Source organism: Kitasatospora sp. NPDC057595 (assembly GCF_042800875.1).
Lineage (GTDB): Bacteria > Actinomycetota > Actinomycetes > Streptomycetales > Streptomycetaceae > Kitasatospora.
This window is the reverse complement of sequence record NZ_JBHVGL010000010.1, coordinates 171,069-227,074: the sequence shown is the minus strand read 5'-3', so window position 1 is coordinate 227,074 and position 56,006 is coordinate 171,069. Positions and strand designations below refer to the sequence as shown.

Below are 56,006 nucleotides of genomic sequence, written 5' to 3'. Positions count from 1 at the left end.
CGGTGGACCACACCGTCCGCCAGGTCGTCCCGTCGGTGGACACCTCGATCCGGTAGGCCCGGGCGAAGGCGCGCTCCCAGTTCAGGGTGACCCGGCCGACCAGGGTGGTGGCGGGCAGGTCGATCCGCAGCCACTGGTCGTCGCTCCAGTCACTGGCCCAGCGGCTGGATCCGTTGCCGTCCACGGCCCGGGCGGCCCCGAAGTCGGTGAACGGGTTCCACTCGGCCGAGCTCGCCGAGGCGGTGGCGCCCGCCGCGAGGTTCACCTCGGACCGGTACCGCTCGGCGGCGCCCCAGGTGGTGAGGTAGGACTCCGCGCCGCGGAACAGGTCGTCGACCACGCCCTGCCCGCCGACCTGCCGGATGTCCTCGATCCAGTCCGGCACCAGGCCGTAGTGCGCGGCGCCGTCGGTGTTGACGTCCCAGGTGCGGCTGCCGGCGGTGGCGCGCTCGACCACCGAGCCGCCGTCGGCGGTGCGGAACGGGTAGCGCACCGGGTTCGCGGTCCCGGCCCCGCGCGGACCGGGCCAGCCGCCCACGCCGTTCATGTCCGTCCCGTAGCCGTAGCCGACCCCGTACTTGTCGCGCAGCGCGTCGGTGCGCTTCGCCTCCGCGCTGAACGCCTCCGCGCCGTTCATGTACTGGGCGACGAAGCCGCCGAGCTTGTAGACCCGCTCCGTCCAGCCGAGGTCCATCCAGCTGTGCGAGGAGAGCACGCCCGGGTACGACGCGGACTCCAGCACATCCAGTGCCCGCCCGGCCGCCTTGACGCTCATGTGGTCGAGCTCCAGCATCATGCCGCGCCGCATCATCCCGCGCAGGGCGTACTCGCCCAGCTCGGTCAGTCCGCGGGTGTTGCACTGCGCTCCGGCCGCGTACGAGGGCGGCGCCACCCCCGCGGGGAGCCGGCTCTGGACGGAGGCCGGCGCGGGTGCCAGGCCGATCGGATTGTCGTGCTGCGGGCCGGTGCACTGCTCGGTCTGCCAGAAGGTGCCGGTCGACAGGAACTGGCCGGCGTTGATCGCCGCGCCCAGCGAGCCTTCGTCGAACCGCACCCCGCACAGCGCGTTGTCGAACTTGTGGCAGAGGAACATGCTGCGCACGCCGAGCCCGTACAGCTCGTCGAGACCGCGGTCGATGTCCGCCTGGCCGCACTGGGCGACGTCCAGCACCTGCTTGCAGCCGAACGGCTCCGAGGTCTCCACCCCGAGCACGACGGCGAGCTTGCCCTGCCGGACCACCTCGCGGGCCTGTGCGCCGGTGGTGACGATCCGGAACCAGCCCTTGCCCGGCCCGCCGTACATGCGGTCGACGTAGGCCTGCATCTCCCAGCTCTTCTGCGCCTGAAGGCGGATCGAGGTCATCTCGTCGCAGCTGCGGTCCTTGAAGAAGTAGACCGAGCAGATCACGCCGTTGGTCACCAGGTCGTTGACGAGCACCCGCTCGCCGCCGCGCCAGGCGCGTTCCACCCAGGCGTAGTAGTTCTGCTGGTGGGTCAGCGAGTCATGGGCGGGCCAGTCGGCGAAGGTGGGCCAGCCGACCGGGTCGTGCTTGCCGTCGCCGCCCTTGGTGATCATGTCGAAGAGGGCGAGCGAGCCGTCGGGGTAGTGCTCCGGGCAGTCCTTGAGGGCGTCCTCGACGCCCGCCTCGGAGAAGGCCTTGCCGCAGATCAGACGGCCGCCGAAGGCTTCGTTGGCCAGGATGTGGTCGTGCGCGTCCACGAAGCCGCGGACGCGGCCCTGGGCGTCGGTGCCGGTGAACGGCTCGCCCGTGACGCCGATGGCGGCGTCGGGTGCCGGCCGGGCGACGGGGTCCCACCAGTCGGTGGAGCCCGCCCCCTGGGCCGGGGCGGCGAGCGCGGCGGCGACCAGGGCGAGCAGCGCGGCGAGCAGGGTGGCGAATCGGAGGCGTGCGTGGGGGAGTCGGCTCATGGGGAACCCCGGTTCCGGACGGGCGGACGACGCGGTCGACGCCCGGTCGCCCGCGGCGCGGCACCGCACCCGGACCGGCCGCCGGGTCCCGCGTACTCGGTGTGACGAGAATCGCCACTGTTGGACATTTCGTCAATAGCGTTGGCAGAACCGGCCGTTCCATGTGCGCCGGTTGGCCGTCGCGCCTGCCTCAGGTGCCGGCCCGGGCCCCGGCCTCGCCGCCGGCCTCGCCCCCGGTCGCGGCGTCCTGGGCGGCCGGTGGCCGGTCGTGCGGCAGGAACAGCGCCGCGCCGAGGCCGACCACGCCGAAGCCGGCCAGCGCGATCATCGCCGCCGCGTAGCCGTTGCGGGTGAGCTCGGAGACCAGGATGGTGCCGGCGACGGCGGTGCCCAGCGAGGAGCCGAGGTTGGAGATGCTGCGGGACAGACCCGAGATCTCGCCCTGGCGGCTGTCCGGGAAGGCGGACTGCACCACGTTGACCGACGGGGTGAGCATCAGGCCGAGCCCGAGGCCGATCAGCAGCAGGCCGGGGGCGAAGGCCCAGGCACCGCCGAAGGAGCGCACCAGCAGGAGCAGCAGGACGATGCCGGCGGTGGTGGTCGCGAAGCCGGTGACGATCAGCGTGCGCTGGGCACGGCGCTTCGCCAGCCGTTCGGCGGCGAGCGAGGAGACCAGCAGCCCCAGGGTGGCGGCGGTGAAGACGCCGCCGGTGGCGATCGCGCTGTAGCCGCGGACCACCTGGAGGTAGGCGCCGACGGTGAACGAGACGCCCATCAGGACCAGCCACTGGGCGTTCTGGGTGACCAGGCCCAGGTTGGAGACCCGGTTGTGGAACAGGCTGGTGGCCAGCAGCGGTTCGCGGCCCGCGCGCTCCAGCCGGCGGATCCAGCGGAAGAAGCCGGCCAGGACGACGGCTCCGGCGGCCAGCAGGGCGATCATCAGCCAGGCGTTGTTGTCCGCCGCGAGGATGCCGGTGACCAGCAGCACCAGGCCGCCCGCGGACAGCACCGCGCCGACGAGGTCGAACGGCCGGTCGGGGTCGGCGGGCAGCGGGTCCTCCAGGGTGCGGGTGAGGAGGAGGATCGCGGCGACCACCACGGCCTGGAAGCCGAAGTTGGCCCGCCAGTCGATCGCGGTGGTGAGCAGACCGCCGATGAGCGGACCGGCCGCCGCGCCGATGCCGCCCAGCGCCATGATCGTGCCGAAGGCACGGGCCCGGGCGGCGGTGCCGGTGAACAGCAGGGTGGTCAGGATGTAGACCGGGGGGATCAGCAGCGCGGTGCCGACGCCCTCCAGCACCGAGTTTCCGAGGATCAGCACGCCCAGCCCGGGGGCGGCCGCGCTGAGCACGGCGCCGACGCCGTAGACGGCGAGGCCCAGCATCAGGCAGCGCTTGCGGCCCCAGCGGTCGGTGAGCTTGCCGCCGGGGATCATCAGGGCGGCCATCACCAGCAGGAAGACGGTGATCGCCACCTGGACGCCCTGGACGCTGGTGTCGAGGTCCGCGCTGATGTCGTTGATCATCACGTTCATGCTGGAGCCGGCGAAGCTGCAGATGAACTGGGCCAGCGCCAGCGGGGCCAGCACCCTCCGTCCGGCGGACCGGGCGGGACGGGCGGTGGCGGTGGTCATGTCCCGCTCCGTTCGTAGGGCGCGGTGAGCACCGCGTACAGGGCGGCCACGTCGATGGCGATGATCAGGAGCGACCAGGCGGGGTAGCTCGCCACGAAGACGAACTGCACGAAGACGTTGGCGCACAGCACCGTCACCGGGAACCAGCGGCTGGGGAGGTCGCCGGTGAGCAGCGTGATGCCGGCCAGGCCCTGGGCGACCGCCAGCGCGAGCACCGCCCAGCCGAGGCTGTGCAGGTCGCCGAAGACGTAGCGGTCGGTGCCGGTGACGACGGGCGAGTCGATCAGCGCGGCGATCGCGTCCCACCCGTTGAACAGGGCCAGCAGGATCAGCGCCACGCCCGCGAACGGCAGCAGGTTGCGGCGCGGTCGCGCCGGGTGGGTGGATGAGGCCATGGCGCCGGGTTCCTTTCGCGGTGCTGCGGTCCTGCGGTGGGGCGCTCCTGCGCTCAGGCGGCGCCGCGCCGGTCGAGCTCCTCGTCGAGCGCGAGCGCCGCGTCGATCAGCGCGAGGTGGGTGAACGCCTGCGGGAAGTTGCCCAGTTGCTCGCCGGAGGGCCCGATCTCCTCGGCGAACAGGCCCACGTGGTTGGCGTAGGTGAGCATCTTGTCGAAGGCGTAGCGGGCCTGCTCGACCCGGCCGGCCCGGGCGAGGGCCTCGACGTAGAGGAAGGAGCAGAGGTTGAAGGTGCCCTCCGTGCCGCGCAGCCCGTCCGGCGAGGCCGCCGGGTCGTAGCGGTAGACCAGGCTGTCGCAGACCAGCTCCCGGTCCATCGCGTCCAGGGTGGACAGCCAGTCCGGGTCGGTGGGGGAGAGGAAGCCGACCTTGGGCATCAGCAGCAGCGAGGCGTCCAGGACCTCGGTGTCGTAGTGCTGGACGAAGGCCTTCCGCTTCGGGCTCCAGCCCCGCTGCACCACCTGGCGCAGGATGTCGTCGCGCACCGAGCTCCAGCGGTCCAGGTCCGCCGGGCGGGCGTGGGTGCGGGCCATCCGCACGGCCCGGTCGAAGGCCACCCAGCACATCACCCGGCTGTAGGTGAAGTCCTGGCGTCCGCCGCGGGTCTCCCAGACCCCCTCGTCGGCGCGGTCCCAGTGCTCGGTCAGCCAGTCCACCAGCCGGCGGAAGGCGTCCCAGCCGCGCAGCGCGCCCATGTCGCCCTCCCCGGCGGCGAACGCGTAGGCGGCCTCGCCGTAGATGTCGAGCTGGAGCTGGTCGGCGGCGGCGTTGCCGGCCCGCACCGGGAACGAGCCCAGGTAGCCCTCCCAGTGGCCGAGCGTCTCCTCGCCCAGCCGCGGGTCGCCGTCGATGCGGTACATGATCTGCAGCCGCTCGCGCTCGGCGGCGGCGGCCTCGACCCGGTCGCGCACCCAGCGGCGGAACGCCGCCGCCTCCTCACGGAAGCCGAGCCCGATCAGGGTGTGCACGGAGAGCGAGGCGTCGCGGATCCAGGTGTAGCGGTAGTCCCAGTTCCGCTCGCCGCCGACCTGCTCGGGCAGGCCCATGGTCGCCGCGGCGATCAGCGCGCCGGTCGGCCGGTAGCTGAGCAGCTTCAGCGTGATCGCCGAGCGGTCCACGATCTGCTGCCAACGCCCGTGGTAGTTCGAGGACTTCAGCCAGCCGTACCAGAACGCCCGGCAGGCGTCGAAGGCGGCGAGGCTCTCCTCGTCCCGGGGCGCGGCGGGCAGGGCGGTGCCCGGCGGCCGGCTGGTCAGCACGACGGTGGCCATCTGCCCGGCGTCCAGGGTGAACCGCGCGGTCACGTCGGTGCCGTCCGAGCGCAGCACGACCGGCTCGGTGGCCTGCACGCACAGCTCCTGGCCCGCCCCCTCCAGGACGGCGGTGCGCTCGTCGGGCAGGGCGAGCCCGTGGGTGGCCCGGCCGTAGTCGAAGCGGGGGCGGCACTCCAGGACGAACGGCACCCGGCCGCGCACCACCCGCGCCGCCCGGAGGATCCGGTGCTGCTCGCTCGGGGTGGGCGAGGTGTCCGGGAGCATGAAGTCGATCACCTCCGCCACCCCCTGCGGGGCGAGGAAGCGGGTGACCACGATGGCCGTGCCGGCCAGGTAGAGCTGCTTCACCTGGGCGTCCGGCACGGCCTCCCGGTCGACGGCGAGCCGGCACCGGCCGCCCTTGCGGTGGTCCAGCAGGGAGGCGAACAGACTCGGGGAGTCGAACCGGGGGGCGCACCACCAGTCGATGTCGCCGTCGGTGGAGACCAGCGCTGCGGTCTGCAGGTCGCCGATGACGCCGTGCTCGGCGATCGGGGGGTAGGGACTCATGGTGGATGCTCCCTCGGCGGACGACGGGACCCGGACGGCGCGGTCCGGGCGGTGGGAACCGCCTGCGCCGCCACCGTACGGGGGGCGGTCCGGGCGGAGGATCACCCCGGGCGGGTGAACGCCCGCCGGGTGGCCCCGCCGCGTCCTGCCGCACCCCGCCACTCCCCGCCGCTGCCACTCCCCGCCGCTCCGGCCGCCGTGCGCCCGGGCCGGCAGGTCACCTCGTGGGGGTGATGCGCCGGGCTCCCGGGACGACCAGGCTGGAGGCCACCGTCGAAGCGAAGGGAGCCGGCCCCATGCGCTACGAGATCCGGGTGTCCGGCGTGCTGCAGGAGACGACCCGCCGGGAGGGCTTTCCCGAGCTGGAGAGCAGGGTCGTTCCCGATCACACCGTTCTGTACGGGGACGTCGTCGACGAGGCCCACCTGTTCGGTCTGCTGAACCGCTGCCAGGCGCTGGGCCTGCGGGTGACGGAGCTGCACCGGCTGCCCGAGTGAGGCGCCCCGCCGTCGGCCCACGCGCCGCGGTCGGTCCGTGTGCCACCGGCGGTCCACGCGTCGCCGTCGGCTCACGGGCCGTCGAGCAGGTGCAGCCGGGCCGCCCTGCGCACCGCCTCGCGGCGGTTCGCCGTCAGCAGCTTGCGGTTGATGCTCTTGAGGTGCGTCTTCACGGTGTTCGGCGACAGGTACAGCTCGTCGGCGATCTCCTGGGTCGACAGCATCCGCGCCGCGTGCCGCAGCACGTCGCGCTCCCGCTCCGTCAGCGCCTCGGTCAGCAGGTCGGCCGGCGGCTCGGCGGCTGGTGCGGCCGGCGCCCGGGTCGGCGGCCGTCCGCCGGGGGGCGGGCCGTCCGGGTGCGGGTCCGGCGCGGACGGGCGCAGATCGCCGGGCAGCCAGCTGTGGGCCCGGGCCAGCAGGGGTTGCCGGTGCAACTGGCGCCGTACCCAGGGCGCGGACTCGCGGAACGGCCGGAGCAGACCCTCCGGCTCGGCGGCGGCCAGGGCCTGCGCCAGCAGCCGGGCGCTCTCCGGCCCGCCGGGTTCGGCGTCGGCCTGGGCCAGCAGCAGCAGTGCCCGGGTCCGGGTGGCGCCGCCCACGGTGGGGTCGTCGCGCAGCGCCCGCAGCTGGGCGAGGGCGCCCGCCTCGTCCAGCCCGGCCGCCAGCCGGGCCCGCGCCACCACCACCAGCGAGTCCGGCGCCCTGGTCGGCACGCCCTCCAGGACCGCCACCGCCGCCTGCGGTCGTCCGGCCGCCAGATGCGCGGCGCAGGCGGTCACGGCGAGGCACTCGCGGCTCCAGTCGGACGGGCGGTCGGCGAGGCCGCCGTCCTCCCGGCTCTCCTCCAGCAGTCGCAGCGCGGCGTCGGGCCGGCCCCGGGCCAGTTCCAGCTCGGCGCCGAGCACCGCTTCGCCCAGCGCGACCACGGGATCGCGTTCGGCCGCCGGGCGGGCCGTCATCCGCAGCAGCGCCCGGCGGGCGTCGGCCGGCTCGTCGCGCTCCAGCGCGGTGGCGGCCAGCACCAGGTCGCGCACCTCGGTGCGGCTGTCGGGCGGCAGGCTGGAACGGTCGGCCTCCTCGTCGGCCTCGCGCACCCGGTGCTCGGCCCGCCCGGAACGGCCGCGCAGGTGGTCGATGAACGCGAGCCGGCACAGCGAGTCATGGCGCAGCCGGGCGGTGCCGGGCGAGGGCGGGGCCTGCGCCGCGCACTCCAGGGCCGCCCGCGCCTCGTCGAGCCGGCCGTGCCACAGCAGCGCGGAGCCGAGGCCGGCGTCCACCAGGGCGAGCAGTTCGGGGTGCCGCTCCAGCGGGCCGGCCGGCGCCCGGCCGGCCAGCTCGTGGGCACACCGGGCGGCCCGCTCGGCGAGCGCGGCCGAGCCGAGCAGCCGGGCGGCCTCCGCCCGCACGAAGGCGGCCGCCAGCCGCAGTTCGGTCTGCTGCTCCGCCAGCCGCGGTTCGACGCGCTCCAGCACCCGTAGCACGCCGTCCACCTCGTCGCGGCCCAACTGGACGGCGGCGCGGACGAGTTCGGCGGCCGGGCTGTGTTCGGTGGCCGGCATCCGGGAGAACAGGGCGCGCAGCCGGGTGGCGTCCCGTCCGGCGACCAGCTCGCCGAGGGCCAGCTGGTCGACCAGGAGCTGCGCCGCCGACCCCCAGGCGCCGCCCTCGACGGCGTGGTCCAGCGCCGCCCGGTACTGGCCGTGGTCGGCGAGCCAGCGCGCGGCCCGCACCCGCAGCCCGTCGACGCGGTCCGGGGCGGCGGCGCGCAGGTGCAGGCGCAGGATGCCGGCGAACATCGGGTGCAGCCGGTACCAGCCGTCGGACAGCGCCTCGGTGAAGGCGTTGTCCTGGTGCAGCTGCTCCAGGATCCGCCGGCCGTCGCGGCGCCCGGTGAGCGCGTCGGCGAGGTCGGGGTGGACCCGGCCCAGGATGCTGCAGCGCAGCAGCAGGTCCTGGGTCGGCGCGGGCTGGGTGCGCAGCACCTCGGCGAGCAGGTAGTCGGAGAGCGCGGCCTGTCCGGCGTCGATCCGCCCGAGGTAGGCCTCGGGCTCGCCGGAGTCCTTGGCGGCGAGCGCGAGCAGCCGCAGCCCGGCCGCCCAGCCGGAGACCGCCCGGTGCACCGTGTCGACGGTGGACGCGTCCAGCCGCAGCCCGTGGCGCTCCAGCAGCTCGGCCGTCTCGGCCGGGCCGAAGGCGAGGTCGGCGGCGTGGATCTCGGCGAGCTCGTCCGCGGCCCGGTAGCGGTGCAGCGGCAGCAGCGGCTCGCGGCGGCCGACCAGCACCAGCCGCAGCTGCCCGGCCGTGTGCCGGACCAGGTCGTGCAGCTGACCGGTCAGCCGGGGGTTGTCGATGTGCTCGAACTCGTCCAGCACCAGGACCAGCGGCTGGGGCCGGGCGTTGATCCAGGCGGCCAGCCGGACCAGCAGGGACGGTTCGACGTGCTCGGCCCGGGCCGGGGCGCCGACCTCCTCGGGCAGCCCGGGCACGCCGCCGCGCAGGGCCTCGCGCACGTAGGCCCAGAAGGTGCCGGGCTGGTTGTCGCCCTCCTCCAGGGTGAGCCACCCGGCCGGACCCGGGAGCCCGCCGCGGGCCAGCCAGTCGGCCACCAGCAGGGTCTTGCCCGCCCCCGCGGGCCCGTCGACCAGGGTCACCGGCCGGGACACGGCCGCGTCCATCCGGCGCAGCAGCCGCTCGCGCCGGACGAAGGTGGCGGCGGGCGGGCCGGGCGGCCGGATCCGGGTGAGCAGCATCGGGTCCCCGTTGGGGAGCCTCGCGGGCGCTGTGCGGGTGTGCGGCATGGGGCCACCGCCTGGTGGTTCCGCCGTGCCCGAGGGCACGGCCGGGCGCGGACGCGAAAGGGCGGGCCGCGGGCTCACCGGCGCTCGGTCGCTCCGGGTGACGCCACTCAAACGGTAGTACGGCCCGGCCGCCGGGTGCCATCCGAGCGGGCGGGGCGGCCCGCCTCACCTCCCGGGGGTGAGGCCGGCACCCGGCGGACCGGCGACGATCGTCGCGAGGACCGGTCCGGGCGGCCGGTCCTGCCCCCGACCCCGCAGGAGGCCGCCGTGACCGGACCCGGACCGGCATCCCGCAGGCGCGTCCCCGGCCCGCCCGGACCGGGCCCGGAGGGGTCCGCGCAGCGGACCGACTACGCCGGCGCCGTCTACGGCTCGATGCTGGCGGCCTCCGTGATCGCGGCCTCGACGCTGAGCGGACCGCACCCGAGGCTGTCGCTCATCCTGCTGCTGGTGATCACCGGCCTGGTGTTCTGGGCGGCGCACGTCTACGCGCACGTCGCCGGGCAGCGCGAGGCCGGCCGCCAGGTCACCCGGCGGCAGGTGCGTGAGGTGGGGCGGCACGAGTGGCCGATCGTGGAGGCCGCCGCGCTGCCGGCCCTGGCGGTGCTGGTCAGCCCTTGGCTGGGGACCGGGGAGAACGCCTGGCTGGCCCTCGGCGTCGCGGTGGCCCAGCAGGTGGGCTGGGCCGGCCTGGGCGCCCGCCGGGCGGGGGCGACACCGCGCCAGGTGCTCGCGGAGGGCGCGGTCAACCTGCTGCTGGGCCTGGTCATCGTGGCGGCCAAGGTGGCCGTCGGGCACTGAATCACCCGGACCGGGTGGTCCCGGGGGCGCTCCGTCGTGGCGCAGTGGTACTCGGGGCAGCCTGCCCGGATCCGGGGCTCCCGGGCCCCCGATGACCCACGCCCGACAACCCACGCCCGACAACCCACGCCCGACAACCCACGGAGGCCACCATGACCGCCGCCGTTCCGCACGGTCCCGCCCGCCCGGCCGGGGCGCGCGCGAGGACCGACCCCGTCGGCTCCGGCCTGCTGACCTTCGCCGGTGTGCTGCTGGTGCTGGTGGGCTCGCTGAACGCCCTGGACGGCATCTCCGCGATCGCCGGCTCGCACGTCTTCATCGGGAACGCCCACTTCGTCTTCGGGGACCTGCTCGCCTGGGGCTGGGTGATGCTCGCCCTGGCCGTCGCCCAGCTCGGGGCCGCCTACGGCGTCCTCGCCCTGCGCGCGCAGTGGGCCCGGTGGGCCGGCGTCGTCGTCCTGGTGCTGAACGCCTTCGCGCAGATGTCCTTCGTGCCGTCCTACCCGGTGTGGTCGCTGACGATCATCGCGATCGACGTGGTCGCCATCTACGGCCTGACCGCCTACGCCACCCCCGACCGGTGGGGACCCGCCCCCTCCGAGGAACCCCCGGGCCCCGGCGGCGCCGCCTGAGCGGCCGGGCCGCGTCCTCGGAGCGCGTGACCGCCGCCCCCGCCACCGGATCGACCGTCGGCGGGGACCGGCGGTCCCGCACGTCCGACGGCTCACCCGGGCCGCGCCGCCCCCGCCGCCGGCCGCTCCAGCCGCCAGACCACCGCGATCCCGCTGCCCGCGGGAGGGACCGGCGGCGTGCTCGGCCCGCGGTGGATCTCCGCGAACCCCAGCCGGCGCGGTACGGCGGCGCTGGCGGTGTTGGCCAGGTCGTGCACGATCTCCACGAAGTCCACGTCCGGCAGCGTGAACAGCTCGGCGGTCAGGGCCGCCGCGGCCCTGGTCGCGATGCCCCGGCCGGTCGCGGCCGGGTGCAGCCAGTACCCCAGCCCCCGCCCCCGGGGATCGGCGCCGCAGTAGGCCTGGCACATGCCGAGGAGCTCGCCGTTCCCGGCCTCGACGGCGTAGTTGAAGACCTCGCCCTCCTCCCACCGGACCCAGGACCGCGCGAGGAAGCCCCGGGTGTCCTCCTCGCTGTTCCCGGTGACCCAGGTCACCCAGGGCCGCAGGTGCTCCAGCGACTCCTCGAACAGCACCAGCGCCGCGGCGAAGTCCTCCTCCCCCCGCCACCGGCGCAGCGTGAAGCCTCCACAGTCGATGATCTCCCTCGGTCTCCCCATGGACGCCATGATGTCCCGCGCCGCAGGCGTGTCACCAGAGCGGCGGGGCCGCACCCGAGTCCGGGGGTGCGGCCCCGCGGGGCGTCGGTCAGTACCGGTCGCCGTAGCGCCGGTGGAACTGCTCGACCCGGCCGGCGGTGTCGAGGACGCGGGAGCGGCCGGTGTAGAAGGGGTGGCTCGCCGAGGAGATCTCGACGTCGACCACCGGGTAGCTGCGGCCGTCCTCCCACTCGACCGTGCGGTCACCGGCGACGGTCGAACGGGACAGGAAGGAGAGGCCGCCGCTCTTGTCGCGGAAGACGACGGGCCGGTACGCGGGGTGGATGGCGGTCTGCACAGGAGGCTCCTTCGGGTCGAGTCCGGTCGGTTCCGGTCGGTTCGGGTCGGTTCGGGTCGGCGGGTACGGGGCCGGCGGGTCAGCGCTCCTCGCGGAAGTCGACGTGCCGGGCCACCACCGGGTCGTACTTGCGCAGCACCATCCGGTCCGCGTCGGTGCGGCGGTTCTTGCGGGTCACGTACGTGTATCCGGTGCCCGCGGTGGAGCGGAGCTTGATCACCGGGCGAAGTTCGCTACGGGCCATGGGGGTGTCCTCCCGGGGTCGCGCGGCGGTGGGCCGGAGCCCCTCCACTGCAATGGAAGTCGTTTTCATCCGGCTCCAACACGGGCCCCGCCCGGTCCATTCCCGGGGCCGGGGGAACGACGGATCAGGGCCGCGCCAGCGCCGCCACCGCGTCGGCGAAGCGCGCCGGGCCGTCCGGAACGGTGTCCAGGAAGAGGTTCGGCTCGACGAGCTCCAGCTCCAGGACGAGCGGCCGCCCGTCACCGTCGAGCACCAGGTCCACCCGGGCGTACAGCGGCGGGCGAGGGGAGGGCAGCGCGGCCAGGGCCGCGAGCGCGGTGCGCAGCTCCGCCCCGGTCGGCCGGTACGGGACGAGGCCGGGGTGCGGGTGGCGGTCGTTGTCGATCACCCCGGGCTCGGTCAGCAGGGGACCCTTGCGGACCGCGTGGCTGAAGACGCCGTTGAGCAGGACCAGCGCGCGTTCGCCCTCCGCCACCCGGGGCAGGTAGGGCTGGACCATCACGCCGCGGCCGCGCTCCAGCAGCGTCCGGGCGTGCCGGGCGGCCTGCTCGCCGTGACCGGGCTCGTAGCGGGCGGTGTCCAGCGCGCCCGCCGAGACGACCGGCTTGACCACGACGCCGTCGGGGGCGTCCAGCTCCCCCGGGTCGGCCGGGGCGTTCGGGGAGCCGGGTTCGAGGAACCGGGTCGGTACGACGGCGACCCCGTGCCGGGCCAGCTCCCGCAGGTAGTGCTTGTCGCAGTTCCAGCGGATCAGCGGCGCCGGGTTCCACAGCCGGGTGGCGCGCGCCGTGCCGTCGGCCCACCGCAGGAACTCGTCGAGCCGCTCCACGTAGTCCCACACCGAGCGGACGACGGCCAGGTCGAACCGCTCCCAGGCCGCGGCGGCGGCGCCCCACACCACCGGCTCCGCCGCCAGCCCGCGGTCGGCCAGCGCCGCCACGACGGGCGCGAGGTCGCCGTCGAGTTCGGCGCCGGCCTCGCTGGTCACCACGGCGACCCTGGTCACGGCCATGACTGCCCTCCTGCCACCGGTCCGACCCGGCCCGCCCGGGCGGACGACGCGGACCCGCCGTTCAAGGCGGAGCGCCCGTCACTCCGGCCAGGCGGAGTCCTTGATGACCTCGACGAAGTCGCCGCGCTCGAAACCGGGCAGGTAGTGGGCCAGCACATCGGCCTTGACGTTGCCGAAGGTGGTGGCGGGCCGGTCCTTGACGCCCTCGGTGAAGGCGGCGAGGATCCGGTTCTTGAAGTCCGGCCGGGGGTGGGCGGCGGTGACGGCGGCGCGCTGCGCGTCGGTGACGGCGTGGTAGCCGATACCGAGGACGTCCAGCTCGACACCACGGGTGACCAGGGCGATCTCGGGCGCCATGTGCAGCGGGATCTCCGGGGTGGTGTGCAGCGCGATCGCGGTCCACACCCGGTCGGCCGGCTCGCCCGTGATGCCGTGGGCGTGCAGGAAGCGGCGGGCCTCGTCGGCGCCGTCGATCTCGAAGCGCCGGTCGGTGCGGGCGTAGCGGCCGGTGAGCCCGAGGTCGTGGAACATGGCGCCGACGTAGAGCAGCTCCGGATCGAAGTCCAGCCCCTGTTCGGAACCGCGCAGCGAGCCGAACAGGAAGACCCGGCGGGAGTGGTCGAACAGCAGCGGGGAGGCGGCCTCCCGCACCAGTTCCGTGGCCTCCGCGGCCAGTGCGCTGTCCGGGATCCGCACACCCGCGATCGTCTCGCTCATCTCGGTCTCCTTCCGCTGGGGAACACTCGGTGGCCCCTCCACCCTCGCCCGGCGGTGGGGGCGGGCGCCAGGCCCGATCGGCCGTTCGCCCGAGCGGTGGGCGCCGCTGCGCAGGCGGGCCGCTCCGATCGGGCGGCCGGCTCGTTGAAGGGGGTATGGCGGACGAAGCGGGTGACGGCGGATCGGCGCCGATGGTCTGGGCCCTGGCGGTGCGTGCGGCGGCGGCCGGGCCGCCGTACGCGGAGCTGATCGTGGAGATCGGCCCGCGGCTGTACGAGGAGTTCGTCGAGAGCGCGGTGGACAGCGGCTTCGTGCTGGCGGCGGGGGAACCGCCCGCCACCACCGCCGTGGTGGGGCTGCGGGGCCATGTGCTGAGCCGGCTCGTCCTGGTCGGCGGCCGGCAGCTGTGGGAGCCGTCCTCCGAGGTCCACGCCTCGCCCGGCTGGGTGGCGGCCGCCGAGGGCCGGGCCGCCGTGGTGGTGCTGCTCGTACCGCCGGGGACGTGGCCGCCGGACCTCATGGACCTCGCCCCGGAGCAGGGCGCGGAGGTGCTCGGCCGGAGCCTGGAGGCGGCCCGCACCACCGGCGCCGTCCTGCACGGCACGGCGGCCTATGCGCAACTCGGCGGCTGATCCCGTGCTGCTGATGGGACGCCAGTGGTATTCGGGGTTGGACTCGTGCGAACGAATCATTCCGATGAGACTCCCGGTCGGTCAAGGGAAAACAAATTTCCCGACCGCCTGAAATAGTCCTGAAATAGAACGGCAATATCAAACAGCGGGCACCTGTTCGGTTTGTTGGGTTGAGGAGAAGGCGCGCCCCGGGCGGACGGACGGGGTGGCGCGCCGGGCGTGCGCCGGGCCCGGAGTGGCCGGCCCGCGCCGCGCGGGCACCCGTCCATCGGCCTGAGCCCGGCAGCATCATGGCAGGTCGATGCCGTCTCCGCGGGGGAGTGGCGCGCCCGCCGCCCGCGCCGTTCGTGCGCCCCCGGACGGCTCTTCCGGCCGCCGATGGTCAGTGGACGGCGCGCGGCCCCGCGCCCCGCTCGCGCAGTGGCGCGACGGGCGCCCGGGGTGCGCGATTCCGGTCGTGCGGGCGGAATGCGCGCCGTTGCGGGAGTCGTGGCAGCCAACCCAATATTCGGATGGCCTTATCGCCATACCGGAATCCCGCTTCCGGGTCCCGCCCCGTCGTCCACCCTCGCCCCGCCGTGCCCGGTGCCGTTCCGCGCCAGGCTTTCCGCCCCGCACTTCCCGCGTTCCGCGATCAACTGTTCGGCGATCAACTGTTCCGCGATCAGACGTTCCGCGATCAACCGTTCCGCACTGCCGCCGCCCGCCGCCGACCCCCTGCCACGAGGAGGGTTCCGTTGGACAACCGGTACGAGGCCTACGCCTACGCCGATCCGATCTTCTACGACTCGCCCCGGCGCTGGGGAGCGCACGAGGAGTTCGACGCCGTGACCCGCCCGCTGCCCGCCGGCTGGGAGCACGGGGACCTGGAGATGTGGGCCGTGGTGCGTCCCGTCGACGTGCGGATCCCCGACCAGGGCTGGAAGATCCACGTCTCCGCGTGCGTCGAGGACGCGGAGGAGGTGTTGGAGACCGTCTTCGCCTACTGCCTGCGCGAACACGTGACCTTCAAGTTCCTGCGCGGCCTGCCGATCCTCCAAGTGCAGAACTCCAAGTACGCGCCCCGCGGCTCCAGCGGGAAGTTCTGCACCCTCTACCCGGTGGACGACGCCGAGCTGGAGCGCTGTCTCGACGGCCTCGGCGCGCTGCTCGCCGGCCGCCGGGGGCCCTACATCCTCAGCGACCTGCGCTGGCAGGACGGCCCGCTGTACCTGCGGTACGGCGGCTTCGCCGAGCGCTACTGCCGCAACGAGGCGGGCGAGCGGGTGCTGGCCCTGGTCGGGCCGGACGGGCGGCTGGTGCCGGACGTGCGCGGCACGGCCTTCTCGGTCCCCGCCTGGGCGCCGGTGCCGGAGTGCATCGCCGCGGCCGTCGCCGAGCGCGCCGTCCAGCGCGACACCGGGCTGCCGTACACCGTGGAGCGGGTCCTGCACTTCTCCAACGCCGGCGGTGTCTACCTGGCCCGCGACGGGCAGGACGGCCCGCCGGTGGTGCTGAAGGAGGCCCGCCCGTTCGCCGGGCTGGACCAGCGCGGCGTGGACGCGGTGACCCGGCTGCGCAACGAGCACGCCGTCCTGGCCCGGCTGGCCGGCGTCCCCGGGGTCCCCGCCGAGTACGGGCTGCTGACGGCCTGGGAGCACGAGTTCCTCGTCCAGGAGTACGTGGCCGGGCAGGCCCTGAGCGAGTGGCTGACGGCCCGCTACCCGCTGATCCACCCCGGCGCGGACGAGGAGGCCGTCGCCGGGTACACCCGGGACGCCCTGGCGATCGTCGGCCAGGTCGAACGGGCCCTGGGACAGATCCACGCCCGGGGCGTCGTCTTCGGCGACCTCCATCCCCGAAACCTGATCATCGGACCGGACGGTGAGCTGAGCTTCATCGACTTCGAACTCGCCAGCACCGTCGAGGACTTCCTGCGCCCGGCGCTCGGCGCGGCGGGCTTCACCGCACCGCTCGGCGTCACCGGGCCGGACATCGACCGGTACGCGCTGGCGGCCGTGCGGCTCTGGCTCTTCTACCCGCTGGTCCAGCTCACCGCCCTGGACGCGGACAAGGCCGGCGAACTCGCCGACGCGATCGACCGGCGCTTCCCGGTACCGCCCGGCTACACCGACGACATCCGCCGCCACCTCGCCCGCTCGCCCGAGGACGGCCGCACGCCCCGCCCCGAACTGGCCGCCGGCCGCACCGGGACCCGCGCGCTGCTGGAGGCCCCGGTGGCCGACTGGCCGGCGATCAGGGACTCGCTGGCCGCCGGCATCGCCGCCGCGGCCACCCCCGGGCGGGCCGACCGGCTCTTCCCGGGCGACATCGCCCAGTTCACCCTGGGCGGGCTCGGCCTGGCGCACGGCGCGGCCGGGGTGCTCTACGCCCTGCACGCCACCGGGGCCGCCGTCGATCCCGCGCACGTGCGGTGGCTGGCCGCCGCCGCCCGCGACCGCGCCCCGGCGCCCGGGCTGTACCACGGCGGCCACGGCGTCGCCTACGTCCTGGACCTGCTGGGCGAGACGGAGCAGGCGGCCGAGCTCCTGCGCCGCCTGGGAGCCGCCGCGGGAGCCGAGGGCGAACCCGCCGCGGCGCCGACGCTGGTCTCCGGCGGGCCGGGGATCGCGCTCACCCTGCTGCACTTCGCCCGCGCCACCGGGGACGACCGGCTGCTGGACGAGGCGCTGGGCGCCGCCAGGAGCGCCGCCATGACCTGGGAGAAGGCCGGCCGCGGTGACGCCGGACGGCGCGCCGGGCTGCTGGCCGGCGCCTCGGGCGCCGCGCTCGCCCTGGTCCGCCTCCACGAGCACACCGGGGACCGCGCCCTGCTCGACCAGGCCGAGACCCTCCTGGAACTCGACCTCGACCGCTGTGTCACGGTCGCCGACGGAACGCTGCAGGTGGTCGACCGGCGCCGGGTGCTGCCCTACGTCGAGACCGGCAGCGCGGGCATCGGCCTCGCCCTGGCCGCCTTCCTCGTCCACCGGCCCGGCAGCGTCCTCGCCGGGCGGCAGGCGCCGATCCGGAAGGCGGCCGAGCCGGAGTTCGTGATCCAGCCGGGCCTGTTCAACGGACGGGCCGGACTCCTCGGCTACCTCGCGCTGACCGGCGACCCGGCGACGGCGCAGGCCCGGTCGGCCCGGCACCGCGCCCTGCTGGCGCTCCACCAGGTCCCGTACCACGGCCACCTCGCCTTCCCCGGCGACCAGTTGCTGCGCCTGTCGACGGACCTGGCGACCGGTTCGGCCGGGGTGCTGCTGGCCCTCGGCACGGCCCTCGCGGGCACCCCCTTCCTCCCGTTCACCGGTCCGGCGCCCGCGCCCCGGTGACGACCCCCGGGCGCGCCGGTCGCGCCCCCACCGACTCCCGGCTGCCCGGCCGGGTGGTACACCGCAACCGAAGGAGAACGTCATGGCGATCCTCGACCTCCAGACCCTGGAGCTGCCCGAGACCGAGGCGGCCCCGATCGACGACACCCTCGCGAGCACCAGCTCGCTGAGCGTCCTCAACTGCACCGTCAGCACCGTCAGCACCCTGCTCTGCCTCTGACCCGACCGGCCGCCCGCACGGGCGGCCCGTGACGGTCGACCCGGCCGGAGGGTCCACGGACCAGCCGGCCGGGTCCCGGTCGCGGCGGCCACCGCCGCGTCCCGACGGTCCCGCCCCAGGAGAGAGGTGTACCGTGGCCGACCGGCCCGCGCCCGCGCCCGCCCACGCCGCCGAGCCGGCCCGTGCCGCCGAACCGGCCGCCGCCCCCGCGCCCGCCCCGGCCACCGCGCCGCCGCACGTCCGGCTGCGCCGCGAACTCACCGCCCAGCCGGTCCGCCTCGCCGCCGCCCTGACGCTCGCCGTGGTGGCCACCGCCGCCGCCCTCGCGCTCCCGCTGCTGGTCCGCCGGATCGTCGGCGACTTCTCCGGCCACCGCTCGCTCGCCCCCGGACTGCTGATGATGGCCGCCGCCGCCCTCACCGGCGCGGTGGCCCAGGCCCTCTCCGGCTTCCAACTGGCGCAGGTCGGCGAGGGGATGACCTACCGGCTGCGGACCGCCCTGATGGCCCACGCGCTGCGCCTGCCGCTGCCCGTCGTCCGGGCCCGGGGCACCGGCGAGCTCGCCGCCCGCGTCACCTCCGACGCCCAACTGCTGGGTCAGGTGGTGGAAGTGGCGATGCAGCTGCCGCTCGCCGCGCTCAGCGTGCTGGCCACCCTCGCGGTCATGGTGTGGATCGACTGGGTGCTCACCGTGGTCACCGTGGCCGCGCTCGTCCTGCTCACCGCCCTGGTCCTGGTGATCACCCGCCGGATGCGGGCCAATGTCACCGGGCAGCAGGACGCGGTGGGAAGGATCGCCCAGCGCTTCACCGCCGACCTGGAGGCCCTCACCACCATCAAGGCCTACCGGGCCGAGGAACTGGCCGACCGCGTCCTGGCCGAGGACGCCGAGCACCTGCGCGCCGTCTCGCTGACCGGCGCCCGCCTCGGCGCCCTGGTCCCGGCGGTGCTCACCCTCGGCAACCAGTTCGCCATGATCGCGGTCATCCTCACCGGCGGCGCGCGGCTGGCGGCCGGCCACCTGCAGGTGGCGGCCTTCGCCGCGTTCCTGCTCTACCTGCTCCAGACCGTCCCGTCCGTCAACACGCTGGCCACCGGGTTCGGCCGTCTCCAAGCGGGGCTGGCCGCCCGCGACCGCTGCAACGAACTCCTCGCGCTGGCGCCCGAGGCGGAGCCGGACGACGCCGCCCGGGCGACGCCCGTCCCGGCGCCCGAGGCCCCGGCGGTGGTCTTCCGCACCGTCTCCTACACCCACACCGGCGCTCGGCGCGCCGCCCTGAGCGCCGCCTCCTTCAGCATCCCGCGCACCGGACTGACCGCCGTGGTCGGCCCCTCGGGTGCCGGCAAGAGCACCGCCCTCGCGCTCGTCGGCCGCTTCGTGCGGCCCGGCGCCGGATCGGTCAGCGTCCTCGGCCACGACCTGCGCGCCTGGCCACTCGGCGCACTGCGCGCCCGCATGGCGTACGTGGACCAGGAGTTCACCCTCCTGGAGGCCAGCGCCCGCGACAACCTCCAGCTCGGCCGAGCCGGCGCCGCCGACGAGCACGAGCTGGCCCGGGCCCTGGCCACCGTCGGCCTGAGCGAGGACGTCGAACGCCTCCCGCACGGCCTGGACACCGTCCTGGGCCGGGAGTTCGACCTCTCCGGCGGCCAGCGCCAGCGGATGGCCCTGGCCCGCGCGCTGCTCGCCGACGCCGACATCGTCCTGCTGGACGAGCCCACCAGCCAGCTCGACGGCCTCAACGAACTGCGCTTCCGCGAGATCGTCGACCGACTGGCCCGCCGCAGCGCCGTCGTGGTCGTCGCCCACCGGCTCTCCACCGTCCAGCACGCCGACCACGTGATCATGATGGACGGCGGCGCCGTCGTCGACGCCGCCGACCACCCCACCCTGCTCGCCCGCTGCGCTCCCTACCGCGAACTGGTGACCAGCCAGGCCGGCCCGCCCCTGCACGCCTGAACCCGGCGGGTCAGTCCCAGTCGGATTGCGGCTGCACGAGCCCGGGCCCGCCGGTGTGCGGGACGGGCACGTAGCCCTCGGCCGGGGCGGGCAGCGCGTCCACGCACGTCGCCGAGCAGGCGTTGACCAGGAGCGGAAGCACATCGGTCGCCACCCGCAGCGAGATCCACACCTGCCGCAGTCCGGCCCCGTCGACGCTCCGGCCGCACACGCTGCACCCGCGGACCGCCGTGGTGCCCCGCACCCCGGGGTCGAGGCCGTCGAGCCCGAGGCCCGCTCCGCCGGCCGTCAGCGCGGGGAACGGCGGCCGGTACTTCTCGTTCCCGTACAGCGCGCGGGTGCTCACCGTGCTGCGCCGCAGGGCGGTGCAGCGGGTGAGCTCGTACGGGAACCAGTGCAGCCGGTGGGAGGTGTACGGGGTGAACTCCTCCAGGCTCGTCATCGCGCCGATCTCCGGCGGCAGCCGCACCAGGTTGCTGCCGTACAGCTTGAGGTGCTTCACCGCGGTGAGCCTGCCGACGGTCGGCGGCAGTGTGACCACCTGCCGCCGCTGCCGCGCGGTCAGCTCCTCCAACGGGCTGAACACCTCCCGCCCGTCGGCCGCCGCCTCCTCGACGAGTTCGAGCAGACGCAGCCACCCGGGCGCCGCGGTGTCCTGGTGCTCGGCGTGGAACCGCGTCGCCCCCACCCGCCCCGTCGCCCCGCGCGCGAGGCAACCGCACTTCTCCCTGGGCGTGTCCTGATCGTCCGGCCCGGCGGTCTCGGCCGGGGGGTGGGAGGACACCTGGTGCTGTTCGCTCATGTGATCATCGTATCGACCCGTTTCGGGGTAATCGTTTCACGCAAGACCCACCCTGACGCACCGACAGGGCCGGATACCAGGCAGGCCCGGGTGCCCGGGCCTGCCAAGGTCCCGCGGGTGAGCGCCATGAGGACACCTCCCACTGACCCGGAGACCGCGCCATGCACCCCGAACTCGCCGCCGACCTGGAGCGGTTGCCCGCACTGCTGGAGGAGACCCGGCAGGCCGCGGCCGCCTACCTCGGCCCGCTCGGCGAGCACCCCGACCTGGTCATCTCACCCCCGAGAACTCCCACCGGCTGCGCGCCCTCGCCGCCTGGTTCACCCTGCGCGCCTACGGCCGGGACGGCCACCGGGAGATCGTCGAGCGCTGTGTGACCGGCGCCCGGAGGCGGTCGCGGCCACACCGGGCCTGCGGCTGCTGGCCCCGGTCCGGCTGAACGTCGGCTGTTTCACCCTGGCCGAGGACCCCGACGCCGAACGCCTCGCCGCCCTGGCCGCCGCCCTGGCCGACGAGGCGTTCCTGACCCCCACCCGCTACGCCGGCGTCCCCGCCCTGCGCGCCGCCTTCGGCAACTGGCGCACCACCGAGGCCGACGTCCGCCGGACCGTCGCCGCCCTCGCCCGCGCCCTCCGCACCCCGGCCGACTGACTCCCGGCTCACCCGGAAGGGGTGGTGCGCGGGCGGGCGGGGTGGGCGACCGTGGGCGCGAGGGGGTTCGGTTTCTCCTCCGGAGGCGGCGATGGACAGCTATCCGCTCTTGAACATCTTCCTCACGACCATGTGGATCTTCCTCTGGATCCTCTGGTTCATGCTCCTGTTCCGGGTCTTCGGCGACCTGTTCCGGGACGACTCCGTGAACGGCTGGGGCAAGGCGGGCTGGTGCGTGCTGCTGATCATCCTGCCGTTCCTGGGCGTGTTCATCTATCTGATCGCCCGCGGGAAGGGCATGGGAATGCGCGAGATGGCGCGCGCGAAGGAGGCCGAGGCGGAGTTCCGCACCTATGTGCGCGACGCGGCCGGGGCGGAGGCGAAGCCGGCCAGTGCCGCCGAGGAACTGGCCCGGCTCGCGGAACTCAAGCGCGACGGCTCCATCACGGAGGAGGAGTACCAGCGCGCCAAGGCGCTCGTCCTGGAGTGACGCGGCAGACCGTCACCGCTCCCCGTCCCCCGCGCCGGCCGGCTCGGGGGACGCGGGCGCGGGGGTGACCGGGTGGGCGGGCGCGAGGAACTCGCGCAGGGCGAAGGCGGCCAGCACGACCACCGCGAACCAGAACACCACCATCCCGGTCGGGTGGTCCCACAGGACGAAGACCACGGCGGCGACGACCAGGATCAGCACGCCCAGCCAGCGCTTCCAGCGGCGGACGAAGCGCTCCACCGGCCCGGCCCGGAACCCCGCCGCGTCGGCGGAGGACCGCAGCGCCGCGACCCCGTGCCCGGTCACCGTGCGGACGGTCACGGCGACGCGCGAGGGACCGATGAAGAACGCCCCGAGCGCGACGACCACGGCGACGAAGCCGACCATCCGCACGCCGACGCGCAGGTAGTGCACCAGGGCGTCGTAGACGGCGCCGGCGGCGGCCTGCGAGGCGTCCGCGGGCAGGTGGTCCAGGAAGTAGGAGCGGAAGACCGCCAGCGCGATGCCGAGCAGCAGCATGGCCGCCCCGATGCCGAGGGCGGCGCCGACCAGCGCGCGGCGGCGGTTGAAGGCGGTCAGCACGCCGGCCGCGGCGATCAGGACCGTGATGACCGGCAGCCACCAGCCGAGGATCTGCAGGAGCCGGAACCAGCCCTTGATCTTGGCGAGGTCGGGCGAGGAGAACACCACGAACGAGGTGTGCACCTCCGGGATCTTGGCGGCGGGCGCGAAACCGGCGTTGACCAGCTCGGTCTTGACGCGTTCCACCATCGGCCCGATGTCGATCACGACCTCGTCGTTCTTCAATTCCACCGCGCCGCCGCCCTGGCCGGTCAGGGCCTTGACCATGGTGCTGTGCGCGGCCCGTACGGCGTCCTCCCACACGGTGGCGAAGGCGTCGCTGGTGACCACCCGGGTGGCGGCGCCGTGCACGAGGTTGGTCAGCGCCCCCTCCAGGGGACCGGTCAGCCCGCCCAGCAGCTGGGCGAGCCGGGGCGGCACGCCCTGCTCGGCGGCGGCCTGGGAGAGGTCGTTGACCACGGCCTTGACGTCGATCTGCTCCGTCGCGGCATCGGTGATCCGGTTGGCGAGGGCGTTCTGCACGTCGGGGTTGTGGGCCAGCGGCGCCATGGTGGCGACGAACCGGTCGGTGTCGGTGATCTCGTCGTGGGTCCAGACCGCGATCACCGCGAGCAGCGACAGCACCGAGGCCACGATCACCAGGACGGTCGCGCCGGTGGTGCGCAGCCGGTGGTGCTGCGGCCCGCGCCGGGCCTCGGCCTCCAGCTGGGCGACCCGGTGGTGGAGCGCCTCCAGCTCGCCGGCGTCCGGGCGGACGGGCTCCGGGCGGTCGGGCTGCGGTGTGCTGGACTCGGCCGGTGGCATGCGGGCGGCTCCTCGTTCTGGGCGGTCCGGGGGCGGAACGGCGGCACCGAGCGGACGGGTCGCCGTGTACACCAGCCAAGGGCCCGGCCGGGCGGACGGCGAGCAGGGTTACCCCACCGGGGTGAGGCGCTCCCCCCCCGGCGGAGGGAGCGCCCGGGTCACGGCTCGGGTCACCCCGAACAGGTGAGCCGGAGAGCGGGCCCGGCGGGTTAGCTTCGCCGAGGGTCGGCTCCACCGCAGCGTCCGGGGCCGGCTCCCGGCCGACGCCGTCGGCCGGCCCTCCTCCGACAGGAGCCGACGTGAGCAGCGAACCCGACACCCGCGGCGAACTCGACGACCTGGGCCCCATCGACTACCTGGTCATCGCGTTCCCCGGAAGCCACTTCACCGGCGAGGGACTGCCCCTGCTCGTGGACCTGGTCGACCGCGGCATCATCCGCATCCTCGACCTGACCTTCGTCCGCAAGGACACCGACGGCACCGTGGTCGGCGCCGAGCTGGCCGATGTGACCGGCGACGGCCGTCTCGACCTGACCGTCTTCGAGGGCGCCTCCTCGGGCGTGCTCGGCGAGTCCGACGTCGCCGAGGCCGGCGCACTGCTGGATCCCGGCGACTCCGCCGCCGTCCTTCTCTACGAGAACCGCTGGGCGGCGCCGCTGGTGGCCGCGCTGCGCCGGGAGGACGCGCGCCTCGTCGCCGGCGGGCGGGTCCCGGTCCAGGACCTGCTGACGGTGCTGGACTCGCTCGACCGGCTCGACGCCGCGAGCTGAGCCCGCTCTCCTCCCGCACCCCCCTCACCCCCCTCACCCCTCGCACCCCAGGAGGAAGCCATGCCCGGACTGCTCCGCGGAGTCGCCCGTACCGCGGTGGTCGCCGGAACGGCCACCGCCGTCTCCAACCGGGTCTCCCGCCGCCAGGCCGGCCGCTGGGCGCAGCAGGACGCCCCGCAGGCCGGCTACTACGCCGAGCCCGCCGCGCCCCCGCCCCCGCCGGCCGCCGCACCGCCCGCCGCGCCGACCATGGAGGACAAGCTGGACCAGCTCAAGGACCTGGCGACGCTCAAGGACCAGGGCGTCCTCACCGAGGAGGAGTTCGCCGCCCAGAAGGCCCGGATCCTCGGCAGCTGACCGCGTGCTGGGCGCGCGGCGGCAAGGCGGGTGACGTGGTGGTGACGTGATGAACCGCTGGAAGACCCTGGTCGTGCTCGGGACGGCCCAGTTCCTCATGGTGCTCGACGCGTCGGTGATGAACGTGTCGATCAGCCAGCTGGTCGAGGACTTCGACACCGAGGTGACCGCGATCCAGGCCGTCATCACCCTCTACACCCTGGTCATGGCCTCCTTCATGCTGACCGGCGGCAGGCTGGGCGACATGTACGGTCGGCGCCGGGTCTTCGTGGTCGGGCTCGCCGTGTACGCGGTCGGATCGGGGCTGACCGCGGTGGCCCCGACCGTGGGTGTGCTCGCGCTGGGGTGGTCGGTCATCGAGGGCCTGGGCGCCGCCCTGGTCCTGCCCGCGCTGGCGGCGCTGGTGGCCGGCACCTACCAGGGCCGCGACCGTGCCGTGGCCTATGGCGTCGTCGGCGGACTCGCGGGCGCCGGCATCGCGGTGGGGCCGCTGCTCGGCGGCTGGGTCACCACCTATCTGACCTGGCGGCTGGTGTTCGCCGGGGAGGTGGTCCTGGTCGTCGTGATCCTGTTCCTGATGCACTGGGTGCCGCCGCAGCCGCCACCGGAGCGGCGCCCCCGGCTGGACGTGGCGGGCGTGGTGCTGTCCGCCGCCGGACTCGCCGTGATGGTGCTCGCGGTGCTGCAGAGCGGCACCTGGGGCTGGGTCCAGCCCCGCAACCCGCCGTTCACCGTCCTCGGCTTCGCCCCGACGCTGTTCGCGGTGGCGCTCGGGGCCGCGCTGATCTACGCGTTCGCCCTGCACGAACGCCGCCGGGAGGCCAAGGGCCTCGACCCGCTGGTCTCGCTCGCGCTGTTCGACAACCGGACGCTGCGCTCGGGCCTGGCGACCCTGTTCAACCAGAACACCGTCCTGCTGGGCCTGTTCTTCGTCATCCCGCTCTACCTCCAGGTCGTCCAGGGCCTGGACGCCTTCCAGACCGGCCTGCGGCTGCTGCCGGTGTCCGTCACCATGCTCGCGGCCTCGATGTCCGGCTCCCTGATGCTGCGGTTCGCCTCGACCCGCACCATCGTCCGGGCCGGGCTGCTGGTCCTGGTCGCCGCCACCCTGTGGCTGATCACCGTCATCGGGCCGGAGCTTCGCGGCGGCTCGTTCGCCGGGGCGATGGCGCTGCTCGGCATCGGCATGGGGATGCTCGCCTCCCAGCTGGGCAACACGGTGCAGTCCAGCGTGCGGCAGGAGGAGCGCAGCGAGGCGGGCGGGCTGCAGTACACGGCCCAGAACCTCGGCTCCTCGCTCGGGACGGCGCTGATCGGCGCGATCCTGATCGGCGCCCTGGCGACGTCCGTCACCAGCCAGATCGAGAGCGACCCCCGGGTCTCCGCCGCCGTCGCCGAGCAGGCCGGGGTCCGCGTGGAGGCGGGGCTGTCGTTCGTGCCCGCCGACCAGGTGGCGGCGGCGCTGGCGGCGCAGCCCGGGATACCGCCGGAGGAGGCCGCGGCCGTGGTGGAGAGCTACCAGGACGCGCAGATCAACGGACTCAAGGCCGCGGTCCTCGCGTGCACGGGCATCACGGCCGCCGCCGTCCTGTTCACCCGCCGGCTCCCCTCCCGGCGCCCGGCCGCCGGATCCGGGCCCGAGGAGTAGCCCGGACGCTCCCGTTGCCCCGGGCCCGACCGGACGGTGCCCCGAAGTCCACCCCGGGGGAGCGGTGGTGCGGTGCCGTCAGCGCGGCCGGTGGGCGGCGACGGCGAACATCGTCACCGACAGGTGGAAGGCACCCTGCTCGGCGGCGGCCGTCAGGTCCTCGTAGAGCCGGTCGCGCTGCTCCTCGTCCATCAGGCCCCGCCCGAGGGCTGCCGCGCCGAGCCCCCGCACCAGGGGCCAGGTGACGGACCGGGGGTCGTGCAGCAGGACGTCGGAGCCGATCGCGTCGACGGTCAGCCCGGCCTCCGCCAGCCAGCCGGCGAGCCGGCGCCCGGCGTCGGGGGTGGCGGCGGCGTCCCGGGCGACCGTGGCCAGCGCGGACCGGACGCCGGGGGAGGCGGGGTGCAGGATGAAGGTGGCCCAGTCGGTGTCCAGCAGGGTGACCCGGCCACCCGGCCGCAGCACCCGGGCGATCTCCGCGACGGCCCGCGCGGGATCCGTCAGATGCTGCAGGACCCGTTCGCACCGCACCGCGTCCAGGTCCGCGTCCGGCAGCGGCAGCGCGAGCGCGTCGCCGTCCAGGAAGCGGGCCGCACTCCCGGCCTCGGCGGCGCGCCGCTCGGCGAGGGCACGCAGCCCGGGGTTGGGCTCCAGCCCGATCGCGCTGCCGCCCGGCCCGACCGCCGCGGCGAGCACGCGCGTCTCCGAACCGGTGCCGGACCCGATGTCCAGCACCCGCTCGCCGGGGGCCGCCGCCAGCCGTTCGTGCGCCCACGCGCGCAGCCGCCGCACGCCGGCGTTGGCGGCCTGCGCGTCCAGCGCGGCGACCAACCGGCCGGTGACCGCGGGATCGGCGTTGGTGGCGTGGAAGGGCGAGGTCGGCCGGGGATCGGTCATGGCGCCCACTTTAGGCAGCGCAGCCCGCTCCGGCCTGGCCGCTCCCTGTCGTGTCCTGTCACGTCCTGTCATGGCGTCAATCCCGCGCGGGTGTCATCGGATTCATTCCGTTCCGCCCTATCGTCCTGGAGAGCCGGCGTCCGTATGATCTGGGCTGCCTGCCGTCGGGGACGCCTGTGGGGGGGCGGGACCCCGCGTGGTGCCCGGAGCCGTCCCGTCGGCCTCGATCGTTCCCAGGGAGGGCAGCACGGTGCAGTTCGCGGGTGTGGGTGTGACGCGTGAGGGCTACCGGATCGCCGTGTCGGGGGCGGTCGAGGTGTTCGAACACTGCGGGGTGGAACGGCCGGTGGCCCGGCTGATCGAACTGGCGGCCCGAACCCCGGACGGCCTCACCGTGGTCGTCGACAGCGCCAACGGCATCATGGACGCCTCCCTCACGGCCGCCGGGGTGCGCGTGCTGCGCGCCGATCCGCCGCTCCTCGCGGACGGCGGCGCGACGGCGGAGGCGCTCGCCGCGCTCGGCCGCTCCCGCGCCGAGGACCTGGCGGTACTGCCCGCCGGGGCCTGGACGATGAGCGGGCGCGAGGAGGAGATCGCGGCCGCGGATCGGGCCGGCGCGCCGGTGGAGAGCGAACTCTCCTCCCGGGGACGGCTGCTGACCGGAAGGGAGGACACCGGACCGCTGGTGGCACTGACCTTCGACGACGGCCCGCACCCGGAGTTCACCCCTCGGATGCTGGACGTACTGCACCGCCACGACGCCCCGGCCGCCTTCTTCTGCATCGGCCTGAACGCCCTGGCCCACCCCGCCGTGGTGCGCCGGATCGCCGACGCGGGCCAGACCCTGGGCAATCACACCTGGTCCCACGCCTACCTGCCGGACCTGGGCCCGATCGGCCTCGCCCGCCAGCTCGGCCACACCCGTGAGGTGCTCGCCGAGGCCTGCGGCGACGACCGCCCGGTCCGCTGGCTGCGCCCCCCGTACGGCGGACGAAGCCCCGAACTCCTCCGCACGGTCGACGGGTTGGGCCTGGTCACGGTGCTCTGGGACGTCGACGCCAAGGACTGGTCACGGCCCGGCCCCGAGGTCATCGCCGATCGGATCCTGAGCCAGGTGCGCCCCGGCTCGGTGATCCTGATGCACGACGGCGGTGAGGACCGTTCGCAGACCGTCGCCGCGCTGCCCGCCGTCATCACCGGCCTGCGCGCACGCGGCTACCGCCTGGTGACCCTCGACCAGCTGCTCGCGGCCACACGCCCCGTCGCCGCCTGAGCCGGCGTCGCCTTCGGCGCCGCTGCCGTCTCACCTGCCGGCCTCCGCCACCCGCTCGCCCGCCCAGTCCAGGAACGCCCGCACCTCCGCCTCCGGCAGCGCCGCGCCGGCCGCCGCCCGAGGCCGTTCGTAGCCGCGTACCGCGGCCTCCAGCAGCGCCCGGAACCGGGGTTCGGCCTCGGCGGTCTCCCGGGCCGCCGCCCGCTTGGCCGACCATCTGCCGGAGCGGCAGAAGGCCACCGCCCGGCAGCCGTTGAGGACCCGGTCCTCCGCGCGGTGCCCCGGCCCGTCGGCGTGCTCGCGCACGGCGGCGCGCAGTGCGGCGAACAGCTCGGCGGGCGCGGGCTCCGCGATCACGCGGCGCGCCGGCGCGCCCCACAGGGTGATCCCGGCCCGGTGCGCGATCGAGCGGTCGATGACGAACCAGAACGCCGCCGCCCCGGCGCCGTCCAGGTCGGCGCGCTCCGCCAGCAGCGGCCCGGTGTCGAGGTTGAGCAGGAACCTCGGTCCGCCCGCCGACCGTCCGGCGAACTCCGCGTCGTGGACGACCAGTTCCAGCCCGGCCGCCGGGCAGGGCAGCCCCGGATGGGCCAGCTCCCCGGCCAGCCGGCGCAGCGCCGCCCTCGGCAGGCCCGGTTCGACGACCACCACCACGTCCACGTCGCTGCGGCCGTGCCGGTAGTCGCCGAGTGCCACCGACCCGACCGCCACCACGCTCACCAGCCGGGCCCCGCACACCGCCCGCACCCGGCGGACGACCTCCCCCAGGTATGCGCGCAGCTCGGCGGGCACCGGCCGCCGCTCCTCGTCATCGTGGCTCATGGGCCAAGTCTGCCCGTCCGCGGCCGTCCGGCGGTGGACGCCCGACTCCCCTGAAAACAGGGGGATGTGACGACAGGCCCGGACCCTCTATGCTTCGTGCGTTCACAGACTCTTCGTACAGAGCAGGTTCTGCCGGATGAAGCTTCCTCGGGTCACCGCCGTCGTCGCGGCCGCGGTTCTCGCCCCTGCCGTCCTCTTCCCGTCCTCGGCCGTGGCCGCCGACGCTCCCCAGCCGGCCGGCGTCGTCGGGCCCGACACCGCCGAGGCCGACCGGCCCACCGGCGCCCCCGGGCCCGGGCCCGCCGAGACCGGCCGGCCGGTCGGCTCCGAGCCCGGGACGACCGCCCCCGAGGGCGGCGTGACCCAGGAGGAGCTCGACCGCGCCGAGATCGAGCGGATCCTCGCGGACAAGGACAGCGGAATATCCGTGCGGGAGGAGGCGCAGAAGGCCCTCGCCGTCGGAACGCCCGAGGCCCTGCGGCGCTACCTGGCGGAGGGCCTGGAGGTCGCCCGCTACATCGACGACCGGGTGAAGGTCTTCCAGGCCCTCGCCGTCGGCGGCCCGGCCGTGAAGCGGGCCGCGGTGGCCGCGGTGACCGCGCAAACCCACTCGGCCCTGGTCGCCTTCCTCAAGGAGGGCTGGTTCACGGCCCAGGCCGAGGACGACCGCGACGAGATCGAACGTCTCCTGGCCGATCCGCAGACCAGCAGACGCCTGCGGCTGGCCGCCCAGAAGGCCCTCGACGCCGGAACGACCACCGCGCTGCGGCACTTCGTCGAGGTCGAACTCGCAGAGGTGCGTGCCGGTGACGACCGCGTCGAGGTCACCCAGATCCTCTCCAAGGGTGGTCCCGCCGTGCAGAAGGCCGCACGCGAGGCCCTCAACGGCAGCTACGCGGACCTCGTCACGTTCCTCAAGGAGGGCCAGTTCGCCGCCCGCGCCGAGGACGACCACGCCGAGATCGAGCGGATCGTCGCCGACCCGCAGACCGGCCCGCACACCCGCAGCGCCGCCCAGAAGGCGCTCGACCGCGACGCCGCCGGCCTGCGCGGCTTCCTGGAGTCCGAGCTGTCGGCGGTGCGCATGAGCGACCACCGGGTGAGGGTCTCGCAGATCGCCGAGAGCGGCGGCCCCGCGGTCCGGCAGGCCGCCCTCGCGGCCCTGGAGGGCAGCGACCAGGCCGTCCTGGGCTTTCTGGAGTACGGCTGGGAGGCGGCCCGCGCCAAGGACGAGGCCGCCGCGAAGGCCGGCGGCCAGCCCACCGCCCAGCCCACCACTCAGCCCACCGAGCAGGCGCCGGCCACCACCCCGGCACCGCAGCACACCGCCACCGCCCCGACCGGCCAGGCCGCCCCGACCGGCCAGGTCGTTCAGGCCGCGGTCGGCAGCACCGGCTCCGGCACCGGCACGCGCCACGCACCCACCACCCGCGCCACCACCACCGGTGCCGTCGCCTCCCGCCCCGGGCAGCTCGCCGCCACCGGTGCCGAGGGCCTCGGCACGGAGGCCGGCGTCGCCGTCGCGGCCGTCGCCGCCGGTGCGGCGCTCGTGGTGGTCTCCCGCCGCCGTCGCCCCACCGAGGACTGACCCACCCGCGCATCCGCAGGCCCGGACACCCGAAGGCCGGCGCCCCGTCACCCCGGCCGCCTCCCGGCGGCCGGGGTGACACGCGCGTACGGGCCGCCCGGACCGCGTCCGGACCGCCGACGAGGGGTCAGGGAAGCATCAGGCCGCGACCGCCTCGACCACCGACAGCACGGTCGGCGTGGGGATCACCCGGGACAGTCGCAGTCCGGCCCGCGCGAAGAGCTCCGCGAAGTCGGCCTCGCTGCGCTCGCGGCCGGTCAGCGAGGCCATCATCATCAGGTCCAGATCCTTGGACTGGTGGGGCTCGTTGCCCGGGGGAACCACGGCGTCCAGCACCAGCACCCGGCCGCCCGGGCGCAGCGCACGCGCGCAGTGGCCGAGCAGGGTCACGCACGCGTCGTCGTCCCAGTCGTGCGTGATCCGCTTGAGCATCAGGACGTCACCGGCCGGCACGGCGGCGAAGAAGTCCCCTTCCTGGACCGTCCAGCGGCCCGTGATCTCCGGGTGCGCGCCCAGCCGGTTGCCGGCGAGGACGTGGGAGCGGTCGTAGAGGACGCCCTCCAGGCCCGGGCCGCGGCGCAGCACCTCCAGCAGCAGACCGCCGTGACCGCCGCCGATGTCCACCACCGTGCCGCTCGGCGGGAAGTCGGGGGCGGCCGCGATGGGCGCGTTCTCCTGGTCGGACATCGCCGCCATGCCGACGTGGAAGACGGCGGCGGTGCGCTCGTCCTTGGCGAAGTGGTCGAAGAACGGCATCCCGAAGATGTTCTCGAACGCCGTGGTGCCCTCGGTCAGACAGTGCGTCAGCTCCCCGGCGGGGCGCCACATGGTGCGGTCGGTGAGCATCTGGACGGCAGTCCGCACCGAGTACGGGACGTCGCCGCGCAGCGCCTGGCCGGCGTCGGTGAGGGTGAAGCGGCCCTGCTCGTCCTCGGACACCACCCCCCGGGTGGCGAGCAGCCGCAGCACCCGGTAGAGGTTGCGGGTGTCGGTGCCGGTCGCGGCGGCGAGTTCGCCGGGGGTGGCGGGGCCGTTCGCCAGATGGTCGGCCACCCCGACATCGGCGGCGGCGCGCAGGGCCGCGGGGAACAGGAAGCCGAGGGCCTCGTCGACGAGGAACGCGGCGGACCGCCGCAGACCGTCCTCGCCGCCGCCGTCCCCGGTCCGTTCCGTCCCTGTGGTCCCCGCTGCCACCACGGTCTCGTCCTGGCTCATCCCGTCCTCCTCCTCGCGGCCGAATGTCCGCCCGGGAGACTGCCCACCGCCGGCGGCCCCGAAGCCGGGCGCACGGCGATCCCGTTCTTTCGGGTGCCGCGCGCCGCTCTCCCAGGTCCGTGGCGGCTACCGCGCCCGGGCGCCAGTGCCGCTCTCGGCGCGCGCATCGTGGCGATGACGTTCCACCCGCGCTCGTGGACATGGAGGGCGGTGCGGCGGCCGTAGTCCGGAGGGTCGCCGTACGCCCCGCTCGCCCGCCTGCTGCGCCCGTACGCCCCCTGGGACGAGCTGACCTCCCACCCCGCGGGGCTTGTGACCTCGGCCAGCTTCGATGGTTCCGTCAGTTCATCGGCGGGCCCTCGGGTCGGAGCGCGTCTACGGGCCCGCGGTCCCGGCCGTCCCCGGCGGATCGCCGGGTTCGAGCAGCCCCAGGGCGTCCAGCAGCAGCCGGCAGTCCTCGGTGTCCCGGGCGCGTGCCGCCACCGTCCTCCGCGCCCGCGTTCGCACCTCGGGCGGCCCCGGCTCGCCCGGCGGTGCGAACAGGTCGCCCATCGTCTGTAGTTCATGGTTGGACCGAGCCGTCGCCGCCACTGTCGCCTCCCGTCCGAACCGAGACCGGTCGTCCAGCGTACTGCGATCGCCGCCCGCCCGGGAAAGCCGATTCGGGCAGGCTCCGCCCCCGGCCCTCCGGCGGTGGGCGGCGGCCCACCTCGACCTGGTCTGGAGCAGCGGTGACCGCCAGGGCCGCCTCCACGTCGACGACCACGGCCGCACCTGGTCCCGCACCGAGCCCGATCTCTGACCCCGGCCGCCGGGAGCCGGCCCGGTCGGCCCTTCCCGGTGACACCGCCGCCGGGGCGTCAGCTGATGTGGACGTTGCCCTGGATACCTGTGACAACAGTGCCGTGGCCCGCGATGTGGAGGGCCACGGAGCCGCTGACCGCTCCCACTTCCTCCGGCGCCACCGGCGTTCCGCCCGTGCGGGCGAGCTCGTGGAACAGCTCCTCCGCACCGGAGGCGAGCGCCCGGTCGACGAGGTCCTGCCACGGTTTGACGGTACGGTCCGGTTCGCGCAGGCAGGCCGTCACCCAGGCCGCCAGCCGGGCGTCGAGCCGGCTCACGGGTTCGGCGACCTCCTCGGGCGGCAGTGTGCTCGACTCCAGAACGGTGCCCAGCCAGTACGCGAGATTGGCCCGGGTGACGACGGTCTCCGGATGGTTCGGCCCGAGGACCCGCGCCCGGTCCACCGCGATCCGCGTCAGCAGCCTCACCGCTCCCCGGGCATCGCCGCTCCGGCCGAGCCAGGAGGCCAGGTTGTTGCCGGAGGTCAGGGTGTCGGGGTGGTCCGCACCCAGGACGCGCAGCCGGGCCTCCCTGACGCGCTCCAGCAACTCGGCGGCGTCCCGGGAGGCACCGGCCTGGCCGAGCGAGGAGGCCAGGTTGTCGCCCGAGGTGAGGGTGTCGGGGTGCTCCGCGCCCAGGACCCGGGTCTGGTCGGCGACCAGGGCGCGCCAGAGCCGGGTGGCCGTCGGGGCGTCGTCGCTCCGGCCGATGGACCAGGCGAGGCGGCCACGGAGCAGCAGGGTCTCGGGGTGATCCGGTCCGAACAGCCGCTCGGCGAAGGCGAGGAGCTCCCGCAGCTCCGCGATGGCGCCGGCGGTGTCACCGCACTCCCCGCGCCACGTGGCCAGGCTGCGGCGGATCGAGACCGCCTCGGGGTGGTCGGCGCCGAAGATCTCCTGCGCCTCGGCCAGCAACGCGGTCAGGGCCTCCACGGCCTCCTCGGGGCGGCCGGACTGGCCGCGGCACCAGGCCAGGTCGTGCGCCGCGCGCAGGGAGTCCGAGTGGTACGGCCCGAGGACCCGCCGGGTGTCCGCCACCAGCCGCTCCAGTTCCGCCGCCGCTCCCACGAGGTCTCCGGCGGCGGTCCGCCACCGGGCCAGGAACGAGCGTGTGTCCAGGACGTCCGGATGGTCCGGGCCCAGCCGTTCGGTGGCTTCGGCGACGAGCCGGCTCAGGTACCGGACGGCCTCCAGCGGCATGGTCGTACCGGTGCTCTCGGCCAGGCGCAGCATCACCGGATGCATCCCGCCGGCCCACAGCACCTGCGGCGAGTGCTCCAGCAGCGCCCGCGCGCAGTTCCGCAGACCCTGGGCTCGTGCCGGGTCGTGCCCGTCGGCGGCCCAGGCCTGGGCCAGGGCATCTGCTGCCGCCAGGGCCACTTCGCCCAGTCCGGGCTCCGGAAGGTGTTCGAGCGTCAGCCGCTGGGTCAGCCGGTGCACCCGCACCAGTCCACGGTCGTGTTCGAAGGAGACCAGCCCGAGACGGTGCAGACAGCTCAGCGCGGCACGGGCCTCGTGCGGTGCGCGGCGGCGATGGCCCGCTGCGGTGTTGTCCAGAACCGTCCGGGCCTTCAGGTAGTCGAGGGCGGCGTCGCTGAGGAAGACGTCGAGCGGGACACCGCTGGGGGAGAGCATCGAGGCGAGTTCCAGCACGGGCCGGGCCAGGCCCAGCGGTCGCATCCGGTCGGCTCGTGCCACGGACAGCGCCCAGCTCGCCGACAGCGTGGTGTGCTGGGCGTCCGGCAGCCCGGAGGGGTCCGGGAGGACGTCCTGGAGACGCAGCTGCCGATCCGTCAGGAGGCGCAGGTAGGCCGAGCTGTCGAGATGGACATCGGCCATGTAGGTCGCGGCCTGTGCGAGTGCCAGCGGAAGGTGGCCGAGGCTCTCGGCCAGTTCGGCCAGCGGCCCGGGCTCGTCGTGCAGGCCGGCGGCGGCGAGTTTGCTGCCCAGGTAGCCGACGGACGCCGCCGGGGAGAACGTCCCCAGGTCGAGCGTCCGTCCCACGCCGATCAGCGCGGAGTCCCTCCGCCGGGTGGTCACCACGACCTTGCCGGCGGCGTGCCGGGGCGGCAGGAGATCGCCGATGTCCGAGGGTTCGAGAACGTCGTCCAGCACCACCAGCCACCGGAAGTCCGCGATGGCGAGGTGGTTGAGGAAGATCCGGGCCGCCGTCGGGACGTCGTCGGCCGTCGCCAGGTGCAGCTCCGCGGCGGCCTGGGCGTAGCCGGTGAGCACCGACTCCCGGCTGGTGGCGGACACCCAGACGAGCAGGTCGATCCGGCCCCCTGACAGGGTCTGCGTCGCGTGCAGGGCGGCGAGTTGGGTCTTCCCGACGCCTCCGATCCCGGTGACCACCACGGCCCCGCCGTCGGCCGCGCCGAGCACCGACAGTTCGTGATCGCGCTCCACCAGGCTGTCCGCCCGCCGCGGCACCGGCCCGACCTGGAGCGGCCACGAGGGCCGGACCGCGCGAACCGGGGGGAAGACCCTCCGCTGGGCACGGCGGAGCAGCGTCACCGTGACGAAGCCGTCCGCCTCCACCACCTGCGGCGGGGCGGCGCCGACGGCGTCACAGTCGGCGACCGCCGTGGGGATCCCGCTGCCCTCGCCCTCCACCAGCCGGTTCCAGGTGAGCAGGCGGGCGAGCTGGAAGTTCCGTTTGACGGACTGCCCCTCCAGGGCGGTCAGCTCCCGCGGATCCGAGTCCGCGAGCACGCCGCCGGGCCAGGTGCCGGGGCTGCTGACCTCCAGCCGGTCGGTGAACAGCCGCACGTGCACGCACGCGTCGACGCGTGCGTAGTCGCGGTGCACCAGCGCGTTCGCGATGATCTCCCGCACCGCGATCATCGGCAGTTCGTAGACGGGGACCGACCGGGCGCTCTCGGCGCTGGGCCGTTCGCCGCGGTGCACCCGGCCGGCGACGAAGTCGCGTGCCCCGGCGATGAGTTCCGTCACCGGTCCCTCGAAGGTCACGGGGTGCCGGGCGGCGGAGCGGTCGGTGCCGAAGTACTCGACGCACTTCACCATCGACCGAACGGAACCGGCGGCCGGGTACCGGGTGAACATCAGCACACCCGTGTGGGTCAGCACCTCGCCGGTCCAGACCCCGGTGCGCTTCAGGAACTCCGCGGCGGTGAGCGTGGCCGGATGGTCGGCGAGGACGTCCTCGTGCAGGTCCGCCCGGAAGGCGCGCACCACGTCGTGGTCGAACTCGGCCGTGGGGCTGGGTTCGTCGAGGAACTGCCCGGCCGCGCCCCGGTCGCCCGCCCGGGCGGCCGGGCGGGCAGGTGGCGGGGGCGGCGGGCAGGGGAAGTGGTGTTGCAGCGCCGCGAGCAGATCGGCCATCGCCTTGACGGGATCGTCGCAGTACCGGGCCGTCACCGTGCCGATGGCCAGCTGGTCGACGTAGGCCTCGGCGTCCATCTGGACCACGAACACCCGCGACGAGGCCCTTGCCCGGGCCGCGCCGACCAGCTTGTGCGCCCAGTCGCTGCCGACGGCCCTCAGGGTCGCGCACAGGACGACGGGGGCGTTCCGGTCGAGGGCCTGCACGGCCGCCGCGTAGACGGAGTCGCCGACCGGCACGGTCCCGTTGTGGGAGACCGGGTAGCCGGCCTCGCGGAGCTTCCCGGCCACCAGTTCGGCGTGCTCGCTCTCGTCCAGGGCCGCGACGATGAAGACCTCCTGGCAGCTCATCGCAGTGCGCGATCCAGTGCCTCGACTCCCTCGTTCCAGTCGGCCACCAGGTCCGCGTACTTGATGTCCGCCAGGATCGAGGGGAGTTCACCCCCGGTCAGCCGGGCGGGCAGCAGCTTAACGTCGGCACCGTTCAGCTGGCGGGCGAGCGCGGACAGCCACTCCCGGCTCATCCAGGGGGCGTGCACGCCCGAATCCGACAGGCACAGCACGAGGAAGCGGTAGCCGGCGAGCCCCTCGTCGATCTTCTGCACGATCGAGTCGCCGATCCCGATCTCCCAGAGGTCGAGCCACACCCGGTGCCCGCGCGCCCGGAGTTCGTCGGCGAGCTCCTCGGCCTTCTTGTCGTCGTTGCCCCGATGGCTGATGAACACGTCCGCCATGTGCCGCTGCCCCCTTGGGTCGAATCCCGTCGGAAGTCTACGGAAACCGCCCCGCGGTGGGCAGCGGTTCGGCGGGTTCGGCGGCCGTCCTGCGGTATCCGGTACGGACCACCGCCGGCCGGCGGAGCCCGTCGTCCGCCTGTCCGGTGACATCGGACGTTCACCTCCCGCTCGTTGACCCTGTTCGAGCGGCCCTGTTGTAATCATGTTGGCGATAGGGAACGAGGTTCTGTAATGCCGAACAACTGGACCTCGCAGCCCCGGATACCGCCGAGAGCGCGGCGTCGAACGACAGCGGGCGCCAGCACCCCCCCGAACAGGCAGAGGTGATCGGCTGTGAAGAAGTTGGGCAGGATCAGCATCAGCGCCGCCGTCGTGGCGGCCGTGGCCGTCGCGGCGGCCACCCCCGCGCAGGCCGCGACGTGGACGCGGACCGCGCAGTACTACCGGTGGACCGGGTTCAACGCCCTGGAGCGCGGCCAGGGCGTGGCGACCGACGGCACGTACTTCTACTACGCCGGTCCCGGCGGGATGGTGAAGGCGACCATCTCCAACGACAGCGAGGTCGCCTCCTCGGCGTTCCCGATCCCGTCGTCGCTCAGCTCCCCGTTCAAGAGCGACCACATCGGCGACCTGGAGTACTACGGCGGCTATGTGATCGCCCCGCTGGAGGACGGCAAGAACAACTACCAGCACCCGCTGCTGGCGCTCTACAACGCGAGCGACCTCGGCTACACCGGCCGCTACGTGCAGCTGCCGCTCGACAAGATGCCCGGCGGGGTGCCGTGGGTGGCCGTGGACGGGGCCGCCGGCCTGGTCTACACCGCGCCGTGGACGCAGAACGCCGCCAACGGCACCAACACCCTGATCGCCTACAGCCTGGCCGACCTGCTCACCCTGCCGGCCGGCAGCACCCTCCCGGTGCAGCGGACCATCACGCTGTCCCAGCCGCTGAGTCGGATCCAGGGCGCGGCCGTCTGGCAGAACAAGCTCTACGCCTCGGTCGACGACAGCGGCAAGTCCGTCTTCTCGATCGACCCGAACACCGGTCAGGTCTCCTACGAGTTCCACCAGGACGCGGAGCCGGGCGACGAGGTGCAGGGCATCGCGGCCTGGGACCTCGGCCCCTCCGGTGGCCAGCTGCACATCGTGCACGTCGGTTCGGGCTGGAAGTCGATCTTCCTCTACCTCCAGCACTACACCAGGACCAGTTGACCGGTCCGGGTCCGGTCGCTCCGAGCGGCCGCCCGGATTTCATCGGCAGGTCATCGGCGCGCCGCCGCGACGACCGGGTGGCGCGCCACCATGTTCAGGAAAGCAGATCGATGTTCGGAATGGCAGAACATCTCGGAACATCGCAGAGCACTCTGCGGATCGTGAGGGGTGGGCGGGAATGCCCGACGTGGTACTGGAGCGGATCTCGAAGACCTACCAGGGCGCCAGGGGAGTCCGGCACCAGGCGCTGACCGGGATCGACTTCACCGTGCCGAGCGGCGAGTTCGCCGCCCTGCTGGGCCCGAGCGGCTGCGGCAAGTCCACCACCCTGCGGATCGTGGCCGGCCTGGAACGCGCCGACGAGGGCGAGCTGAGGATCGGCGGACGCTCCGTCAACCGGGTGCCCGCCGCCGACCGCGGGCTGGCGATGGTCTTCCAGAACTACGCGCTCTTCCCGCACCTCTCCGTCGCCGAGAACATCCTGTTCGGCCTCAAGTCCCGCCGGGTCCCCAGGGCCGAGCGGAACGCCCGACTGGCGGAGGCGGCCCGCCAGCTGCGGCTGACGGAGCAGCTCAACCGCCGCCCGGCCCAGCTCTCCGGCGGCCAGCGCCAGCGGGTCGCCCTCGGCCGGGCCCTGGTCAGCGGGGCCGAGCTCGTCCTGATGGACGAGCCGCTGTCCAACCTGGACGCCCGGCTGCGCGCCGACATGCGCACCGAGCTGCGTGAACTCCAGCAGCGGCTCGGGCTGACCGTCCTGTACGTGACCCACGACCAGGTCGAGGCGATGACGATGGCCGACCGGGTGATCGTCATGCGGGAGGGCGGCATCGACCAGATCGCCGCCCCCGAGGAGCTGTACGCCCGCCCGGCCTCCGTGCGGGTCGCCTCCTTCATCGGCTCCCCGCCGATGAACCTGCTCGACGTCCGCCGGGACGGCGCCTGGCTGGCCCTCGATCAGGGCGAGGGCAAGGGTGGGAGCGAGGGGGGCGACGCGGTCCGGATCGAGGCGTCCGCCCTGCTCAAGGGCCTGCCGGACGAGCTGCCCGAGGAACTCGTGCTCGGCGTCCGCCCCGAGGACCTCGTGCCGGGCCCGGGCGAGCTGACCCTGCCGGCCGTCCGGATGCGGGACGAACTGCTGGGCGCCGACCGGCTGATCGCCTTCCGGGTCGGCACCCGGACCGTCCAGGTGAGGGTCCGCGCCGACGAGCACCGCCCCGGCGGCGACCGGCTCGGCGTCCGGTACTCCGCCTGCCACCTCTTCGACCGCCGCACCGGTGCCCGCCTCGACGCCCGCCGCCTCGTCGGCGCCGTGAGCTGAACCCCGTGCTCAGCGGTCCAAAGCTCCACCAACGCACCGAGAAGCACCAAGCACCAAGCACCAAGCGCCAAGCACCGAAGCACAGACCCGTCAGGAGATCTCCGTGGCCCTCTCTCCCCGCACCCGAGCGCTCGCCGCAGCGACGCTCGCGCTGACCGCGATCGCCGGCTGCTCCTCGGCCTCGGGCGATTCGGGCGGTGACGGCGCGAAGGACGGCGCCGTCAGCATCGACTTCTACTACCCCGACCAGGTCGGCACCCTCAGCACCCTGATCGACGGCTACCTCAAGGACTTCGCCAAGGAGCACCCCGAGATCAAGGTCAAGGGCGTCTACTCCGGCGACTACGACCAGACGCTGGCGGCCGTCAACACCGCGATCGACGCCAAGAAGGCGCCCGCGCTGGCGATCATGGACCAGTCCTTCATGCACGACCTGGTCGAGCGCAAGGCCGTGACGGCCTGGAATCCGTTCCTGACCACCGACGCCGACAAGCAGTGGAAGGACTCCTTCTACCCGCAGTTCATGTCCAACTCGGTCGGCGCCGACGGCCAGGTCTGGGGCATCCCCTTCGCCCGCTCCACGATCGTCCAGTACTGGAACAAGGACTACTTCAAGAAGGCCGGGCTCGACCCCGAGAAGCCGCCGGCCACCTGGGACGAGCTGATCGCCGACGCCAAGACCGTGCAGAGCGGCGCGGGCGCCAAGTGGGGCCTGTTCATCCCGACCTCCACCGGGACGGCGTACTGGCTCTACCAGGCACTCGTCCAGCAGGCCGGCGGCGACGGCGCGATCAGCGACCGGGCCGGTACCAAGGTCACCGTCAACTCGCCGCAGAACGTCAAGGCCCTGGAGTCCTGGGCCTCGCTCGGCGCCCAGAAGATCGCCCCGACCACCGAGGTCGCCTGGGGCACCTCCACCGACGACTTCCTGGCCGGCACCACCGGAATCCTCTGGACGACCTCCGGCCGGATCGGCTCGATCCAGGAGAAGGCGGGCTTCGACTGGGGCGTCTCGGCGCTCCCGGCGGGCGCCGGCAAGGGCGCGCCCACCGGCGGCGGCAGCCTGATGCTCTTCGACGCGGGCGTCTCCAAGAAGCAGAAGGAGGCCGCCGTCACGCTGGCGAAGTTCCTCACCACCCCGGAGCGGGCCGCGGACGTCTCCGCCAAGTCCGGCTACATCGCCACCTCCGACGCCGCCTGGAACACCGAGGCGATGCGCGGCTACCTCGCCCAGCACCCGCAGGCGAAGGCCCCGCATGACGCCGTCGCCGACGCCATCCCGGAGATGGCCACGGTCGACCGCGACCGGGTGGTCTACCAGACGCTCGCCCCCGCGCTGCAGTCCGTGCTGCTCAAGGGCGCCGACCCGCGCCAGGCGCTGGACAAGGCCCAGTCGGACATCGACGCGATCCTGAAGACCCACCGGTGAGGTCCCGCACCTCGCCGCGCAGGGTCCCGGACCAGGTGTTCGCGTACGCGCTGCTGGTGCCCGCGTTCACCTTCCTCGCCCTGTTCACAGTGAAGCCGCTCGTCTCGACGGTCGTCAGCAGCCTGTACGACCGCCGGGACGAGGGGCCCACCCTGGACAACTACCGCTTCCTCGCGGAGGACGAGGTCTTCCGCAAGGCCCTGGTGAACAACCTGCTGTTCTCGGCGCTGACCGTCCCGGTCTCCCTCGCGCTCGCGATGCTGCTCGCCGTCCTGCTGCAACGCGCCCTGCGGGGCAAGGCGCTGCTGCGGGCCGGCGTGTTCGCCCCGGCGATCCTGCCGGTGGTCGCGATCGCCGTGATCTGGCTGTACTTCTACCAGCCCAACATCGGGGTGATCAACGAACTGCTCGCCCGGTTCGGGGTGACCGGGCCGGACTGGCTCGGTGACACCGCCCTGGTGCTGCCCTCGCTGATGGTGATGATGGTCTGGAAGGAGGCCGGCTTCTTCATGATCTTCTACCTGGCCGGCCTCCAGGCCATCGACCCCGAACTGGACGAGGCCTCCCAGCTGGAGGGCACCGGACGGTTCGCCCACTTCCGCCGGGTGACCTTCCCGCTGCTGATGCCGACCACCCTGTTCGCCGCGATCGTGGCGCTCGCCGACAGCATCAAGATGGTCGACTTCGTCTTCGTGATGACCCAGGGCGGGCCGGACAACGCCAGCAACCTCCTCCTCTACTACCTCTACCGGGTGACCTTCTCCCAGCACTGGCCGCAGTACGGCGCCGCCGTCGCGCTGCTGGTGATCGGTGTCCTGGTCGCCCTGGCCGTCCTGCAGATCCGTCTGCTGGACCGCCGGATCCACTACCGCTAGGAGCCCCCGTGGACCGCATCGTCAGCTGGCCCGACCGGGTCGAGACGGCGCTCGCGTGGCTGGCCGGCCTGCTCTGGACGGCCCCGCTGCTCTACGTCTTCGTCCGCGCCTTCGAGTCGGGGACCGCCGACCTCTCCTCGGCCTGGCGGGCCGCGCCGTTCGGCCGCTACTACCTGAACACCGCGCTGCTGGTCACCGGGATCACCGCCGCCCAGCTCCTGGTGGGCGTGCTCGCCGCCTACGCGTTCGCCCGGTTCGCGTTCCCGCTGCGGGGGCCGCTGTTCGGCTTCGTGCTGATCCAGCTCATGATCTTCCCCGAGGTCCTGATGTCGGAGAACTACCGGACGATCGCCGCCCTCGGGCTGCTCGACACCCTCCCCGGGGTCGGACTGCCCTATGTGGCCAGCGCGTTCTGCGTGTTCTTCCTGCGGCAGGCCTTCCTCGGGGTGCCGGACGAGCTGGTGGAGGCGGCCCGGATCGAGGGGGTCTCACGGATCGGCATCCTGTGGAAGGTGTTCGTGCCGGCGGCCCGGCCGAGCATCGTCGCGTACGCGCTGGTCTCGATCTCGACGCAGTGGAACAACTTCCTCTGGCCGCTGATCGTCGCCGTGTCGGACGAGACCCGTCCGGTGACGGTCGGCCTGGTCCGCTTCCTTGCCCCGGAGACGGGCATCGACGTGCCCAGGATGGCGGCCGGGACGGTGATCGTCGCGGCGCCGCTGCTCGCGCTCTTCCTGATCGGGCAGCGGCAGTTCATCAACAGCTTCCTGCGCTCGGGGATCAAGTAGTGGCCCCGGGCCCCGCACCCGGAGCCCGGCCGTGCTCCGGACCCGGACCCGGACCCGGACCCGGACCCGGACCCGGAGCCAGACCCGGCCGGTGCTCAGAGGGCCCGGTAACCGCCGAGCGTGCGGGTGATCCGGTCGGCGGCCTCGGTCAGCACCCCGCCGAGCTCGGTGATCTGCCGCACCGACTGGTCCCCCTTGAGCCCGGTGACGGACAGCGCGCCGAGGACCGTCCCGGTGTGGTCGAAGACGGGCGCGGCGACGCACAGCACGCCGTCGGAGTCCTCCTCGTCGTCCACGCCGTAGCCGCGCCCCCGGGTGAGGTCGAGCTCGGCCCGCAGCTCGGCCGCCGAGGTGATCGTCTTGCGGGTGCGCGGAGGCAGGCCCGTCTCCTCGGCGATCCGCTCGGTCACCGCGGCCGGCAGCAGGGAGAGGATCACCTTGCCGGCGGCGGAGGTGTGCGGCAGTTCACGCACCCCGAGCGGGGTGTGGAAGCGGACGGTGCCCGCGGCGTCGACCCGGGCGATGAACATCGGGTAGCCGTCGTCGTTGATCGCGGCGCGCGCCGTCATCCCGGTCTGCCGGCTGAGCTCGTTCAGCACCGGCTTGACCACGTCCGCCAGCGGGTGCGCGGCCGACGCCCGGTCGCCGAGCCGCACCAGGGCCATGCCGAGCCGGTAGCGCGGGCCGGGCTGCACGTCGCGCAGGTAGCCGGCGTCGACCATGGTGCGGGCCAGCGAGTAGGCGGTGGACTTGGAGGTGCCGAGACCGCGGGTGAGCTCGGTCAGGGTGACGCCCTCGGCCGGTCCCTCGGCGACCAGGTCCACCAGGCGCAGCGCCCGGACCACGCTGCCCACCGCGTAGCTGCGCTTCTCGCCGCTCTCCGTGCCGTCCGCCATCGCCGTCCCCGTTCTGTGCTGTCCTGTGGAACCTGATTCTTCCCTGCCAAACATTCTAGGAGGGCCCGTGGACCTGCTGACCCTGGCGACCGAACTCGCACGCGAGGGTGCCGCGTTCGTCCGGCGCCGCACGGGCGGGGCCCGTGTGGTCGCGACCAAGTCCTCGGAGCTGGACGTGGTGACCGCCGTCGACCGCGGGGCCGAGACGCTGATCCGCGACGCGCTGGCCGCCGCGCGGCCGCTCGACGGCTTCCTCGGCGAGGAGAGCGGCCACCGGCCCGGGAGCAGCGGACTGACCTGGATCGTCGACCCGCTCGACGGCACGGTCAACTTCCTGTACGGGGCCGCCCCGTGCGCGGTGAGCGTGGCGGTGGTGAGCGGCCCGCCGGATCCGTGGACGCCCGGGGCGGGCGGGTGGACGGCCGAGGCCGGCGCGGTGGTGACCCTCCCCGGCGGGGAGCTGTTCGCCGCCGCCCGGGGGAGGGGCGCGACCCTGGACGGCCGGCCGCTGCGGGCGAGCGGCGAGACGGCGCTGTCGCGGGGGCTGGTCTCCACCGGCCTGGCGTACGACCGCGCGGCCCGCGCCGGGCAGCTCGCCGTGCTCGCCGAACTCGCCCCGGTGGTACGGGACATCCGGATGAGCGGTTCGGCCTGCGCGGACCTGTGCGCGGTCGCGGCGGGGCGGCTCGACGGCTACTACGAGCGCGGACTCGGGCCGTGGGACCACGCGGCGGGCGCGCTGATCGCCCGGGAGGCCGGCGCCGTCGTGGCGGGACCGGGCGGCGGTCCGCCGGACGGGGAGCTGGTGCTGGCCGCCGCTCCGGGCATCGCCGCCGCGCTGCGCCGGGTGGTCGGGTGAGCCGGGCACGCCGGGCCGGCCCGGCGCCACGGCCGGGTCCGGTGCCACGACGGGGTCCGGCGTTACGGCAGGGTCAGCTGCACCTTCCCCCGGGGCCCGGCGCAGCCGCGCAGGACGGCCAGCGCCCGGTGGGCCTCGGCGAGCGGGAAGCGGTGGGTGATCACGAAGCCCGGTGCCACCTCGCCGGCGTTCAGCAGCCGCACCGTCTCCCGCCAGGCCTCCGAGGTGTAGGCGAAGCTGCCGAGCACGGTGAGGTCGCCGTTGACCGTGTCGTCGATCGGCAGGGCGGCGGTGCGGCCGGTCCCGGCCAGCCCGAGCAGCAGGATCCGTCCGCCGCGCCCGGCCGCGCCGAGCGCCGTTCGCACCGCCTCCGGCGCGCCGGCCGCCTCGACCACGAGGTCGTAGCCGCCGCCCGCCTCCCGGGCGTCCAGGGTGAACCGGTCCGCTCCGGCCGCCACCGCGAGGCCGGCCTGCTCCGGGCGCCGGCCGAGCACGGTGACCTCGGCGGGCGACCGGAGCCGCAGCAGATGGGCGGCCAGCAGGCCGATCGTGCCGTCGCCGACGACCAGCGCACGCCCTCCCGGTTCGGGCGCGGCCCGGCGCAGACCGCGCAGCACCACGGCCATCGGCTCGACCAGGGCCGCCTCGGCGAGGTCCACGCCGGGCGCCAGCCGGTGCACCAGCCGGGCGGGGACGGCCAGTTGGTCGGCCGCGGCGCCGGGGCGGGTGAAGCCGAGCTCGTCGTACGTCGCGCACAGGTTGGTCGCCCCGCGCCCGCAGGCGGCGCAGGCGCCGCAGGGCACGACTCCCTCGCCGACCACCGCGGTCCCGTCCGCCAGTACGCCGGACCACTCGTGGCCGAGCACCAGTGGGTAGCGGACGTAGGCGGGGTCGACGGCGCCGTCGATCAGCTCCAGGTCGGTGCCGCAGAGCCCGACCGCGCGCGGGCGGACCAGCAGTTCGCCGGCTCCCGGCGTGGGGGCGGGCTGTTCGGCGAGGGCGACGGAGCGGGGGCGGTCGACGCGGAGGGCTCGCACGGTCGGTCTCCTCTGTTCTGTTCTACCGAACGATGGTCTGTCATTCGGCACATAATGCTTGACGATCAGTGAGCCGCAGTGCTTGGCTCTCGATCGCTTCATGAAACCAGGTTCTGTGACGCAGAACAGGGCACAGAAGATGACCTTGACGTGAAAGGAAGCGCATGAGGAGTACCGACATCGTCGCCGGACTCGGACTGAGTGCCGAACCCGTGCCGCCGCCCAGCGAACTCCGCTTCCCCGACGGCGCCCACTACCGGGTGGAGATCCCCAGCGTGGAGGGCCCGGACGTCCTGCGGGCCACCCTCGCCGCGGCCGACGCCCTCGGCGTCACCGTCAACCGCGTCTCGCAGGGCAGCGGCGCGATGCTGCTCACCCGGGCCGAACTCGCCGAGCTGGCCCGGATCGGCGCCGACCGGGGCCTGGAGGTCTCCCTGTTCGTCGGCCCGCGCGAGGGCTACGACACCGGCAACCACTCCCGCTCGGGCGACGGCGCCGCGCTCGCCGGCCAGCTGCGCGGCACCCGCCAGCTGCGCCACGCCGTCGAGGACGTGCTGCGCGCCGTCGAGCAGGGCATCCGCGGCTTCCTGGTCTCCGACCTCGGACTGCTGGAGGTGCTCAACGGCCTCCAGAGGACCGGGGAGATCCCGGCGTCGGTGGTCTGGAAGGCCTCCGTGCTGATCGCGCCGTCCAACCCCGTGGCCATCCGCCAGCTCGCCCGGCTCGGCGCCCACACCGTCAACGTTCCCTGCGACATCACCCTCGGCCAGCTGGCCGAACTGCGCGCGGCGACCACCCTGCCGATCGACCTCTACGTCGAGTCCCCCGACTGGCTCGCCGGGGTGGTGCGCGGGCACGAGGCCGCCGAACTGGTGCCGGTGGGGGCGCCGCTGTACGTCAAGTTCGGGCTGCGCAACGCCCGCAACCTCTACCCGGCCGGCGAGCACCTGGCGGCCGACGCCGCCGCCATCGCGGCGGCCAAGGTCCACCGGGCCGCCGTCGCCCGGGAGTGGATCGACCGCTCGGGCCTGCCCCTCGTCCAGTCCTCGCCCGGCGCCGAGGGTCTGGGGGTGCCCGAGCCGTGAGCGAGCACGAACGAACGGGCGCGGACCCGTGCACGCCGAGGAGCCGGGAGTGGTTCGCGGGCGAGGACGAGGTCGCCGTCCTGCACCGCGTCGCGATGCGCTCGACCGGCGTCGCGATGGACGCCGACGACCACCGCCCGGTGATCGGCATCGCCGACTCCGCGAGCGACCTCAACCCCTGCAACCTGCCGCTGGCCGGGCTGGTCGACGCCGTGCGCCGGGGCATCACCGCCGCGGGCGGCATCGCGGTGCGCTTCCCCGTCATGTCGCTGGGCGAGGACCTGATGAAGCCCAGTGCGATGCTCTACCGCAACCTCCTCGCCATGGAGGTCGAGGAAACCCTGCGGGCGAACCCGCTCGACGGCGTCGTCCTGCTCGCCAACTGCGACAAGACCGTCCCCGGCGCCCTGATGGGCGCCGCCAGCGCCGACCTGCCGGCCGTGCTGGTCACCGGCGGCGCCCGCCCGGCGGCCGTGTACCGCGGCCGCCGGCTCGGCACCGGCACCGACCTGTGGCGGCTCTGGGAGGACCACCGCGCCGGGCGGCTCGACGACGCCGGCTGGGCGGAGGTGGAACGCTGCCTCTCCTGCGGCCTGGGCGCCTGCAACACCATGGGCACCGCCTCCACGATGGCGGTCCTCGCCGAGACGCTCGGCATGGCCCTGCCCGGCTCGGCGACCGTTCCGGCCGGCGACCCGGCCGCCGCCGCCCTGGCCGAACGGGCCGGCCGCCGGGCCGTCGAACTCGTCCGCGAGCGCCTGACCCCGTCGGCGGTCCTCACCCCTGCGGCGTTCCGCAACGCCATCGCGATGCTGAACGCCGTCGGCGGCTCCACCAACGCGATCATCCACCTGGCGGCGATCGCCGGACGGCTGGCCCTGGACCTCGCGCCGGAGGACTTCGTCCGCCCGGACGTGCCGGTGCTCGCCGACGTCGAGCCGTCCGGGGCCGGCCTCGTTCAGGACCTGCACGCGGCCGGCGGCGTCCCGGCCCTGGTCCGTGAACTCGGCCCGCTGCTCGACCAGGACGCGCCGACCGTGGCCGGCACCTCCCTCGGCGCGGCCGCCGCCGACGCGCCCCGGCCCTCCGGGGCCCTGCGGCCGCTCACCGATCCGCTGCGTCGCGGCGGCGCCTTCGCGGTCGTCCGGGGCTCCCTGGCCCCGGACGGCGCGGTGATCAAGGTCTCGGCCGCCGGACCCGAACTGCTCGTCCACCGCGGCCCGGCGCTGGTCTTCACCTCCTACCAGGACATGCGGGCGCGGATCGACGACCCCGACCTCGATGTCACCGCCGCGACGGTGCTGGTGCTCACGGGCTGCGGGCCGGTCGGCGTGCCCGGCATGCCCGAGTGGGGCATGGTCCCGGTCCCCGCCAAACTGGCGGCGCAGGGCGTGCGCGACATGGTCCGGGTCACCGACGGGCGGATGAGCGGCACCGGCTTCGGCACCGTCTTCCTGCACGCCGCCCCCGAGTCCGCCGTCGGCGGGCCGCTGGCCCTCGTCCGCACCGGCGACACCGTCGTGGTGGACGTCCCGGCCGGGCGGCTCGACCTGGACGTTCCGGCGCGGGAACTGGCCCGCCGCCGCGCCGCCTGGTCGCCGCCGCCCTCCCCGCACCTGCGCGGCTGGCCCGCCCTGTACCGGCGGCACGTCACCCAGGCCCCGCAGGGCTGCGACCTGGACTTCCTGCGGGCACCCACCGAGCGGCACCTGGGGATGGTGCCGCCCGTGATCGGCCGCTCATGAGCCGCCCCCTTCGACCCTGCACAGAGGGAGGACGCACCGTGCGCGTGATGGCCTACAACATCCTGGACGGCGGGCAGCGGCGCACCGAGGCGCTGCTCTCGGTGATCCGTGCGCAGCGCCCCGACGTGCTCGGCCTGTGCGAGTGCGCGGGCTTCGACACGGACGGGACGTTCGGGTACTTCGCCCGGGCCCTCGGCCTGACCGGCGTCCTCAACCGGGCCCCCAGCGGCAACCACGTGGCGCTGCTGCACCGGCCCGGACTGGAGGTGGTCCGGAGCGGCACCCAGTCGGCCGGGATGTACAACGGCATGGTGGAGGTGGTGCTGCGCACGGGCCTCGGCGAGGTCGCCTTCGTGATGACCCATCTCCACCCGTTCTCACCGGTCTTCCGGCTGGCGGAGGCGGAGGCCGTCGCCGGCGCCGCGTCGTTCACCCCGCACTCGGTGGTGATGGGCGACCTGAACAGTCTCTCCGCGGCCGAACTCCCCGGCACGCACGAGGCGCTGGCCAGGACGTTCCGGCTGCGGACCACCACCGCGGACGGCCGGGTGGACACCGGGCCCGCCGATCTGCTGGCCGCCCGGGGCTGGACGGACCTCGAATCCGGCGCTCCGCGGCCGACCTATCCCAGCCGCCTGCCGGGCGCCGAGGAGGTCCCCGGCGGCTCCGCCCGGCTGGACTACCTGTTCGCCACACCCGAACTCGCCGCCCGGTGCCGGGAGTTCACCGTGGTCGACGACGAGCGCGCGCAGCTGGCCTCGGACCACCTGCCGGTCGTCGCCGAGTTCGACCTCGGCTGAGCCGCCGCACCGCCGCACCGCCGCACCGCCGCACCGTCGGCCGGGGCCGGGGTCGCGTACCGGGGCGCACCCGGCGTCACAGCACGGTGAGCACGTCCTGGTGCAGCTCGTCGAGGACGAAGCCGTTGTCCCACCGGACCCGTACCGTCACCCGCCGGCCCCGCTCCCGGTACGCGGCCCACTGCGGCTCCAGCTCGGCGACCTCCGCCTCCAGCCGTTCGCGGCTCGCCACCGGCATGGTGTGCCCGTAGTCGTCGAGCAGCGCCTTCAGCCGCTGGTACTCGCGGACCTCGTGGCTCGCAGGGAGCTCCCCGTGAACCCGCTCGACGGTGCCCTCGATCCCGGCTCCCAGCGCGAGGAACCCGACGGCGGCCGCCGGCTCCCCGGCGAGCGCCTCACCGATCCCGAGGTCCTTGGCGAGCCTGACGCGGCGGCCTTCCTCCAGGGTCATCCGTTCACTGCCTCTCCGTCGATCATCACCGGACGTCACCGTACCCGGCTCCCGGCGACGGGTCGCACCCGACGGGCGGCACGCGACCGGCGGGGCACTGCTCGCCGCGATCGATGAGCGGGGCTCATCGATCGATGAGTTCATCGATCTTGTTCGGCCCTTCCGCCGGCTGATGGGCTGATCACATGACGAACCCGGAAGATCTCGTTCCACCGGCCGGTCCGGCCACCACCCCGCAGTGCTGGACGCCGGTGCTCGCCGTCGCTTCGCCACCTTCACCGTGGCACGACGGCCAGATCCACCTCGCCCCGGGCGAGCTGCGAGAACGGGTCCGCCCAGGGCAGCTCGACCGGCCGCGTGGTGCCCTCCGGCAGACCCGCGATCACCCGGGCGACCGGCTCGTAGACCGCGCACTGGAAGCCCAGCCGCAGCGGCCGGGCCGTCGCCGCCCGGGCGCGCGCGGTGTCGTAGCCCGACCGGAGCCGTTCGAAGGCGGGCACCAGCTCCTGCAGCGGCAGTTCGGGCAGGATCGGGACGGGCGTCGGTGGTTCCACCGCGCCGGCCTACGCCCGGCCGCCGGTCCGCCGGTTGGCGGTCCGCCGGCCTCCGGTCACTCTCCCCAGGGGCAGGAGGCCGCGGCCCGCTCCAGCTCGGTCACCCCGTCGGCCCGGCGCTCCCGCAGCAGTTCGCCGCCGAGGGAGTACCGCACCGAGGCGGCGTCCGACCGGGCGGCCCGCTCCGCGATCGCGTCGACGAGGGCGCGGACCATGGACAGCCGCGGATGGGCGGCGTGGATCCGCTTCTCCCAGGGGGCGAAGATCGCGGCATTGCGCCCGAAGTCGGCGCCCACACCCTCGCGGGTGAGGTGGCACAGCAGGCCGCGGCGTTCGGCGATGCCGGCGGAGGTGTGCAGGGCGATCGCCTCCCAGACCCGGTCGACGTCCGCCTCGGGAACGTCGTGCCGGCGCAGCAGCTCCGCCGCCAGGTCCGCGCCCTCCACCTCGAAGCGGGCCGCGCCCGGCGCCAGGTCGCCCGTGCCCAGATCGTGCAGCACGGTGGCGGCGAACAGCAGTTCGCGGTCGTACGCCGCGTCCTCCAGGCACCCCTCGTGGGCGGCGAGGATCTCGGCGAAGAGGAAGCTGCGCACGCTGTGATTGGCCACCGGGGGAGTCTCGGAGGCCCGCACGGTGGCGAGCATCGCTTCGGCCAGGGGGCCGGTCGGCAGGTCGAGTGAGAAGTCCATGGGTGCAGGCTATGAACCCGCGGCCGACCCCCGACAGTGGCACGTGGGACGGGTCTCGCTAGGATCGTGCCATGTCGGCCACAGCAGGGCACCGGGTCGCGGTGCTGGCGCTACCGGGGGTGCTCCCGCTCGACCTGGGCATACCGGCGCAGGTCTTCGGCAGTGACCCGCACTACCGGGTCACCGTCTGCGCGGACCCGGAGGCCGGGCCGGTCAGCAGCGGCGGGTTCACCGTCACCGCACCCGCGGGGCTGGAGGCGCTGCGGGACGCGGACACCGTCGTCGTCCCCGGCTACACGGAGCCGCAGGTCCCGCCGCCCGCCACCGTGCTGTCGGCGATCCGTTCGGCGCACGCCCGCGGAGCGCGGCTGGTGTCGATCTGCACCGGGGCGTTCACGCTGGCCGCCGCCGGGCTGCTGGACGGTCGGCCCGCGACGACCCACTGGCGGGACGCCGCCGAGCTGCAACGTCGTTACCCCCGGATCGACGTCCGTCCGAACCGGCTCTTCGTCGACGACGGCGACATCCTCACCTCGGCGGGCGTGACCGCCGGCATCGACCTGTGCCTGCACGTCATCCGCCGCGACCACGGCGCCGCCGCCGCCAACGACCGCGCCCGGGCACTCGTCGCCCCGCCGCAACGGCCCGGCGACCAGGCGCAGTTCATCGAGCGCTTCCGGCCCGCCGACCGTGGCGACGAACTCGCCCCGGTCCGCGCCTGGATGCTCGACAACCTCGCCTCGCGCCACAGCGTGGACGAGCTGGCCCGCCGCGCGCACATGTCCCGGCGCACCTTCATCCGGCGCTTCCAGCAGGAGACGGGCACCTCGCCGATGGCCTGGCTGACCGCCGCCCGCATCGACTGGGCCCGGGAACTCCTGGAGACGACCGCGGGCCCGGTCGAACAGGTCGCCCGGCTCAGTGGCCTGGGCAGCCCGGCCGCCTTCCGCGCGGCCTTCCACCGCCATGTCGGCACGTCCCCGGCGGAGTACCGAACCACCTTCCGCCGCTGACGCCGCCGCCCCGTTGCTCCCGTCGGTGTCGATCCTCGGCCATGATCGGAACGGCCGGTACTCGACTGTCCGTGGCGGTCACCTGACCCCTAGCCTCACTGGTCTGAACCAGTCGGACGAAGGGACCCCAATCATGAACCGTCTCAGACGAGTTGGCTCGATCCTCGGTGCCGCCGCGGCGGCGCTGACCCTGTGCGCAGGACCTGCGGCCGCGGTCGGGCAGCCCGCGGCACCCGTGGCGTCCGGCAGCACCCTCGCGGCGAACCCGGCGGCGAGCGTGTCGGCCGGCACGTTCGCCCGGACCTTCACGCTCGTGAGCAACAGCCCCGACGCCGCCGGCAAGTGCCTGGACGTCTGGGACTGGGGCAACGGGCCGTGGATCCAGATGTGGGGCTGTCACGGCGGCGGCAACCAGTCCTGGAACGTCTCGTTCAACAGCGTCAGCAACGGCTACCAGATCCAGAGCAACGCCAGCGGCAAGTGCATCGACGGCTGGCGCGGCCGGGGGCAGCAGGTCGTCCAGCTCCCGTGCGACAACAGCAAGACGCAGACCTGGATCCTGTCCACGACGGGTGGCCCCTGGCACCTCATCAACGCCCAGTTCCCCGGCTCCTACCCCCTGCCCATGGTCACCGGCCAGTGCCTGGACATCTACGACTGGGGCCGCGGCGACGCGGTCCAGCTCTGGGACTGCGCGAGCCGGGGCAACCAGGAGTGGTGGTACAACTGATCCACCCCGGCCCCGAACACGGCTGCGCCGCGGTCCGTCCCCTCGACGGACCGCGGCGCGGCGGTTTCAGCGGGCGTCAGCGCCTGCCGGTCACACGGCCTGCCAGAGCGCCGGGACGTTCGGCGGCTCCCAGCCGACGTAGGCGGTGTGGCCCTGGAGGCAGCGGTAGCTGACCCCGTTGTAGGTCACGATGTCGCCGGCCTTGTAGGTGGTGCCGGCGGCCCAGGTGCCACCGCCGGGGTTGGGCGTGCCGTCACCGACCGTCAGGTTGAACTGGCTGGTGTGGACGGTGGCACCGGCGGTGCCGGTGACGGTGATCTGGTAGGTGCCGGCCGTGGCGCTCGACGAGGCCGACAGCGTCAGGGTGGCGGAGCCACCGGACTGGACCGACGACGGGCTGAAGGCCGCGGTGACGCCGGCCGGGAGGCCGGAGGCGGTCAGGGCGACGGTCTGCGCGCTGCCCGAGGTGACGGCGGTGTTGACGGTCGCCGTGGTCGAGGCGCCGGGCTTGACCGAGGCGGACGACGGGTTCAGCGCGAGCGAGAAGTCGTCGCCGCCGTTGTTGGTGCAGGTCGGGTCGCCGGTCTGGGCGGGGACGCTGACGGCGTCCCAGGCGGCCTTGGCGCGGTTGAACAGGTTGCAGGTGGAGTCGAGCTGCTTGGCGGCGGTCAGGGTGGTGGTGCGGTAGCGCTTGAGGGTCATGCCGCTGGTCTTGAGCAGCATGCCGCCGTAGAAGATCCGGCCGGCGTCCTTGATGCCGACGCCGGTGACGGTGGAGTTGTTGCAGGTGGGGCTGGTGGGCTTGCCGCCGCCGGGGTTCGAGCCCTCGGAGATCAGGTAGAACCAGTGGTTCAGCGGGCCGGCGGCCGCGTGCACCTCGGTGTTGGGGATCGAGGAGGAGTAGCAGTTGGGGTTGTTGCTGACGAGCGAGGGGTTGTACATGTTGCGGATCGGGCCGCTGCCGACGAGGTTGATCATCTCGCCGACGAGGTAGTCCGGGCTGTCGTACGGGGCGGACTGGTTGGCGTAGGCCTCGGTCAGTGCGCCGAAGATGTCGCCGGTGCCCTCGCCCAGGCCGGCCTCGTTGTTGGCGCCGCCGGGGGTGAACTGGTCGATGCCGTGGCCGAACTCGTGGCCGACGACGTCGATCGAGGAGATCCACTCGTTGGCGTTGCTGTGGCCGATGGAGATGGACGAGCCGTCCCAGTAGGCGTTGACGTCGTTGAGGCCGACCTTGATCGGCCAGCTGCCGCCGTTGCCGTTGTGCCCGTTGCGACCGAGCCAGTCGCGGAGCATGTCCCATTCCTTCTGGGCCGCGAACATGGCGTCGCCGCAGCCGGTCTCCTTGCTGGTGGGGCTGCCGGTGCCCCAGGAGTCGGAGGACTTGGTGAAGACCTGGCCGGTGGCGTTGTCGGCGCAGCTCAGGCCCGGGCGGCTGGGGTCGCGCAGCGAGTAGGAGCTGCCGGAGCCCGTGGTGTTGATGGTGGGGTTCGGGCCGTTCCACTTGGAGTTGAGCGTGCCGGCGCGCGCGTCGTCGTAGCTGTCGATGACCTCGCCCGAGGTGGCGTCGACGAAGACGTGCAGGGTGCTCGGGGCGATGCCGTTGCTTCCGGTGAGCACGGTCTCCCAGGCGAGCCGGCCGCTGTCGCCGTCCTTGACACGCACGACGAGGCGGCGCGACTCGACGGAGTCGACCCGGGCCAGCTTGGTGCGGGCGGTCTTCTCGGCCTTCTGGGCGCTGATCCTGGCGCTGGTGGCGCCACCGATCCGGCCGGTGGAGGCGGACTGGGCGCCGCGGACCTTGCCCTGGCCGTCGGCGAGGACGACCGCGTCGCCGCCGACGACGGGCAGGCCCTTGTAGGTGCGCTCGTAGGAGACCGAGTAGAGGCCGCCGACCCAGGGGGTGACGGTCTGCCGCTCATAGGTCTCGTCCGGGCCCTTGGCCAGGGCGTCCAGGCCCGCCGAGGCCGCCAGGTCGGCGGCGTTGACGGCGGCGGCCAGGGCGCTGGGCGGCGCGGGGGTGGCCGCGGCGGTGGCCGGGCCCGCGGTGGCGGCTATCGTGCCGGCCAGCACGGTCAGGGTGGTCGCGGCGGTCAGCAACCGGCCCGCGGTGGCACTGCGTTTCATCGAGGCTCCTAGCACGTGGGGGTCCTCGACCGCGGAAGGCATGGCTGATGGCGCACCGCAGGGCCGTGTTTCGGGGACGGCCGTGCGGGCCGTCCGCGCTCGGGTGCTCGAACCCTCACACGACGTCATGCTCCGGTCAATGAGTGCGGCAGGGGGTGAGCGGGGTTGGCAAGTTCCGTCAAGAACCGCGGGAACGGATCCACCCGGGCCGGTCCCGCCGCTTCATGATCACGACCAAATGAATCCTGGTCGAACAATCGCGTCGGCCGGTGATCATTTGACGCTGTTTGGTCAATTTCGATCGTTCTGGCCCCTCCTAAGCTCCGAGCGCACCGTCGCGTGACGGCAAGTCAAGGAGTGCACATGAAGAGGGACATACCCGAACGGCCCGGGCGCCGCGCGCCCGTGGGCATGCGGGCGTTGAGCGGGACGCTCGCGCTCGCCGTGGCCGTGTCGCTGCTGGCCGGGTCCGAGGCGGCGCTCGCGGCCTCGCCGGCCGCCGCCCCGGCCGGCCAGGGGGCGGGCCGGTGGGCCGGCTCCGCGGCCGACGTGCCGTCGGCGCGGATCGCGGCCCGGCTCTCGGGACAGCGGGTGGAGGCGCTCTCCGAGCGCACCGAGACGTCGACGACCTGGGTCAACAAGGACGGCTCGCTCACCACCGAGCTGTTCGCCGGCCCGGTCCGCTTCCAGCGCGACGGCCAGTGGGTGGACGTCGACCTCGGCCTGCAGGCCGCCGCCGACGGCTCGGTGGCACCCAAGGCCCACCCGAACGCGCTGCGGCTCGCCGGTGCCGGCGGCACCCGCGCGAAGTCCCTGGCCGAGGCGCAGGGCGCGGCCGAGCAGGCCCGCACCCTGGTGACCCTCGGTCAGGGCGACGAGCAGGTCGAACTCCAGTGGAAGGGCGGCCTGCCCAAGCCCGTCCTGGACGGCACCAAGGCCACCTACCGGGACGCCATCGCCGACGGCGCAGCCGACCTGGTCGTCGAGGCGACCCGCACCGGCTTCGAGCAGTACACGGTGCTGAAGCAGCGCCCGGCCGCCGCCGGCTTCTCGTACACGATGCCGCTGCGCGCCGACGGCCTGAAGGCCGAGGCCCAGCCGGACGGCAGCGTGCTGTTCACCGACAAGAAGTCCGGTGAGAAGAAGGCGGTGCTGCCGGCCCCGGTGATGTGGGACGCCACCACCGTCCCCGGGTCCAGCGAGCACCCGCGCCAGGCCAGGGTCGACCTGAAGGTCGTCCAGCACGGCAACGGCATCGACCTCGTCTTCACCCCGGACGCCGCCTTCCTGGCGGACCCGAACACGCGGTACCCGGTCACGGTCGACCCGTCCACCACGGCCCTCGGCAACGCCTTCGACACCCGGGTGCAGCAGGGCGAGACGGTCGACTGGTCGGCCGACACCGAGATCTACTGGGGCAACTCCGGCACCAAGAACGCCGACGGCTCCTCCCGCCAGGCCCGCTCGTTCATCAACTGGAACACCGCGCCGATCGCGGACGCGCTGATCACCAACGCCACCCTGTCGCTGTACAACTTCCACTCCGGCAACAGCGACTGCCTGCCCTACGCGTGGGACATCTGGGACACCGGCCTCGCCTCCACCGCCTCGCGGTGGACCGCCCAGCCCTCCTGGAACTCCAAGAAGGCCACCGGCACCGAGACCAAGGGCCGGGACGCCTGCGGCGGCGACGGCTGGATCACCGCCGACGTCACCAACCTGGTGCAGACCTGGACCTCGGCGAAGAACGCCACCTCGGGCATGGGCCTGCGCGCCCCCGACGAGACCAACACCAAGTACTGGAAGGAGGTGAACTCCGCGAATGCCGCGAGCAACGTGCCGAAGCTGACGGTGACGTACAACTACCGCCCGCGCACCGGCACCGACCAGCAGGCCGGCTCCCCGTTCTAC

At 74.2% G+C, this 56,006-nt stretch carries 48 protein-coding genes and 3 pseudogenes (2 of these 51 cut by a window edge); 26 read left to right on the top strand and 25 right to left on the bottom strand.

The window, feature by feature from the left end:
• The 4 genes from ACFU9E_RS17930 to ACFU9E_RS17915 form a co-directional block, all read right to left on the bottom strand.
• A protein-coding gene (locus ACFU9E_RS17930; protein ID WP_380679956.1) for a discoidin domain-containing protein crosses the window boundary here: on the bottom strand, positions 1-1,930 show its 5' portion. It extends 131 nt beyond the left edge of the window; 1,930 of the gene's 2,061 nt are visible here — the first part of the coding sequence; the start codon lies at positions 1,928-1,930; the stop codon falls past the left edge of the window.
• Positions 1,931-2,120: 190 nt separating this feature from the next.
• Positions 2,121-3,563 (bottom strand): MFS transporter, encoded by a 1,443-nt coding sequence (locus ACFU9E_RS17925; RefSeq protein ID WP_380679953.1) that lies wholly within the window; start codon positions 3,561-3,563, stop codon positions 2,121-2,123.
• Complete coding sequence (locus tag ACFU9E_RS17920; RefSeq protein ID WP_380679950.1) at positions 3,560-3,958, bottom strand: hypothetical protein; 399 nt, start codon at positions 3,956-3,958, stop codon at positions 3,560-3,562. The genes ACFU9E_RS17925 and ACFU9E_RS17920 overlap by 4 nt, the downstream gene beginning before the upstream one ends.
• Before the next feature lie 53 nt (positions 3,959-4,011).
• The gene (locus ACFU9E_RS17915; protein ID WP_380679947.1) at positions 4,012-5,841 is read right to left on the bottom strand and encodes a glycoside hydrolase family 15 protein; all 1,830 of its coding nucleotides are present in this window, start codon (positions 5,839-5,841) and stop codon (positions 4,012-4,014) included.
• 296 nt (positions 5,842-6,137) lie between these two features.
• On the opposite strand from ACFU9E_RS17915, the gene ACFU9E_RS17910 reads away from it, so the two are divergent.
• Positions 6,138-6,338 (top strand): hypothetical protein, encoded by a 201-nt coding sequence (locus ACFU9E_RS17910; RefSeq protein WP_355363385.1) that lies wholly within the window; start codon positions 6,138-6,140, stop codon positions 6,336-6,338.
• Positions 6,339-6,409: 71 nt separating this feature from the next.
• Here ACFU9E_RS17910 and ACFU9E_RS17905 read toward each other — a convergent pair whose 3' ends face one another.
• Positions 6,410-9,136: a LuxR C-terminal-related transcriptional regulator gene (locus ACFU9E_RS17905; RefSeq protein WP_380679944.1), complete on the bottom strand. Its 2,727-nt coding sequence runs from the start codon at positions 9,134-9,136 to the stop codon at positions 6,410-6,412.
• Between the two features lie 267 nt (positions 9,137-9,403).
• Here ACFU9E_RS17905 and ACFU9E_RS17900 point away from each other — a divergent pair, with 267 nt between their 5' ends.
• The gene (locus ACFU9E_RS17900) at positions 9,404-9,937 is read left to right on the top strand and encodes a hypothetical protein (RefSeq protein WP_380679941.1); all 534 of its coding nucleotides are present in this window, start codon (positions 9,404-9,406) and stop codon (positions 9,935-9,937) included.
• 152 nt (positions 9,938-10,089) lie between these two features.
• A complete protein-coding gene (locus tag ACFU9E_RS17895) occupies positions 10,090-10,569 on the top strand; it encodes a hypothetical protein (RefSeq protein ID WP_380679938.1) in 480 nt (159 codons plus the stop codon).
• Between the two features lie 92 nt (positions 10,570-10,661).
• Here the strand turns inward: ACFU9E_RS17895 and ACFU9E_RS17890 are convergent, their stop codons facing one another.
• From ACFU9E_RS17890 to ACFU9E_RS17870, 5 genes are all read right to left on the bottom strand, one after another.
• Complete coding sequence (locus tag ACFU9E_RS17890) at positions 10,662-11,228, bottom strand: GNAT family N-acetyltransferase (RefSeq protein ID WP_380679935.1); 567 nt, start codon at positions 11,226-11,228, stop codon at positions 10,662-10,664.
• An 88-nt stretch (positions 11,229-11,316) separates the two neighbouring features.
• Complete coding sequence (locus tag ACFU9E_RS17885) at positions 11,317-11,565, bottom strand: type B 50S ribosomal protein L31 (protein WP_380679932.1); 249 nt, start codon at positions 11,563-11,565, stop codon at positions 11,317-11,319.
• A 79-nt stretch (positions 11,566-11,644) separates the two neighbouring features.
• Positions 11,645-11,809 carry a 50S ribosomal protein L33 gene (gene rpmG, locus ACFU9E_RS17880; RefSeq protein ID WP_355363397.1) on the bottom strand — a complete coding sequence of 55 codons (165 nt, stop codon included), beginning with the start codon at positions 11,807-11,809 and terminating at the stop codon, positions 11,645-11,647.
• 124 nt (positions 11,810-11,933) lie between these two features.
• Positions 11,934-12,821 carry a RimK family alpha-L-glutamate ligase gene (locus ACFU9E_RS17875; protein ID WP_380679928.1) on the bottom strand — a complete coding sequence of 296 codons (888 nt, stop codon included), beginning with the start codon at positions 12,819-12,821 and terminating at the stop codon, positions 11,934-11,936.
• A 78-nt stretch (positions 12,822-12,899) separates the two neighbouring features.
• Complete coding sequence (locus ACFU9E_RS17870) at positions 12,900-13,538, bottom strand: HD domain-containing protein (RefSeq protein WP_380679925.1); 639 nt, start codon at positions 13,536-13,538, stop codon at positions 12,900-12,902.
• A 155-nt stretch (positions 13,539-13,693) separates the two neighbouring features.
• Between ACFU9E_RS17870 and ACFU9E_RS17865 the strand changes: the two genes are divergently transcribed.
• From ACFU9E_RS17865 to ACFU9E_RS17850, 4 genes are all read left to right on the top strand, one after another.
• Positions 13,694-14,170, top strand: coding sequence for a hypothetical protein (locus ACFU9E_RS17865; protein ID WP_380679922.1), 477 nt, complete (start codon positions 13,694-13,696; stop codon positions 14,168-14,170).
• Between the two features lie 737 nt (positions 14,171-14,907).
• Positions 14,908-17,484 (top strand): class III lanthionine synthetase LanKC, encoded by a 2,577-nt coding sequence (lanKC, locus tag ACFU9E_RS17860; RefSeq protein ID WP_380679919.1) that lies wholly within the window; start codon positions 14,908-14,910, stop codon positions 17,482-17,484.
• Positions 17,485-17,566: 82 nt separating this feature from the next.
• Entirely contained in the window at positions 17,567-17,704 is a 138-nt protein-coding gene (locus ACFU9E_RS17855; protein ID WP_380679916.1) for a SapB/AmfS family lanthipeptide, read from the top strand.
• A gap of 133 nt (positions 17,705-17,837) precedes the next feature.
• Positions 17,838-19,664, top strand: coding sequence for an ABC transporter ATP-binding protein (locus ACFU9E_RS17850; protein WP_380679913.1), 1,827 nt, complete (start codon positions 17,838-17,840; stop codon positions 19,662-19,664).
• A gap of 10 nt (positions 19,665-19,674) precedes the next feature.
• On the opposite strand, the gene ACFU9E_RS17845 is transcribed toward ACFU9E_RS17850, so the two are convergent.
• Complete coding sequence (locus tag ACFU9E_RS17845) at positions 19,675-20,466, bottom strand: leucine-rich repeat domain-containing protein (RefSeq protein WP_380679910.1); 792 nt, start codon at positions 20,464-20,466, stop codon at positions 19,675-19,677.
• 227 nt (positions 20,467-20,693) lie between these two features.
• On the opposite strand from ACFU9E_RS17845, the pseudogene ACFU9E_RS17840 reads away from it, so the two are divergent.
• A pseudogene (locus ACFU9E_RS17840) lies at positions 20,694-21,117 on the top strand (aspartate aminotransferase family protein); the annotation flags it as partial.
• Between the two features lie 91 nt (positions 21,118-21,208).
• A complete protein-coding gene (locus ACFU9E_RS17835) occupies positions 21,209-21,607 on the top strand; it encodes a PLDc N-terminal domain-containing protein (protein WP_380679907.1) in 399 nt (132 codons plus the stop codon).
• A gap of 12 nt (positions 21,608-21,619) precedes the next feature.
• Here the strand turns inward: ACFU9E_RS17835 and ACFU9E_RS17830 are convergent, their stop codons facing one another.
• Entirely contained in the window at positions 21,620-22,993 is a 1,374-nt protein-coding gene (locus ACFU9E_RS17830; RefSeq protein WP_380679904.1) for a hypothetical protein, read from the bottom strand.
• 299 nt (positions 22,994-23,292) lie between these two features.
• On the opposite strand from ACFU9E_RS17830, the gene ACFU9E_RS17825 reads away from it, so the two are divergent.
• The 3 genes from ACFU9E_RS17825 to ACFU9E_RS17815 are packed head-to-tail and all read left to right on the top strand — an operon-like array spanning position 23,293 to position 25,768.
• Positions 23,293-23,763 carry a DUF6325 family protein gene (locus ACFU9E_RS17825; protein WP_380679901.1) on the top strand — a complete coding sequence of 157 codons (471 nt, stop codon included), beginning with the start codon at positions 23,293-23,295 and terminating at the stop codon, positions 23,761-23,763.
• Between the two features lie 60 nt (positions 23,764-23,823).
• Positions 23,824-24,120, top strand: a complete 297-nt coding sequence (locus ACFU9E_RS17820; RefSeq protein WP_380679898.1) for an SHOCT domain-containing protein — start codon at positions 23,824-23,826, stop codon at positions 24,118-24,120.
• 49 nt (positions 24,121-24,169) lie between these two features.
• Positions 24,170-25,768, top strand: coding sequence for an MFS transporter (locus ACFU9E_RS17815; protein ID WP_380679895.1), 1,599 nt, complete (start codon positions 24,170-24,172; stop codon positions 25,766-25,768).
• Between the two features lie 78 nt (positions 25,769-25,846).
• Here ACFU9E_RS17815 and ACFU9E_RS17810 read toward each other — a convergent pair whose 3' ends face one another.
• A complete protein-coding gene (locus ACFU9E_RS17810; RefSeq protein WP_380679892.1) occupies positions 25,847-26,665 on the bottom strand; it encodes a methyltransferase domain-containing protein in 819 nt (272 codons plus the stop codon).
• A 250-nt stretch (positions 26,666-26,915) separates the two neighbouring features.
• Here ACFU9E_RS17810 and ACFU9E_RS17805 point away from each other — a divergent pair, with 250 nt between their 5' ends.
• A complete protein-coding gene (locus ACFU9E_RS17805; protein ID WP_380679889.1) occupies positions 26,916-27,938 on the top strand; it encodes a polysaccharide deacetylase family protein in 1,023 nt (340 codons plus the stop codon).
• 30 nt (positions 27,939-27,968) lie between these two features.
• Here the strand turns inward: ACFU9E_RS17805 and ACFU9E_RS17800 are convergent, their stop codons facing one another.
• A complete protein-coding gene (locus ACFU9E_RS17800; protein ID WP_380679886.1) occupies positions 27,969-28,760 on the bottom strand; it encodes an aminoglycoside adenylyltransferase domain-containing protein in 792 nt (263 codons plus the stop codon).
• Between the two features lie 136 nt (positions 28,761-28,896).
• Between ACFU9E_RS17800 and ACFU9E_RS17795 the strand changes: the two genes are divergently transcribed.
• Complete coding sequence (locus tag ACFU9E_RS17795) at positions 28,897-30,348, top strand: ALF repeat-containing protein (RefSeq protein ID WP_380679883.1); 1,452 nt, start codon at positions 28,897-28,899, stop codon at positions 30,346-30,348.
• Between the two features lie 138 nt (positions 30,349-30,486).
• Here ACFU9E_RS17795 and ACFU9E_RS17790 read toward each other — a convergent pair whose 3' ends face one another.
• The 4 genes from ACFU9E_RS17790 to ACFU9E_RS17775 form a co-directional block, all read right to left on the bottom strand.
• Positions 30,487-31,563, bottom strand: a complete 1,077-nt coding sequence (locus tag ACFU9E_RS17790; RefSeq protein WP_380682626.1) for a methyltransferase — start codon at positions 31,561-31,563, stop codon at positions 30,487-30,489.
• Positions 31,564-31,938: 375 nt separating this feature from the next.
• Positions 31,939-32,115: a hypothetical protein gene (locus tag ACFU9E_RS17785; protein WP_380682625.1), complete on the bottom strand. Its 177-nt coding sequence runs from the start codon at positions 32,113-32,115 to the stop codon at positions 31,939-31,941.
• Positions 32,116-32,423: 308 nt separating this feature from the next.
• Positions 32,424-36,101, bottom strand: coding sequence for a tetratricopeptide repeat protein (locus tag ACFU9E_RS17780; RefSeq protein WP_380682624.1), 3,678 nt, complete (start codon positions 36,099-36,101; stop codon positions 32,424-32,426).
• Complete coding sequence (locus tag ACFU9E_RS17775) at positions 36,098-36,484, bottom strand: toll/interleukin-1 receptor domain-containing protein (protein ID WP_380682623.1); 387 nt, start codon at positions 36,482-36,484, stop codon at positions 36,098-36,100. Before ACFU9E_RS17775 ends, ACFU9E_RS17780 begins: the two co-directional genes overlap by 4 nt.
• A gap of 336 nt (positions 36,485-36,820) precedes the next feature.
• On the opposite strand from ACFU9E_RS17775, the gene ACFU9E_RS17770 reads away from it, so the two are divergent.
• From ACFU9E_RS17770 to ACFU9E_RS17750, 5 genes are all read left to right on the top strand, one after another.
• On the top strand, positions 36,821-37,699 hold the full coding sequence (locus ACFU9E_RS17770; protein WP_380682622.1) for a hypothetical protein: 879 nt from the start codon (positions 36,821-36,823) through the stop codon (positions 37,697-37,699).
• A gap of 178 nt (positions 37,700-37,877) precedes the next feature.
• Positions 37,878-39,017, top strand: a complete 1,140-nt coding sequence (locus ACFU9E_RS17765) for an ABC transporter ATP-binding protein (RefSeq protein ID WP_380682621.1) — start codon at positions 37,878-37,880, stop codon at positions 39,015-39,017.
• A 103-nt stretch (positions 39,018-39,120) separates the two neighbouring features.
• Positions 39,121-40,446, top strand: coding sequence for an ABC transporter substrate-binding protein (locus ACFU9E_RS17760; protein ID WP_380682620.1), 1,326 nt, complete (start codon positions 39,121-39,123; stop codon positions 40,444-40,446).
• A complete protein-coding gene (locus tag ACFU9E_RS17755) occupies positions 40,443-41,321 on the top strand; it encodes a carbohydrate ABC transporter permease (RefSeq protein WP_380682619.1) in 879 nt (292 codons plus the stop codon). The genes ACFU9E_RS17760 and ACFU9E_RS17755 overlap by 4 nt, the downstream gene beginning before the upstream one ends.
• Before the next feature lie 8 nt (positions 41,322-41,329).
• The gene (locus ACFU9E_RS17750; protein WP_380682618.1) at positions 41,330-42,109 is read left to right on the top strand and encodes a carbohydrate ABC transporter permease; all 780 of its coding nucleotides are present in this window, start codon (positions 41,330-41,332) and stop codon (positions 42,107-42,109) included.
• Positions 42,110-42,204: 95 nt separating this feature from the next.
• Here the strand turns inward: ACFU9E_RS17750 and ACFU9E_RS17745 are convergent, their stop codons facing one another.
• Positions 42,205-43,005 carry an IclR family transcriptional regulator gene (locus tag ACFU9E_RS17745; protein WP_380682617.1) on the bottom strand — a complete coding sequence of 267 codons (801 nt, stop codon included), beginning with the start codon at positions 43,003-43,005 and terminating at the stop codon, positions 42,205-42,207.
• 67 nt (positions 43,006-43,072) lie between these two features.
• Here ACFU9E_RS17745 and ACFU9E_RS17740 point away from each other — a divergent pair, with 67 nt between their 5' ends.
• A complete protein-coding gene (locus ACFU9E_RS17740) occupies positions 43,073-43,864 on the top strand; it encodes an inositol monophosphatase family protein (RefSeq protein ID WP_380682616.1) in 792 nt (263 codons plus the stop codon).
• A gap of 62 nt (positions 43,865-43,926) precedes the next feature.
• Here ACFU9E_RS17740 and ACFU9E_RS17735 read toward each other — a convergent pair whose 3' ends face one another.
• Positions 43,927-44,901, bottom strand: a complete 975-nt coding sequence (locus tag ACFU9E_RS17735; RefSeq protein ID WP_380682615.1) for a zinc-binding dehydrogenase — start codon at positions 44,899-44,901, stop codon at positions 43,927-43,929.
• A 164-nt stretch (positions 44,902-45,065) separates the two neighbouring features.
• Here ACFU9E_RS17735 and ACFU9E_RS17730 point away from each other — a divergent pair, with 164 nt between their 5' ends.
• The 3 genes from ACFU9E_RS17730 to ACFU9E_RS17720 are packed head-to-tail and all read left to right on the top strand — an operon-like array spanning position 45,066 to position 48,531.
• Entirely contained in the window at positions 45,066-45,986 is a 921-nt protein-coding gene (locus ACFU9E_RS17730; protein WP_380682614.1) for a hypothetical protein, read from the top strand.
• Positions 45,983-47,731: a dihydroxy-acid dehydratase gene (locus tag ACFU9E_RS17725; protein ID WP_380682613.1), complete on the top strand. Its 1,749-nt coding sequence runs from the start codon at positions 45,983-45,985 to the stop codon at positions 47,729-47,731. The genes ACFU9E_RS17730 and ACFU9E_RS17725 overlap by 4 nt, the downstream gene beginning before the upstream one ends.
• Positions 47,732-47,778: 47 nt before the next feature.
• The gene (locus ACFU9E_RS17720; RefSeq protein ID WP_380682612.1) at positions 47,779-48,531 is read left to right on the top strand and encodes an endonuclease/exonuclease/phosphatase family protein; all 753 of its coding nucleotides are present in this window, start codon (positions 47,779-47,781) and stop codon (positions 48,529-48,531) included.
• A 76-nt stretch (positions 48,532-48,607) separates the two neighbouring features.
• On the opposite strand, the gene ACFU9E_RS17715 is transcribed toward ACFU9E_RS17720, so the two are convergent.
• The 3 genes from ACFU9E_RS17715 to ACFU9E_RS17705 all read right to left on the bottom strand — a co-directional run bounded on the left by ACFU9E_RS17715 (position 48,608) and on the right by ACFU9E_RS17705 (position 50,225).
• Positions 48,608-48,982, bottom strand: a complete 375-nt coding sequence (locus tag ACFU9E_RS17715; protein WP_380682611.1) for a hypothetical protein — start codon at positions 48,980-48,982, stop codon at positions 48,608-48,610.
• 275 nt (positions 48,983-49,257) lie between these two features.
• On the bottom strand, positions 49,258-49,536 hold the full coding sequence (locus ACFU9E_RS17710) for a hypothetical protein (RefSeq protein WP_380682610.1): 279 nt from the start codon (positions 49,534-49,536) through the stop codon (positions 49,258-49,260).
• Positions 49,537-49,592: 56 nt separating this feature from the next.
• Positions 49,593-50,225, bottom strand: coding sequence for an HD domain-containing protein (locus ACFU9E_RS17705; protein WP_380682609.1), 633 nt, complete (start codon positions 50,223-50,225; stop codon positions 49,593-49,595).
• A 71-nt stretch (positions 50,226-50,296) separates the two neighbouring features.
• Here ACFU9E_RS17705 and ACFU9E_RS17700 point away from each other — a divergent pair, with 71 nt between their 5' ends.
• Together ACFU9E_RS17700 and ACFU9E_RS17695 are read left to right on the top strand one after the other, a co-directional pair.
• Positions 50,297-51,238, top strand: coding sequence for a GlxA family transcriptional regulator (locus ACFU9E_RS17700; RefSeq protein ID WP_380682608.1), 942 nt, complete (start codon positions 50,297-50,299; stop codon positions 51,236-51,238).
• A gap of 133 nt (positions 51,239-51,371) precedes the next feature.
• Complete coding sequence (locus tag ACFU9E_RS17695) at positions 51,372-51,968, top strand: RICIN domain-containing protein (RefSeq protein WP_380682607.1); 597 nt, start codon at positions 51,372-51,374, stop codon at positions 51,966-51,968.
• 90 nt (positions 51,969-52,058) lie between these two features.
• Here ACFU9E_RS17695 and ACFU9E_RS17690 read toward each other — a convergent pair.
• Both ACFU9E_RS17690 and ACFU9E_RS17685 read right to left on the bottom strand, forming a co-directional pair.
• Positions 52,059-52,184 (bottom strand): annotated as a pseudogene (locus tag ACFU9E_RS17690) (carbohydrate-binding protein); the annotation flags it as partial.
• 15 nt (positions 52,185-52,199) lie between these two features.
• A pseudogene (locus tag ACFU9E_RS17685) lies at positions 52,200-54,095 on the bottom strand (M4 family metallopeptidase); the annotation flags it as partial.
• 363 nt (positions 54,096-54,458) lie between these two features.
• On the opposite strand from ACFU9E_RS17685, the gene ACFU9E_RS17680 reads away from it, so the two are divergent.
• Positions 54,459-56,006 carry the start of a DNRLRE domain-containing protein gene (locus tag ACFU9E_RS17680; RefSeq protein ID WP_380686080.1) on the top strand. The gene runs 4,674 nt beyond the window's last position, so the window shows 1,548 of its 6,222 coding nt (coding positions 1-1,548); it begins with the start codon at positions 54,459-54,461; its stop codon lies off the right edge, out of view.

Coding starts and splice junctions, on each gene's coding strand:
- ACFU9E_RS17870 (WP_380679925.1), bottom strand. CDS start 13,538: ATGAGCGAGACGATCGCGGGTGTGCGGATCCCGGACAGCGCACTGGCC.
- ACFU9E_RS17875 (WP_380679928.1), bottom strand. CDS start 12,821: ATGGCCGTGACCAGGGTCGCCGTGGTGACCAGCGAGGCCGGCGCCGAA.
- ACFU9E_RS17700 (WP_380682608.1), top strand. CDS start 50,297: ATGTCGGCCACAGCAGGGCACCGGGTCGCGGTGCTGGCGCTACCGGGG.
- ACFU9E_RS17720 (WP_380682612.1), top strand. CDS start 47,779: ATGGCCTACAACATCCTGGACGGCGGGCAGCGGCGCACCGAGGCGCTG.
- ACFU9E_RS17855 (WP_380679916.1), top strand. CDS start 17,567: ATGGCGATCCTCGACCTCCAGACCCTGGAGCTGCCCGAGACCGAGGCG.
- ACFU9E_RS17815 (WP_380679895.1), top strand. CDS start 24,170: ATGAACCGCTGGAAGACCCTGGTCGTGCTCGGGACGGCCCAGTTCCTC.
- ACFU9E_RS17915 (WP_380679947.1), bottom strand. CDS start 5,841: ATGAGTCCCTACCCCCCGATCGCCGAGCACGGCGTCATCGGCGACCTG.
- ACFU9E_RS17730 (WP_380682614.1), top strand. CDS start 45,066: ATGAGGAGTACCGACATCGTCGCCGGACTCGGACTGAGTGCCGAACCC.
- rpmG (WP_355363397.1), bottom strand. CDS start 11,809: ATGGCCCGTAGCGAACTTCGCCCGGTGATCAAGCTCCGCTCCACCGCG.
- ACFU9E_RS17905 (WP_380679944.1), bottom strand. CDS start 9,136: ATGCCGCACACCCGCACAGCGCCCGCGAGGCTCCCCAACGGGGACCCG.
- ACFU9E_RS17830 (WP_380679904.1), bottom strand. CDS start 22,993: ATGCCACCGGCCGAGTCCAGCACACCGCAGCCCGACCGCCCGGAGCCC.
- ACFU9E_RS17775 (WP_380682623.1), bottom strand. CDS start 36,484: ATGGCGGACGTGTTCATCAGCCATCGGGGCAACGACGACAAGAAGGCC.
- ACFU9E_RS17785 (WP_380682625.1), bottom strand. CDS start 32,115: ATGGGCGACCTGTTCGCACCGCCGGGCGAGCCGGGGCCGCCCGAGGTG.
- ACFU9E_RS17820 (WP_380679898.1), top strand. CDS start 23,824: ATGCCCGGACTGCTCCGCGGAGTCGCCCGTACCGCGGTGGTCGCCGGA.
- ACFU9E_RS17705 (WP_380682609.1), bottom strand. CDS start 50,225: ATGGACTTCTCACTCGACCTGCCGACCGGCCCCCTGGCCGAAGCGATG.
- ACFU9E_RS17715 (WP_380682611.1), bottom strand. CDS start 48,982: ATGACCCTGGAGGAAGGCCGCCGCGTCAGGCTCGCCAAGGACCTCGGG.
- ACFU9E_RS17925 (WP_380679953.1), bottom strand. CDS start 3,563: ATGACCACCGCCACCGCCCGTCCCGCCCGGTCCGCCGGACGGAGGGTG.
- ACFU9E_RS17890 (WP_380679935.1), bottom strand. CDS start 11,228: ATGGGGAGACCGAGGGAGATCATCGACTGTGGAGGCTTCACGCTGCGC.
- ACFU9E_RS17780 (WP_380682624.1), bottom strand. CDS start 36,101: ATGAGCTGCCAGGAGGTCTTCATCGTCGCGGCCCTGGACGAGAGCGAG.
- ACFU9E_RS17765 (WP_380682621.1), top strand. CDS start 37,878: ATGCCCGACGTGGTACTGGAGCGGATCTCGAAGACCTACCAGGGCGCC.
- ACFU9E_RS17845 (WP_380679910.1), bottom strand. CDS start 20,466: ATGAGCGAACAGCACCAGGTGTCCTCCCACCCCCCGGCCGAGACCGCC.
- ACFU9E_RS17745 (WP_380682617.1), bottom strand. CDS start 43,005: ATGGCGGACGGCACGGAGAGCGGCGAGAAGCGCAGCTACGCGGTGGGC.
- ACFU9E_RS17795 (WP_380679883.1), top strand. CDS start 28,897: ATGAAGCTTCCTCGGGTCACCGCCGTCGTCGCGGCCGCGGTTCTCGCC.
- ACFU9E_RS17920 (WP_380679950.1), bottom strand. CDS start 3,958: ATGGCCTCATCCACCCACCCGGCGCGACCGCGCCGCAACCTGCTGCCG.
- ACFU9E_RS17835 (WP_380679907.1), top strand. CDS start 21,209: ATGGACAGCTATCCGCTCTTGAACATCTTCCTCACGACCATGTGGATC.
- ACFU9E_RS17790 (WP_380682626.1), bottom strand. CDS start 31,563: ATGAGCCAGGACGAGACCGTGGTGGCAGCGGGGACCACAGGGACGGAA.
- ACFU9E_RS17695 (WP_380682607.1), top strand. CDS start 51,372: ATGAACCGTCTCAGACGAGTTGGCTCGATCCTCGGTGCCGCCGCGGCG.
- ACFU9E_RS17865 (WP_380679922.1), top strand. CDS start 13,694: ATGGCGGACGAAGCGGGTGACGGCGGATCGGCGCCGATGGTCTGGGCC.
- ACFU9E_RS17800 (WP_380679886.1), bottom strand. CDS start 28,760: ATGAGCCACGATGACGAGGAGCGGCGGCCGGTGCCCGCCGAGCTGCGC.
- ACFU9E_RS17810 (WP_380679892.1), bottom strand. CDS start 26,665: ATGACCGATCCCCGGCCGACCTCGCCCTTCCACGCCACCAACGCCGAT.
- ACFU9E_RS17895 (WP_380679938.1), top strand. CDS start 10,090: ATGACCGCCGCCGTTCCGCACGGTCCCGCCCGCCCGGCCGGGGCGCGC.
- ACFU9E_RS17910 (WP_355363385.1), top strand. CDS start 6,138: ATGCGCTACGAGATCCGGGTGTCCGGCGTGCTGCAGGAGACGACCCGC.